Here is a 57316-nt window from a genome sequence, read left to right on the forward strand (position 1 = left end):
CACACTTGAAAGCTTATTTGATTAACACTCCGCAACTTTACTTGAGTGTTTACACAAAATTATTGACAGAATCTAGACTTGTCTAAGATCAGATAATCTTTCTGAGTTTTAGCTACAGCCTTCAAAATCTTTTCCTTATTCCATTCTAGTAGAACATTACCCATATCTAGTATGATATCCATTGAGCCAACTCCATTATGATCTGTCGATTTCTTCGATCATTCATTTTCTGTTTACAAATCCTTTTGATAATAGTGTCTTTGTCCAGTGTAGGGATAATCTTTTAAGGTAAAGACTTCCTTGTAGCCCTGCTTTTGATAAAAGGCTGGCGCTTGAAACTGATATGTATTCACAAAAGCAAAGCGACAGTTTCTCTTCTTAGCTTCACTCTCTGCTTGCTTCAATAGTTGGGAGCCGATTCCTTGTCCTCGCAAGTCCTCTTTCACAAATAAATACTCGATTTCTAGCCAATTTCCAAAGGTCTCTGCTACTAAACCAGCCATGAGTTGACCGCTATCATCTTCGACATAAAGGTTAAGTGGCTCACTTTCAGCTGCTTCTCTCTTAGAACGATTATAGGAGCGAATCAAATCCCCTATTTCCTGCGCTTTCTGAGACTCTGTATTATCCAATCTAATGTGCATCAAAACCTCCTCAAAGACACTCACGCCTTGATTATATTCCTATTTTGAAGAACTGTCAAACTAAAAAAACTCACCAACCTAAGTTGATGAGAGTAAAACTTATTTTCTAAATTTCCATTGGCTATAAATACCAAATGCGACAATCCAGATAGCTGAACCTCTAGCTCCCATTACAGTTGATTCTTGTAAGAAGAGTGTTCCAAATACAAAGATAAAGAAGAGCATGGTCAGAGGATTTAGCAAGCGGTATTGAGGCATGAGATAGCCATTTGCCATAAAGTCTTTAGACTTGCGATACTTGAGATGGGCTACCATAATCAAGATGTAGATAGCGATATAAACACCTGATGAAGAAGCTGTAATCAAAGCAAAGGCATCTGATACGCCAGGAAGTACATTGATGAAGGCTGCAAAACCAATCAATACGGCAGAAGTAATGATTGCATTCTGAGGAACGTTGTGGCGTGAGAGTGTGTCTGCCTTAATAGCTTTCAAGAAACGATTTGGTGAATCATGGGCAATTTGGTACAAGTGACGACCTGTTGAGTAAAGGGTTGAATTCAAGGCTGACGCTGCTGAAGTCAAGACAACAAAGTTAATCAAGGCTGCTGCCCACTTAAGACCAACAAGTTCAAATACCGTTACAAATGGTGAATCCGCTGCAGAAAGTTCACGCCAAGGAATAATAGACATGATTGCCAAGAGAGCTCCACCATAGAAAAAGATAATCGCAAGGGAATTTCCTTAACAGCCTTAGGCAATACTTTTCTTGGATCCTTAGTTTCAGATGTAGTAACACCGATAAATTCAATCATCAAGTATGCAAAGAAAACCATCTGGAAGGCCATGACAAAGTTCATCCCACCATTTGGGAAAAGTGAGAAGTGTTCACTGATATTGGCAAGACTTGCTGAACCATAAGGCGTTTCAAAGCCAGTCAAAACTAGAAAGACACCTGTCGCAATCATGGCAAGAATGGCCACGATTTTGATCATAGCAAACCAAAATTCTACTTCACCAAAGATTTTAACAGCAATCAGATTGACCAATCCCAAAATTGTTAGGAATACAACCTGAATCAACCAAGATGGCCAGGATGGAAACCAAAACTGAACATAGTGAGCAATAGCCGTAATCTCGGCCATTCCGATAAAGACTACTGAGAGCCAGTATGACCAGACTGAGAAGTAACCCCAGCCCTGACCAAGATAACGGGTAATAAAGTTGATAAAGGTATGTTGCTCCGGATCTTGGTACAACATTTCCCCGATAGCACGCATCATAAGATACATAAAGCCACCCGTAATCATATAGACCAAGACGATTGACGGACCTGTCAAACTAATTGAACGTCCAGCTCCTAGAAACAGTCCTGTTCCAATTGTTCCTGCAATCGCCATAACCTGAACATGGCGATTTGTTAACCCACGTTCCATTTTATTTTTCTTTTTGTGCTTATTTTCTGAATTCATATAGTCTCCTCTAGTTTTTAGAATTAAGAAAAGGAGTGATAGGAAGCGCTTTCCCTATATCTACTCCTTCTTTTCATTCCTATTAAACTGTTTTTTCTACTTTTAAGATTTTAACATCATAGCTTCCTACAGGTGTTTCAATCGTAGCAGTATCACCTGTTTTCTTACCAATCAAGGCTTGCCCAATTGGGCTTTCATTTGATACTTTACCTGCAAAGGCATCTGCACCCGCTGATCCCACGATGATATATACTTCTTCGTCGTCTTCACCAATTTCTTGGATAGTGACTGTTTTCCCGATAGCAACTTCATCTTGAGCAACTGCATCGCTATTAACAATCTCAGCATAACGGATTTTGGTTTCCAAGCTAGAGATTTGTCCTTCAACGAAGGCCTGCTCATCCTTAGCTGCTTCATACTCACTATTTTCTGACAAGTCACCGTATGAACGCGCAATCTTTATGCGTTCTACAACTTCTGGGCGACGAACTAGTTTCAACTCTTCTAATTCTTTTTCGAGTTTTTCCTTTTCTTCAAGGGTCATTGGATATGTTTTTTCTGCCATTTTTCTCAACTTTCTTTTGATTAAATTTAAATTTCTTTAGGTAGTAAAGCAAAATTATGTGGTAAACCACATAATTTTACAATGAAGACAAAGTCTTTTTAAAGCTTTCCTTAAATGATTTTAGTCAGTAGCGACCTTTTAAAATCTGTGCCTAAACCGAATGATTCTATCACTTCTAGACTCAGGTTCAAATAAGAGGTAGGATTTACTTTCGCAATTTCCGAACGCCTAAAACTTGTGAATTTCAGGCGTTTCTAATCATAGCGGAAAGACTTATGTGACTTGCTATTCCCGTAAAAAGAAGAGACTCTTTTCTACATTCACGGATGTAATAGCAAATCTTGTTCTAAGAGTTAGTTTGAACTACTTGATTGTGTCAATTTACTGTTAACATGCTCTGCAACGTTTCGATCATGTTCCTCTCGTGTCGTTGCAAAGTAAACCTTACCATCTTGTACATTGGCTACAAAGTAGAGATAGTCGCTCTTAGTTTGATTGATACTTGCTTCAATTGCATCCAGACTGGGACTGTCTACTGGACCAGGCATTAAACCAAGGTTTGTATAAACATTATAAGGTGAATTGATTGTTGTATCAATTGCTGCATCATCTGCCAAGCTAATATTTTGTCCTAGCTTACCTTCTGCATAGAGAATAGCAATATTACTCTGTAGTGGCATGCCAAGGTTCAAACGATTATAGAAAACTCCAGCGATCAGTTTACGATCGTCAGTTTTCAAACCTTCTTTTTCCACAAGTGATGCGATGGTGAGGAGTTCATTCACTGTCAAGTTCTTTTCTTTGATTGCAGTGTAATGTGCTGACAAGTTTTTGTCCATAGCTGCCACCATTTCATCAATCAAGCTTTCAATAGTTGTGCTTTCTTTGATAGCATAAGTTGCTGGGAATAGGTATCCTTCTAAACGATAACGAACACCACTTTCTTTAGTTGGTAGACTTTCGAGAAGGGTTGGGTACTTAGCAACTAATTGAGAGATGAAGGTTTCATCTTGCACTTTTGCCAAGAAGGCATCAGCAGTCAAAGGTTCTTTAAAGTCTCCTTGAAGCTGACCAACTGTTTGTGCGATTTGATCAAGGGTATAACCTTCAGGGATTGTAAGATTTGCAAGTGCAACTTCTTGAGGTTGAGGCGTTCCACCCTTTTGCAATTCTTTGATGATATCATCTGTACTCATGCTCTTTTGCAAATTATAGTAACCAGATTTCAAATCATTGTAGTCTTTATACTTAGCATAAAGGCTAAAGATAAAACCGTGTTTTACCAATCCAGAGTTTTCTAAGGTATCACCAATTTGCTGAAGATTAGCCCCTTCTGGAATCTGAACTGTGACATACTGTTTTGAATTTGCATCAACTGGTTGGAGTGCAGATTCGACATAACGGTAACCGAAGAATCCACCCACACCTAGTAAAATCAATAAAACAAATACTGTTACGAAAAATCCTTTCAAGCGTGATTTTTTCTTTTTCTTGATTGGTTTCACTGATTCTTTACGACTTCTTCTAGGAAGTTCTGCTGTTTCTGTTATTGATTTAAAATCTACTTTCGTTGGAACTTCTTTACCTTTAGTTTCAATTTTTACTTCTTTTTTAGGTTTTACAACACTTGATTTTCCACCTTGAGTACGATATGATACTTGAATTTTCGTCGAAGAAGCAAATTCTTTCTCTCTATTATCCTGCTGAATAAATTTAGAAGGATTATCTGATTCAGAACTCTTGGCTGATTCATCAATCTCATCTTTTAAGTTAGTAGGACGCGGTGGTACTGTTGGCGCATTAGAGATTAATTGATCAACTGTTGAAACTGAATCCGCAATCAACTCCTGCGCTGAAGTTTCAGATAGTCGTTTTCCCGATTCTAAATCAGAAGGATTCATCAAATTTGAAAAAAGTTCGTTGGTTTCTCCAAAAGTTTTTTCCTCATTTTTTAATTGCTCTAAATCACGTAAAATTTGTTCTTTAAAACTCAACTTTTCTTCATCTCTTGAATTTTCGCTCAAAGGTCTTTCCTCCTTGTTGATAATCCATAATATTATATCTTAAAAACTAAAGAAAAGCAACCATAGATGCCTTTCTGATGCCTAATTCGTGTTTTCCCAGACCATATCATACCATTCTTCACCAGCAAATGTCGACTTGGATTTTCCTTCATTCACAAAACCATGTTTCTCATAATAGCCAATGAGATAGTCATGGCAGGTCAGATTGATTCCCTCACGCTCATGCTCAAGAGCGATATCTTTTAAAGCCATCAATAATTTTCGTCCTACACCTAAAGCTTGAGCTTTCTTAGCAATGGATAGACAAGTCACAGAGATATAGCCACCTTTTTGATGGCTATAATCTTTAATGTCTTCTGTAAAGGACTGGTCTTGTAAATATCGATGAGGGACTACTGGTCCCTCAATATAGCCTAGTATTTCGCCCTCTTTTTCAGCTACTAAAAAACTGGTCTTAATTTCCTTCAGATGAGCTTCAAAAACAGGATGGGGAATAGCTTCTTCAATTGAAAAATTTTCTAGTTCAATTTCAAAGATACGATCTAAATCTGTCAATCTAGCTTGTCTAATAATCATATTTCCTCCTGATAATAGGGATTCTGCCATCGCATGAGAAAGGCAACCTCACTGCTCCTTTCTCCATCTACGATCCCTTGTTCCACAAATCCATTCATTTCAAAGTAGGCCAGCAACTCATCCTCACAAAGCAAATAAATACCTGGTCTATTTTGCTGACGGGTAACTTCCTTCAAAGCTGCTAGCAACAAGGTTCCAAAGCCTTGTCCTTGATAGTCTGGATCAACAGCTAAAGCGCCAATAAGGATGTAATTATCACTAATAGGCCGCTCAGGTTCCTTTTCTAAAGGCCATTTACTAAATAGGGTATCCGTAAAAACAGTTCCAGAAACATAAGCAATCCCTTGATCTTCCAGGCTAGCTAAGAGAAACGTATCCGCATGGTTGCGGATACGTTCTTCTAGTATTTCTCTATTCATGATTTCTAGAAAGTTTGAATTACTTTCTTGTATCAAGCAAATCTGATTTATATCTGATTGCTGTGCTTCCCTGATTTTAATTGGAAATTCCATGATCTTCCTTACTGAACATTGCTTGTCAAATTAGACAAGAGACGTTCGAATGAATATTCATAAGTTTGGATATCGCCAGCTCCCATGAAAACATAGACAGCATTGTCATGGTCTAGGAGTGGAGAAACATTTTCAACTGTGATAACTTGATGTTTCTTGTTGATTTTATTGGCAAGGTCTTCTACCTTGACATCACCATGGTCCACCTCACGAGCAGATCCATAGATTTGTGCGAGGTAAACTGCATCAGCCTGATTCAAGGCTTGAGCAAAATCATCCAACAAGGCGATGGTACGAGTAAAGGTATGTGGTTGGAAAATTGCCACGATTTCCTTGCTTGGGTATTTTTGACGTGCAGCATCTAGCGTCGCAATGATCTCAGTTGGATGGTGAGCAAAGTCATCGATGATAACCGTATTATTAACAACCTTTTCTGTAAAGCGACGTTTCACTCCACCAAAAGTCTTCAAGTGTTCACGCACTAAATTCAAATCAAAGCCAGCAGTATAAAGCAAACCAATCACTGCTGTAGCATTCATGATATTGTGGCGACCGAAAGTTGGAATGTGGAATTGGCCCAACTCTTGACCACGGAAGTGAACGGTAAAGGTTGAACCTGTTGTAGAACGAAGCAAGTCACTTGCTACAAAGTCATTACCTTCTGCTTCAAAACCATAGTAGTAAATCGGAGCATTAGCCGTAATCTTACGCAACTCAGCATCTTCACCGTAGACAAACAATCCTTTGGAGATTTGTTTTGCATAATCATTGAAGGCGTTGAAGACATCTTCCAAGCTTGTGAAATAGTCAGGGTGGTCAAAGTCAATGTTAGTTATGATAGAGTATTCTGGGTGATATGGCATGAAATGGCGTTCATACTCGTCTGATTCAAAAACAAAATACTTGGCATTTTCAGAACCACGACCTGTACCATCTCCGATCAAGTAGCTTGTATCAGTGATGTGTGACAAGACGTGAGAAAGCATCCCTGTCGTTGACGTCTTACCGTGGGCACCTGCAACTCCCATACTGATAAAGTCACGCATAAAGCTACCAAGAAACTCATGGTAACGTTTGTAGCTGATACCATTTTGGTCAGCATAAGCAATTTCAACATTGTTATCTGGACGGAAGGCATTACCAGCGATAATTTCTAAATCACCTTGAAGATTTTTTTCATCAAAAGGTAAAATTGTAATCCCTGCTTGCTCTAGTCCACGTTGAGTAAAGTAGTACTTTTCAACGTCAGAACCTTGCACCTTGTGCCCCATTTGATGCAACATCAAAGCCAAGGCACTCATACCTGATCCTTTGATTCCGATAAAATGATAGGTTTTTGCCATTTTCTTCCCCTCTATTCGCTCATTCTAGTCAAGTTAAGCTCTTGGGCCACTTGACGTTCTTGTTCTTTTTGTTTACTTTTTTTGTTATAAATTTGGCTTTTCTTTAAAAAGTCATAATTGTTTTTCTTGGAACGACTTGTTTCACCGTCTGAAATTGGATTTCCCACTTGAGAAACTGTTTCTGCCAAAATATAGTGAGATTGACCTAACTTCTGACTATATTTCGCAAATTCTCCTGGATTTTCTTTTTGAAAAGGTGCTGTCGGTTGATTTGCTGAACGCACCTGGCTTGTTTTCGTTTGACGTCTCGTATGACTCACATCCTGAGTCAAATATCGAGCCGAGCGCTTCTTTTTCAAATCCGCACGAGCTTCTTCACGCGCTAATTCAGCATAGGATTTTTCTTTTTTCTCAATCGGTTTTACAAGAGGCTTGGCTTTCTCTTGCTTTTTTTCTTCAGTGATTGGAGACCATTCTAAGTAGTTTTTATCTTGATAATCACCTTTGATATTACTGATGAAATCAGACTCATCGTAGAGATTCATAACTGGCATTTCTGTCAACATGACTTCATCATCTGCCACTATTGGAAATCGTTTTTGTGTCATATTTATTTCCTTTCAATACTCCATTATAGCGTAATGTCTTGATTTTTCAAGTATAGGCTCATGAAATCCCTAAAATTTCTCGTATTTCAGCTAGACTCAGACTTCCTCGAGACTCTGTTCCATCCAAGATTTCAGAAACAAGATTTTTCTTTTTCTCTTGTAATTCTTGAATCTTTTCTTCAATTGTACCTCGAGTCACAAGGCGATAAACTTCAACAGCCTGCTCTTGTCCCATACGATGAGCTCGACCGATAGCCTGAGATTCAACTGCAGGATTCCACCATAAGTCTACTAGAATGACCGTATCCGCACCAGTGAGATTTAGTCCAACCCCACCAGCTTTTAGAGAAATCAAGAATACATCGCGCTCTCCTTGGTTAAAAGCCTTAGTCATTTCCTGACGTTCTTGAGAAGGAGTTGAGCCCGTAATTTTAAAGGAAGTCAAGCCTAAGTCAGGTAGCTCTTGCTCAATCCGATCCAACATACCTCTAAATTGTGAGAAGATAAGTACACGGTGTCTACCTTCAGCAATCTGAACCAGCAAATCTCGTAAACTATCCAGCTTCCCGCTCTCTCCTTGGTAGTCATCCATAAAGAGCGCAGGTGTATCACAAATCTGACGCAGACGCATGAGACCAGTCAAAATTTCGACGCGATTTCGTTGAAATTCCGAATCGCTTACCTGTCCCAGACGCTCCTGCATCTGTTGCAGTTGAGCAAGATAGATAGCTTTTTGTTGATCCTCCAGTTCATTCTTATAGACGACTTCAATCAAGTCAGGCAACTCTGTCAAAACCTCTTCTTTCTTGCGTCTCATGACAAAGGGTTTGATAAATTGAGCCACTCTTTCAGTTGATAGTTTCATAAACTCCTTCTTAGCAGGTAAGAGGCCTGGTAAGACAATCTGAAAAATCGACCAGAGTTCTCCCAGATGGTTTTCAATCGGTGTTCCTGATAGTGCAAAGACAGATGGAACCACAAATCGTCGCAAACTTTGAGCAATCTTCGTTTGTGCATTTTTCATCACTTGAGCTTCATCTAGAAAAAGAAAATCAAAAGATAGGTTTCGATAAATTTCACTGTCCTGACGGAAAGTAGCATAGCTTGTCACATAAATCTGATGATTTTCTGCCAAAATTGATTCTCGATGAGATTTTAAGCCATGCACAACCGCTACATCCAAATCTGGAGCAAACTTTTGAAATTCATCAGCCCAGTTATAGATTAAGCCAGATGGAGCAAGGATTAGGACACTAGTATCTGCTTGAACCTGACTACTTAAAAAGGCGATGGTTTGCAAGGTCTTCCCAAGCCCCATATCATCTGCTAAAATCCCACCAAAGCCATAATGGTGAAGCATCTGAAACCACTGAATTCCCTTTTTCTGATAGTCTCTAAGTTCTGCTTGGATATTCAGCTCTTTCATCGGAAAATCTTCTGGATGCGTCAAATCATGGGCCAGATTGCGAAATTCTTCGGTGAAAGAAATTTGATCCTGGTCCTTAAATAGATGAGATAGGGTATAAGCTAGGGATTTACGAGCTCGAAAAGCTCCATCTTGTAGGTCCTCTATCCCTAATTCTTCTAAATCCTGACGGATACGCTTGGTCTGATCATCAAAATAGTAAACCTGGTTAGAGGACGAAATATAATAATCCTGCTTCTCAACTAGCGCTTTCATCGCTCGATCGATTTCTTCTTGATCTATATCTTGAAAATCAAATTGAATTTCTAATAGGCTTCCCTTGGATGAGATGTGAACTTGAGGTTTCTGAACCTGATAAAGGTCTTGTAGACTCTCAGAAATCTTTAATTCTCCAAGTGCTGCAAAGGCTGGCAAAACTTCCTGGAAGAAGGCATGGACTGCATCAGCTTTCAAACTTTGACGCCATGAACGAAAATCTGCTTCAAATCCAGCTGATAGAGCTAGTTGAAAAATCTCTTTCTCTAGTTGAATATCGCTAGCAAATGGAAGACTTTCTAGTTCATTACGATTCCTTACTAGGCAAGTTTCATACTGAAACTGCATATCCAAACGAATAGAACCGTCCTCTTCTCCTTCCATGTAGAAAGAAGGACGGAAAGACTGAATTCGAAGCCCATCAGGAGCCTCTACCTTTCCTACGTTTTTGAACTGGGATAAGGTCGAAGCTAGAAGATCTCGATCACTAGTATCAAATTGTAAAATCTTTCTACCACTTTTATCGATAGATACTTTTTTTAATTTTTCTATAAGTCTAGCTTGTTCTTTAGACAGAAGATAAAATGTCCCTTTAGTAAACAAGACTTGTCCCTTATAAAATGAATTAAGCCCTACCTGTTGAACAATTTCCATCTCAAAATAGTTGGACTTTTCTTCAATTTGAAAGGTAAACAAACCTGCTTGACCATCAAAATCTTGAAATACAAGGTGGTGATAATTCGAAATCTGATGGTCAAATTGAAATGCATCTAAGCCCATCAGCAGACTAACACCCTGCTCAAAAAAAGACAGCGGGAAATAAAGATGACGACCTTGATTCTGGAAAAAGAGGGCATTTTCAGCCTCATCTTCTACAATTCCTTGAAGGAAATTTAGAACAAATTGACTACTTTCATCAAACTGACGAATATTCAAGGAAGTTTCATATAACTTCCCAATCATATAGGGTTTGCTAGTTTCTAAAACCTTCAGAAAAAGGGGTATATCTCGGATTACATAGAATTTCTGTGTCTGAATAAGACCGACTCTCAAAGTCCAAATAATGCGATTAGTTCCTGCTTCAACCTGCCCTTGAGCAGACAACTGATAGATTTCAGAAAGTTTCGGAATTTGGACGGATTCTAAAAACTTTCCTCCAAAAGTAACCTGAGTTTCAACTTCTTCTTTCTTTTCGTGCACATTTTCCAGATTTCCTAAGAGTTCCTGGCCAATCAGATCATTTTTAAGGTAATGTTCTAGTGCTGCCAAATGCACACAAAACCCTCTTTTTTGGAAAAAATCACAAGCACAAAAAACCAAATCATCATCCAGGCTATAGCGAATTTCTTCATCTGCTACACGCGCATAGAGACGATGGTCTTTCTCTTTAATAATTTCAATCTGACTAGTTTCGTAGAGTTGAGCTCCCTCCATCCGAAGTTTCCCTGGAATCAATTTAGCCATAGTTTCCCCTTTTCTTTATCTCCTAATTATACCACATTTCTGCCTATGAAAATAGCCTTCTAGGGTACTTTTCCCCCAGAAGGCTAGCTTGTTAAAGGTTAGCGAAAGTGGTTAGGATTCGTTGACAAACTTCTTCCAAGACAGATGTCGGCATGGCTACATTTAAGCGAGCATGTAGAGCTCCTTCTTCACCAAAGTCCAAGCCCCTATTCAGGATAACCTTGGCTTCGTCTCTTAAAAGGCTTTTTAATTCTTCATCACTAATATCATAGGCTGAAAAATCAAGCCAAATGAGATAGGTCCCTTGAGGTTTCATAACCTTGATTTTAGTTTCTTTGCCAAATACATCCACTACATAATTGATGTGTTTCTCAATCAGTTCCTTGAGTTCTGTCAACCAATCCTCCCCATAGCGATAGGCAGTTTCTGTTGCCAAATATCCCAAACCTGAGATTTCATGTTGATTATTGGCTAGCTGACGTTTTTGGAAAGCAAGTCTCAACTTTGGATTTTCGATAATGGCGTAAGAATTTTTCGTTCCAGCAATGTTGAAGGTCTTGGTCGCACTGCTTAAAACCAGTGAAAATTCTTTAAAATCTTCATTTACCGTATTGAATGACTGGTGTTTATTTCCAAACAAGGCTAAATCTTGGTGAATCTCATCAGATACTAGCAAAACTCCATGTTTTTGACACAGTTGTCCAATCTTCTCTAAGACTTCCTTCTCCCAAACACGTCCACCAGGATTATGAGGGTTGCAGAGAACATAAAGTTTCACATCCTCTTCAACAAAGTCTTTCTCTAATTGATCAAAGTCAATCTCAAAAAGTCCGTCTTTTTCTACTAGAGAGTTGGTGATTAATCGACGATTGTTGAGCTTAATGCTCCGAGCAAAAGGTGGATATACCGGTGTGTTAATCAGAACCGCTTCACCTTCTTTGGTAAAGGCTTGAATGGCTGTTGAAATAGCTGGCACTACCCCTTCGATAAAGACTAGAGCATCCTTTTCAAAGACATAACCATGGTGTTTTTCTTCCCAGTTTTGAACGGCTTCAATCAAGCCATCACTAGCATAGGTATAGCCATAGACTAATTGCTCAGCATAGTCATGGACAGTCTGACGAATCTCTGGTAAAACCTCAAAATCCATATCAGCAATCCAGGCCGGCAATACTTGACGGTCAGTCTCTGCTTCTTTCCATTTATAGGTATGGTGTCCAAAACGATTGGGCAAGGTCGTAAAATCATATTTTCCCATAGTCTTATCCTTCCAAGGCTTGACGCAAATCTTCAATCAAATCTCTAGCATCCTCAATACCAATAGACAAGCGCAAGAGGTCATCCGTCAGTCCATAAGAATGACGAACCTCTGCAGGAATGTCTGCATGGGTTTGAGTGGTTGGATATGTAATTAGACTTTCTACACCACCCAGACTTTCAGCAAAAGAGAATACTTTCAAAGTATTTAAGATATGAGGGATGCGCTTCTCATCTGCCACTTTAAAGGAAATCATTCCCCCACGACCTGTATACAAAACTTCTTTGACTGCAGGTGATTGTTCCAAAAAGGCTACGATTTCCTGAGCATTAGCTGTTGAGCGCTCCATACGAAGTGACAAGGTCTTGAGACCACGAATCAATTGATAACTATCAAATGGTGACAAGACAGCCCCTGTCGTGTTGAGATTGTAAAAGAGTTTTTCGTACAAATCAGCATTATCTGTCACAACTACACCAGCTAGAACATCATTATGGCCTGCAAGGTATTTTGTCGCCGAATGAAGGACAATATCTGCTCCATCTTCAATTGGACGTTGGTAAATCGGGCTATAGAAGGTATTGTCGACGACAACTTTAGCATCCTTAGCATGAGCTAATTGAGCCAATTTTTCAATATCAAATTCCAACATCAAAGGGTTGGTTGGCGTTTCGATATAGAGTACATCCACATCCTTTTCTAGCTCGGCAATTAGTTCTTCTTCTGTGTTAGCATAGGTAAAGTGGAAACGTCCTTCCTGCTCCACTTGATTGAACCAGCGGAAAGAACCACCGTAAAGGTCACGGACAGCCAAAACCTTGCTTCCTACTGGAAAAACGCTAAAGGCTAACACAATCGCAGACATACCTGAACTAGTCGCCAAAGCATACTTGGCTGATTCAATAGCTGCCAAAACTTCCTCTGCCTTGCTACGAGTTGGGTTTTTGGTGCGGGTATAGTCAAATCCAGTTGATTGACCAAATTCTGGGTGCTGATAAGTCGTTGAAAAGTGAATAGGTGTAACCAAAGCACCTGTTGCCTCATCAGACTTGATCCCTGCTTGTGCTAAAATTGTGTTGATGTGAAATGATTTACTCATACAATACCTCCAAATCTATAGTAACTATTGTACCACTTATTTTGGATCCTTCGTTTTCTTGTTTTCAAGAGCTAGTTATAGTTTCAAACTATATAAAAACGATAGCTTCCTGAGAAACTATCGTTTTTCCTGTTGAATAGACTGATTATTTAACGTGTTTTGCCAATTCTTCTTGGGCTTTTTTATTAGATTCTTCTTTTTCTTTCAGCCATTTTTGTCGAGCTGCTTCATACTCAGCCGTTGTGACAACCTTATCTTGAAGTTTAACATATTTATATGATTCAACACCTTTATTTCCTGCTTGAGAGAAGGCAGCAGAGAATGGTACAGTTCTTCTCAATCCAGGTGTTCCACCCTGAGAAACGTTTGGAATAGCAAGGGCGCTATCAACGAGCCAAGCTTGAACTTCAGCATATTTTTCATAACGTTTTGCTGGATCTTGCTCCTTGTTCGCTTCTTCCAACATTTGAGTGTAAGTATCCAGACCAACTGCCTTAGCCTTGTCATTGACCTCACCTGGTTCTAGACCAATGTTTTGCAACATACCACCGTTATTGACATTTAAGATATCAAGATAGCTTGACGGATCTAAGTAGTCTGCACTCCAACCACCATTATAGATATCAAAGTCTTTTTGAGCTGCAGTTTGAGCGAGGTAGCCAGAATTATCGTAATCGTCTGTTGATAATTGTTGGATATCGATCACCACATTCTCAGCTCCTAGAACAGATTCGATGGATTGTTTCAAAGAGCTTGCTTCAAGTACACCTTTTTTAGCTGATTGGTCAACTGTTACATCCAAGTGGATTGGGAATTGCACACCCTTAGCTTCCAATTCTTTCTTGGCTTCCGCAAATTTAGCCTTAGCCTTGTCAGGATTGTAGTATGGGTCTTGCGCATCTGCAAAGTTGATTCCTTGCCATTCTTGGCCATAGTTGACCATCTTTTCTGAAACAACATCACCAAAGTCTTTTCCGTTGATGCTTACAAATGTAGGAGGTACAACTAGGTTACGAATAATCTTCGTTGCTCCGTCTTCCCCTTGAGATTGAGCTCCATAGGCTGTACGGTTATAAGCATAGTTAAAGGCTTGACGGAAGTTTTTATTCAGAACTGCTTCTTGAGTTGATTTCTTTTCGATATCTGAGGACTTAGAAGTGAAGTTATAAGACTTTCTGTCCAAGTTGAAGTTCAAGTAATAAGAAGTTGCATTTTGCATACTATAGATGATGTTATCCTTGTTCTTCTCTTTAATTCCTTCAAAGCTTGAGCTATTTGGATAGAGACGTGCGTAGCTGTAGACTCCTTCTACAAAGTTACGAGCTAGTGCATCTTGGTCACTACCATCATAATAGGCCAATTTCACATCATCTACAAAGACATTTTTTTCATCCCAGTAGTTGGGATTTTTCTTGAACTCGATGACAGATTTTGAAACAAAGGATTTCATCAAGAAAGGTCCATTGTACAAAATGCTAGAAGGGTCTACCTTACCAAAGTCGTCCCCTTTTGATTTCAGGAAGTCTGCATTGACAGGGAAGAGAATGGTTGATGTTGTTTTAGAATTCCAATAAGATTCTGGTCGTGTCAAAGTGTACTGAACTGTTTGGTCGTCAATCGCCTTAACACCGACAGTTGAAAAGTCAGTTGTTTTTCCGTTGATATAGTCACCCAAACCAGCAACAGAATCTTGTACGAGGTACAAAGCTTCGGATTTTTTATCAGCTGCATATTTCAAACCAGTTACAAAATCTTGGGCAGTTACTGGAGCATATTCTTCACCTTCAGAGGTATACCATTTAGCGTCCTTACGAAGTTTGTAAGTATAGGTCAAACCGTCCTTGGATACACTCCAGTCCTCTGCTAAGGATGGAACGTAGTTACCGTATTGGTCATTTTCCATGAGACCATCTACTAGATTAGTCACGATATCATTAGTAGTTGCACGGTTTTCAGCAAGATAGTTTAAACTAGACGGATCGCTAGAATATACATAATTATATGTTTTAGTAGAACTAGCTGAGTTGCTACAAGCTCCCAAGAGCAAACCAGCAGTTAAGACGACGCCTGCTAGCGTCAGGTATTTTGCCTTAGACTTTTTCATAAACAGAACCTCCAAATTTAAATATTTGTATCATTATACAGCTATTGTTTTTTTTAGTCAAGTAATAATTCTCTAAAAATTTATTTTTTTCTACATTTTTTATTTTTTTCTCTCTTTTTTAAATAAAAAATGAACATTTTAAACTTTTTAGAGTTGAAAGTTCAAATTGTTCATTTTATTTATAAAGCATTATGATAATTTTAATCGTGCTCGTAACTGGTCAGCTTTTGCCTGTCCAATAACCTTATCTAAGAGACGAGTATAGAGACTCATGAATCCGTAGAGCCCACCACCGATTGTTCCGATTAGGGCGACATAGATGAAGCTCCAAAAACGTCCAGTTGGTTGGAAGACAAATCCTATCATCCATTGTAAGAAGCCTACCAAGATAAACATGACAAGAGTTAAAATGATCACTAGGATTGTTCGTTTTAGGATGATCTTTCGATGAACCCCTGTAATCTGACAGATCTCGCGATACATTAAAACAATTGGAATGATAAGACCGATGGTCGTTGAAATGAGAGGACCATAACTATGAAAAAGCGCTATTGATGGTATTTGTAAGACGAGCTTGGCAATGGAACCATAGAAAAAGTAAAGGATTGCCTTGCGATTACGGAACATAGCCTGAAGCATTGGTGACAAGACCATGTACAAACCTAGAATTGTTGACTGTAAAACTGCAAAGACAAACAAGCCCATCGCCAAGCTATCTGGTTTACCGTAAAAGATTGTATAGAGTGGTTCTCCTACCATGACCACTCCAACCGTTGCAGGTAAGAGGAATAGGAAAAGCATGGTAATACTATCTTGCACTAAACGAGCAGCTGCCTGCAAATCACCCTTGACATAGTTTTCAGTTAGAAGTGGTAATCCTACACTACCAATGGAAACTCCAACCGAAATCAAAATCATGGTAATTTTATTAGGATTAGCAGAGAAATAAGAAAACATGACAATCAAGTCTTCATTACTATAGTTGGTAAACCACTTCATGCTATTGATAAAGGTATTTTGGTCCAAGATTTGGAAAAGTTGAATAGCTGACCCTGTTATGATAAAAGGAATAGCTTCCTTAATCGTATCCATTAACAGATGTTTGCTATCAATCTTATCTCGCGTTTCAAAAACTTTTTGAAGCATTCCTTCTTTATAGAGGAAATAAAGCAAGACAGCAAAGCTAGCTACCATTCCCACAAAGGCCGCAAAGGTAGACTGGGTGACTGCTGCTAGATAGTCTCCCGAACCAAGCTTCATGATGATAAAGGTTGCTAAGAGCATCCAAATAACTCGGATAACTTGCTCAGCGATTTGACTCATGGCATAAGGCTTGAGATTATTCATCCCTTGGAAAAATCCACGGATAACACTCATAGATGGGAAAATCAAGACAGCCCAAGCTAGACTCTGCATAATGGGAATCAAGTCCTTACCGACACCGGAAAGATCGGCTAACCAAGGCGCAAAGAGATATAAGACCAAAGCAAAGACAAGACCAAGCCCAGTCATAAAGCCTAGGAAACTACGAATCAGGGCAAAACTATGCTCTTCTTCTTTCATGGTGTTATACTTGGCAACCTGCTTTGCGACTGCAACAGGGATACCTGCTGTCGAAATCAACAAGAACCAAGCATAGATATTGTAACCCATAGTAAAGAGACCATTAGCCTTAGCAGCATAAGTCCCCATCCAGATATACCAAGGGATGATGTAAATGGCCCCGAGCAGGCGACTGATAAAGTTACTAGCCGTTAGCCAGGCAGTTCCGCGTAACATCTGGGCCTGCTGATGATTATTTTCGTTAGACATAACTTCCTCATTCAATTTTAATAACGGAAATGTTCCTTATCTTCCATTATAAACTTTTCCTTGTTACTTGTAAAATTCAGACTTTCGGTTTACAATAGAAAGTATGATAAAGATTGAAACTATATTAGATATTTTAAAGAAAGATGGTCTCTTCCGTGAGATTATCGACCAAGGACATTACCACTACAATTACAACGATGTTGTTTTTGACAGCATCAGTTACGATAGCCGAACAACCAAAGAAAATACTCTATTTTTTGCAAAAGGAGCTGCCTTTAAAAAAGAATATCTGTTTTCAGCTATCTCACAAGGGCTTGGTTGGTACGTGGCAGAGCAGGACTATGAAGTTGGTATTCCTGTTATTGTTGTTAACAATATCAAAAAGGCCATGAGTTTGATTGCCATGGAATTTTATGACAACCCTCAGAATAAACTCAAAATTCTTGCTTTCACTGGAACTAAAGGAAAAACAACAGCGGCTTACTTTGCCTATCATATCTTGTCCCAACGCTACCCAACAGCCCTCTTATCGACAATGAATACAACTTTAGACGGCAAGACTTTCTTCAAATCTTCCTTCTCAACACCTGAAAATATTGATCTCTTTAATATGATGGCTAAAGCGGTTAAGAATGGTAGAACCCATCTGGTAATGGAAGTTTCCAGCCAAGCCTATCTAGTAAATCGAGTATATGGTTTAACTTTCGATGTGGGAGTTTTTCTCAACATCACACCAGATCATATTGGTCCTATTGAGCATCCGACCTTTGAAGATTACTTCTACCACAAGCGTCTCTTGATGAAAAATAGCCGAGCAGTTGTTATCAATAGTGATATGGACCATTTTTCAATCTTGAAAGAACAAGTAGAACATCAAGAGCATGACTTCTACGGTAGCCAGTCAAGTAACCAAATCGAGAACTCCAAAGCCTTTAGCTTCTCAGCTACTGGTAAATTAGCAGGAGACTATGATATCCAGTTGATTGGACATTTCAACCAAGAAAACGCAGTCGCTGCAGGACTTGCCTGCCTCCGTTTAGGTGCTAGTCTGGAAGACATCAAAAACGGAATCGCGGCAACTCGTGTGCCTGGTCGTATGGAAGTTCTCACTCAGAAAAATGGTGCTAAAGTTTTCATTGACTACGCCCATAACGGTGACAGTCTTAAAAAACTAATCTCTGTTGTTGAAACTCATCAGACTGGAAAAATTGCTCTAGTTCTTGGTTCAACTGGAAACAAGGGAGAAAGTCGTCGCAAGGATTTTGGACTGCTCCTCAATCAACATCCTGAAATTCAAGTATTCCTAACAGCTGATGATCCAAACTATGAAGATCCAATGGCCATTGCAGATGAAATCAGTAGCTATATCCATCATCCTGTTGAAAAGATTGTCGACCGTGAGCAAGCCATCAAGGCTGCTATGTCTATCACAAGTCAAGAACTGGACGCTGTCATTATCGCTGGTAAAGGTGCTGATTGCTACCAAATCATCCAAGGTAAGAAAGAAAACTATCCAGGTGATGCTGCAGTTGCAGAACGTTATCTACAGTAATACTCTTCAAAAAAAATCTTTTCAAACCACGTCAGCTTCGTCCGCAACCTCAAAATAGTATTTTGAGCTGACTTCGTCAGTTCTATCCACAACCTCAAAACGGTGTTTTGAGCAACCTGCGGCTAGCTTCCTAGTTTGCTCTTTGATTTTCATTGAGTATAAATCTAAAGAAGTCTAGGCAAAAAGTTAATTTTATCAGAAAATAAAATGCATAGTATCAAATTTTTTCAACACCTGATATTATGCGTTTTCTTATTTTAAAGCCTTTTTGACCAGACTTCTTTATCTTTTTATAAAAATGAATCGTTCTTTATCAAATTCTACAGCTAACTCATACTTCCCATCTTCATTTTGAACAATGTAACCTAATAAGACTAAACTATCAACAAAGATATCACGGCGTTTCTGCATGAGTTGATCTTTCTTAAGAAACTTGAGCAAAAAAGTAGTCATATACTTAAGGGCATACTCAGGGTTGACATCTCCTAAAATTCCATAGAGCGCCTGCTGTTCTTCCGTCAAAGGATACTGATGCTTGACCTTATGAAAATAATTAGACAGTGTCATCTTTTCTCTTGCAAAATCGGTATATTCTTTTAAGATTGCTGCATTGGTTTGATTGCTCAATTCGGTCTGAAAATATTTCTTCAGGATTTCTTGGTAGATTGAGCTATCATCTCTCACAAAGACTTCTTGGTCTAGTTCAAGAGATTCTGTAGATTCTAGAAAGGGAAGATTGAGATAATAGCGTTTGTTTTCTCTTAGAATCAATCCCGCTTTGATATATTCCTCCAAATACTTATCAACTGGAACATCTGGAAACTGAGCCTTAATTTGTCTTAAAATGACATCCGAATGCTGATCAAGATAGTCTACCAAATCTCTAAAGAATGGTTGTCGCGTCAAACGAGATGGATTAAAAATCTGAATCATGAAGATTCCTTTCTTTACAAACTAAAAGTGGTGATGCTGTTAATTGACTGGGATTGGTACCCGGCTGATTCAGAGGTACAGGAAGACCTAAATCTCTATAATATTCTCTCCAAAAATCACTGATTTCCTGCACATCATCCCCAAATTTCATGGGAATAGTCTCAAAAATAGGTAGAATATCTGCTACAAACTGAGAACAGTAAAAACCAGCTCCGTCGGGATAAAAGGAAGCATTGTAGGGAGCCCCTAAAAGGCTCTCTGCCAGCTTTTTGACTTCTTTTTGATCCATTTTTGGATAGCGATAAAGGTCATATACTTTCCCGTCTTCAAAGAAATCTTCAGGGGACTGGGCAATGACACCACCTTCAACCGTTGCATGATAAACCTGTCCGTCCAAAAAGATGGCCACATGGCTATAGTGACCAGTAGATTCCTGGATGGCCTGTCCTATATCCGAATCATCTTTCACAAAAATCAAATCGCCATTTTCTAACATACTTCTCTCCTAGCAAAAAAGGAGTCGAAACTCCTTTTTAACAATGGGTTTCCCCATCTATGATTATGCATTAAAGCTTTCTGTCAATTGTGGTACCACTTGTTTCTTACGTGAAACTGCACCTGGAAGGAAAGCGTGGTTGTTTTCAAGTTTGAAGTTGAAAGCTGCTTCTACCTTGTCCATATTGGCACCAAGGGCCAAAATTTCTGAGTTTGAGTTGACGATGTCTGTAATCATCAAGACAAAGTCAGAGTAGCCATTAGCTGCATTTGCGGCTTGGATGGCTGCTTCGATTTCAGCTTGGCGTTCCAAGACTTCAGCGATATCAACTGTATTTACTTGAGCCACACGAACATTGTTTCCGTTGAGTTCAAATGTCTTAGCATCGATGTCAATCAATTCTTCTGCAGATTTACTTGCCAAGTTTGTACCAGCCTTGAGCATGGCAAGACCGTATTCTTCCAAGTTCACGCCAGCCAATTCAGCCAATTCAGGCGCAATCACTTTATCAGATGGGTGAGTTGTTGGAGATTTCAAAAGAAGGGTATCTGAAATCAAACCTGAAAGCATCAAACCTGCAATTTCTTTTGGCACAGCTACACCATGCTCTTTGAACATACGGTAAACGATAGAAGATGCTGATCCAACTGGTTCCAAACGCATGTAAAGTGGGCTTGCAGTTTCAAAGTTAGCCACACGGTGGTGATCCACCACACCGTAAACTTCTACTTCAGCAATATCTGAAACTGACTGTTGGAATTCATTGTGGTCCGTCAAGATAACTTGCTCTGCCCCTTCTGCTTTAGCAGATGTGATAACACGTGGTGCTTCTACACCAAAATAGTTCAATACATAGGCTGTTTCTTCATTTGGAGTCCCAAGAGCTACTGCTTCTGTATCCAAGCCATAAGCTTCTTTTGCAAGATAAGCAAAGGCTACAGATGACCCGATGGCATCTGAATCTGGATTTTGGTGACCAAATACTAGAATCTTAGACATGATTATACCTCGTTTCTTTATTCACTCTATTGTAGCATTTTTTTCAATTTTTGACAAAAGTAAGAGGCTGGGACAAAAGTCCTAGCCTCTCAATTGTCTTTGGATTGTCGAGCAAGACGCAGTGGTTGAGTGGGCTCTACTGCGCTGATTTCATACTCAATAAAAATCAAAGAGCAGACTAGGAAGCGAGCCACAGACTGTACTTGAGTACGGCAAGTCGAAGCTGACGTGGTTTGAATTTGATTTTCGAAGAGTATCATCATCTTTTACAGCCCTACTCAATTGTGCGGAGGTGGGACGACGAAATCGAATTCTAACGAATTAACGATTTCTGTCCCACTCTCACTAAATCTCGAAAATATTGGCTAAATTCTTATCTTGATTGTCCTTTAGATAGTTTATTTTCTGCGGACGTGTCTTGCGTTTAAAAAGAGCTTCGGCTGACATGGCTTCTTCTTTACTTTCGAAACCTTGAGCATAGATAAGTTTTACCGGCAAGCGAGCTCGTGTATATTTGGCTCCTTTACCACTATTGTGAACGGCAATCCGTTTCTTCACATCTGTTGTATAGCCTGTATAGTAGGAACCATCACGGCACTCTACCACATACATGTAAGCCTTATGATCCATAGTAAATCTCTTGAATTTCTTGTGTATAAGTACCATCACTATTATGAACAATGAGTGGTGGTAAAACCTTAAAACCACTAGTGGAGCCGTCCTTAATAGCCTCAATCAAAAGCATATTGGCTTCCTTCTCCCGTTTAGGGTAAACAAATTGCAGACGTTTTGGAGCCAAATTATGCTGTTGGAGCGTAGCTAAGATATCTAATAATCGATCAGGACGATGAACCATAGCCAAACGCCCATTTGATTTGAGAATACTCTGAGCACTACGACAAATTTCCTTAAGATTAGTTGTGATTTCATGTCGCGCTAACAGATAGTGTTCACTCTCGTTCAGATTAGAATTTGGATCTACTTTAAAATAAGGCGGATTGCATAAAATCAAATCAACCTTACTCCCCTGAATGTAGGCAGGCATATTTTTCAAATCATCACAAATAACCTGCATCTGTTCCTCTAAGCCATTTAAACGGACCGACCGTTCAGCCATATCTGCCAAGCGTTCTTGGATTTCAACAGAGAGAATTTTGGCCTTAGTACGACTACTGGCAAATAGTCCCACAGCTCCATTTCCAGCACAAAAATCTACAATCAATCCATTTTTAGGAAAACGAGGAAAACGTGACAAGAGAACACTATCCACTGAATAGCTGAAAACCTCTCTATTTTGAATAATCTTGATATCTGTCGAAAAGAGCTGATTGATTCTCTCTCCCGATTTTAATAATTCTTCTACCATATTTCTATTATAACAAACTATATTAACATTTCAAAAGAGAAGAAATCAATTAGGACTTTTTCTTATTTAGATTAGAGATGGCCTCCTTTGTCCAGATAGGCATCATGCGAGCCAAAGGAGCAAAGCCGTATTTGACACGGTCACTTGAAAAACGTCTCCGTCTCGGTAACTGATGTTTTTCTTCTTCCAAGGTACGAATGGAAAGGCTAGCCTTCCCTGTATATTCATCAAAATCTACCACCTGTACCTGGACTTCATCTCCAATTTTTAAAACATCATAAATGTTTTCTATATAGCCAGTTCGAATTTCAGATATATGAATTAACCCTGTAGTACCATTCTCTAATTCTACAAAAGCACCATAGGATTGAATTCCTGTAATTCGCCCTTTTAGCTTATCACCAATTTTCATTTTAGTCCTCAATTTCAATCGTTTGAATCACGATATCTTCAACTGGCTTATCCATTGCACCTGTTTCGACACCTGCAATTGCATCCAGAACTTCGTAAGAAGCTTCATCCGCAAGTTGACCAAATACAGTATGACGACGGTCTAGGTGAGGAGTTCCACCTTGTTCTGCATAGATTTCCGCAATCGGTTCTGGCCAACCACCACGAGCAATTTCTTTCTTAGAATAAGGCAGATGTTGATTTTGGACGATAAAGAACTGGCTACCATTTGTATTTGGTCCAGCATTAGCCATGGAAAGAGCACCACGGATATTGTAAAGTTCTTCTGAGAACTCATCCTCAAATGATTCACCATAGATTGACTCGCCACCCATACCAGTTCCAGTTGGGTCTCCACCTTGGATCATAAAGTCCTTGATTATACGGTGGAAAATAACACCATCATAGTAACCATCTTTTGAAAGAGCTACAAAGTTAGCTACCGTTTTAGGAGCATGATCTGGGAAGAGCTTGATACGCAAGTCTCCGCGATTTGTCTTAATAGTCGCAATCGGACCTTCTACTGTTTCAATGTCTACTTGTGGAAAATGTAATTCTTTTTCTACCATACCAAATCCTTCTAAGGCATCGAAAATGCCATCTTCTTCTAATATTTTTGTAATATAATCTGCTTTTTCTTTGATTTTGTCATGAGAAATGCCCATAGCAATGCTAATACCTGCATAATCAAAGAGTTCTAAATCGTTAAGACCGTCTCCAAAGACCATCACGTTCTCAGGTTTAAGACCTAAATGTTCTACAACTTTTGCTACACCAGCTGCTTTTGAACCGGAAATTGGTACCACATCTGATGAATGGTGATGCCAACGAACTATGCGAAGTTTATCAGCAAGACTGTCAGGCAAGTGTAAGTCATCCCCCTTATCTTCAAAAGTCCACATCTGATAGATGTCTTCTTTTTGGTAAAAATCAGGATCGACACCCAAATCGGGATAAATTGGATCAATGGCCTCACTAATCAACTCAGTTCTAGTGGAGAGTTTAGCAGTATGACTACCAACTAAACCATAGTCAATCCCCACTTCCTTAGTCCAAGCAACATAGGTTTCAACCTTATCTTTAGCAATTTTGTTGCTATCAATAACATTGCCCTTTTTATCCTCAATATAAGCACCATTCAGAGTAACAAAAAAGTCAGGTTTAAGCTCGCGAATCTCTGGCACGACACCGAAAATCCCACGACCAGTCGCAATTCCAGTCAAAATACCTTTTTCACGTAATTGTTGAAATACTGTTGGAATTGAGGTTGGGATAAAACCAGTCTTTGAGTTTCGCAAAGTATCATCAATATCAAAAAAAACAATCTTTATCTTTTTCGCCTTATATCTTAATTTCGCATCCATCTCATTACCTCCTTCAATTCACTCTTTCCATTATACCATAAAGTAGAGGAATCCCATATCCCCAATAAAATCCTTGTCTCTTATCCGAATTCCTTTACTAGATACAAAACCAAATCATCATTATTTTGGCTAGTTGCATTCATTTCCAAGGGTTGATTTCGATACCAGACACCTGTCCCATCTGGAATGTAGCCCCGTCTGATATACAATCTCTGGGCAGGGCCATAGCCTAAGTGCAAACCTACACCAAGAGTGACCTTACTCGAAACAAACTTGACTCGTTTTTCTGCTTCTTCTAGCAGTTGATTCCCAATCCCTTGATTTCGAAAAGGCTCAAACACATTAAAATCTGATAATTCTGGATAGACTTCTGCAAAAGGACCATGTTTAGCAGAGGGCAAAATGGTAATGTAGCCCGCTACAGCACCCTCAACCTCTGCAACTAAGACTTCTCTCTCCCCACTTTCTTGCTCCTTAAAGTATCGAGTTAAAATCTCCTCTCTACTTGGCCAACCTTGGCTGATAAATCCTCGAGCTAGATTTTTTATGTCAGATTCTTGCATTTTTCTAATTGAACATGTCGTCTTCATAAGCTTCTCCTTTATAGCTTTCTCCTACCATTATAGCACGCCAAGGTCAGAAAAAAACTATCTCTTGAAAAAAGACCCGTCGGGGTCTTAATTCGCTTTCTTATTTTCAAGCTCATGAAAAAGAGGTCCCCCGGACCTCAACTCGCTTTCACATTTCTATGCTCGTGAAAAAAAGACCCGTCGGGGTCTTAATTCGCTTTCTTGTTTTCATGCTCATGAAAAAGAGGTCCACTGGACCTGAAAAAAGACCCAACCGGCTCTTAATTCGCTTTCTTGTTTTCAAGCACATGAAAAAGAGGGCCACTCGGACCCAAACTCGCTCTCTCATTTTAAGGCTCGTGAAAAAAAGACCCAACCGGGTCTTTTCTTTAATCTTCGTTTACGAAAGGCATCAAAGCCATTACGCGAGCGCGTTTGATAGCTGTTGTTACTTTACGTTGGTTTTTAGCTGAAGTTCCAGTTACACGACGAGGAAGGATTTTCCCACGTTCTGAAACGAAACGGCTAAGAAGCTCAGTATCTTTGTAATCAACATATTCAATTTTGTTTGCTGCGATGTAATCAACTTTTTTACGGCGTTTGAATCCGCCACGACGTTGTTGAGCCATGTTTTTTCTCCTTTATAGTATTAATTGTCCATTAGAATGGTAAATCATCATCTGAAATATCCAAAGGATTAGTTGTTCCGAATGGATTTTCATCACGTGAAAAGTCTGGTACTGAATTTGTAGGTGCTGAGTAGTTTGAACTTGGAGCAGAATAAGCTGCACCAGTATGTCCCTCACGCACACTACGGCTTTCCAACATTTGGAAATTCTCAGCCACGACTTCCGTCACATAGACACGTTGTCCTTGCTGGTTATCGTAACTACGAGTCTGGATACGACCTGTCACCCCGATAAGTGAGCCTTTTTTAGCCCAGTTAGCAAGATTTTCAGCCTGTTGGCGCCACATAACGACATTGATAAAATCAGCCTCACGCTCGCCATTTTGACTCTTAAATGTACGGTTTACTGCAAGAGTAAAAGTCGCAACTGCTACATTTGATGGGGTATAACGTAACTCAGCGTCACGAGTCATACGCCCTACAAGTACAACATTGTTAATCATAATCTACCTTCTTACGCGTCAAGTTTGACGATCATGTGACGAAGAATGTCAGCGTTGATTTTTGAAAGACGGTCAAACTCTTTAAGAGCTGCATCATCATTTGCTTCAACGTTAACGATGTGGTAAAGTCCTTCGCGGAAATCTTGGATTTCGTATGCAAGACGACGTTTTTCCCATGTTTTTGATTCAACAACAGTTGCACCGTTGTCAGTCAAGATAGAGTCAAAACGTGCTACCAAAGCGTTTTTCGCTTCTTCTTCAATGTTTGGACGAATGATATAAAGAATTTCGTATTTAGCCATTGATATGTTCCTCCTTTTGGTCTAATGACCCCAAGACATTGCAAGGGGTAAGTGAGGTTTGCTCACAATAAATTATTATACTTGAAAAAATTTTTTTTTGCAAGTAAAAACTGCTTATATTTTATTTTTTACAGTTTTTTTGCAGAAGTTTGTGTAATTTCTTCTACCTGAATATTCTCAGATTCGAATTTCTGTTTAAAGGAAGCTAGATCAACTGTTCCCTCAATTTGAACTTCGATAACAATCTTACCATCTTTACGTGGAATATTAATAGTATGAGAAATATTAAGATTTTCCTCAACGATTAAAGAAACAATCTTGCCGAGCACCCCAACTTCATTTTCTGTGATAAAACGAACACGGATTCCCTCTTCCCCATAACCAGCGATTTCAAGAAAGGCACTGAATACATCACGATCTGTAATGACTCCATACAATTGTCCGTTGTCAACAACTGGCAAAATACCAATCTTATTTTTAAGCATGAGATAAGTTGCATCTTCTAAACTTGCATAGCCTGAGACAGTAACAACATCTCGAATCATGACGTCTTTTACTTTTGTCTTATTAAGCAGATAATTCATCTCGAAAATTGAAAGACTAGTTGCTTTTGAAGGACTAGCTTCAGCGATTGTCCCTTCTGTTACCAAGCCTACCAATTTATCATTCTCAATAACAGGAAGACGGTGTAAGCCTTGTTCGCGCATCAAATCAGCTGCGTGCGCAACAGTCGTATCAGGACTAATATATACGACCTTTCGTGTCATAAAATCTTTGACTGCCATAGGAACTCTCCTTTATGTTTATAGCTTTATTATACACTTTTTACGAAAATCAATCAAACGCTTTCATCTCTTTTTCAAGATTCAGAAAACTCTGTAAGACTTTAAAAAGAGGCTGGGACAAAAGTCCTAGCCTCTCAATTGTCTTTGGATTATCGAGCAAGACGCAGTGGTTGAGTGGGTTCTACTACGCTGATTTCATCAGCTTTTACAGCCCTACTCAACTGTGCAGAGGTGGGACGACGAAATCGAATTCTAACGAATTACCGATTTCTGTCCCACTCTCTCAATATCTTGATTACGTAATTTGTCTCGCAATCCTTATCTGCAGACTAAAAAGGTCCCCCAGACTATAGAGGGATTGCATTCGCAATCTCAATCCACAACCTAAACTAGTCTCCCAGACTAGTTTAGCCACCTAGATATGCTTTTCTGACTTCGTCTGATGCTGCGAGTTCTTTACCTGTTCCTGAAAGAACGATTTTACCTGTTTCAAGAACATAGCCTCGATCTGCGATGGCTAGTGCTTTATTGGCATTTTGCTCGATCAAAAGAACAGTTGTACCTTGTTTTTGAATATCTTGAATGATATCAAAAATTTCTTGGATGAAAATTGGTGCAAGCCCCATTGATGGTTCATCTAAGAGAAGAAGTTTAGGCGTTGACATAAGCGCACGTCCCATAGCAAGCATCTGCTGTTCACCACCAGAAAGGGTAGCCGCATCTTGGTTCTTCCGTTCTTCTAAACGAGGAAAACGTGAAAATACTTTTTTTAGATTCGCTTGATTTTCTTCACGATTTTTCTTAAGGAAGGCGCCCATCTCCAAGTTTTCCATAACTGTCAAGCCAGGAAAAACGTGACGACCTTCTGGTACTTGAGAAAGTCCTGATGCTACAATCTTTTGTGCAGGCATCTTTTGGATTTCTTGTCCCAAAAATTCAATTCGACCAGAACTTGGACGCACAAGACCTGATAGGGTACGAAGGATGGTTGTCTTACCAGCACCGTTAGCACCGATAAGAGAAACAACTTCTCCTTCATTAACTTCAAAGCTCACGTCACGTACAGCTTGAATCATACCGTAGTGTACTGAGAGGTTTTCAACTTTCAACATAGACATTAGGCTTCACCTCCTAGATAAGCTTCGATAACACGTTTATTACTCTTGATTTCATCTGGTGTACCGTGAGCAATCAAACGACCGTACTCAAGGACGTAGATACGCTCAGTAACTTCCATAACCAAGTTCATATCATGTTCGATCAGCATGATAGTAATTTTGAATTCATCTTTGATGCGACGAATCAACTCAGTCAATTCTGCAGTTTCTTGTGGGTTCATACCCGCTGCAGGCTCATCCAAGAAGAGGATTTTAGGCTCTGTAGCAAGAGCACGAACAATTTCCAAACGACGTTGTTGACCATAGGCTAGATTTTTAGCTAAAGTTTCAGCATCTCCATCCAAATCAAAGATTTTTAGTAATTCTAAGGCTTTAGCTTTCAACTCTTTTTCATTCTTGTAAAAAGCTGGTAAGCGCAAGAAACTTGCAAACACATGTTGCTTATGGTGATTACTAAATGCAATCAAAACATTATCCAAAACTGTTAAATCTTTAAATAGACGGATGTTTTGGAAGGTACGCCCTAAACCTAGAGATGCGATTTTATAGGGTTGCTTGCCATTTAACAAGTGACCATCCAAGGTTACTGTTCCTTCGCTTGGTTCATAAACACCTGTCAACAAGTTGAAGAGGGTTGTTTTCCCAGCACCATTCGGTCCAATCAAACCAACAAGTTCACCTTCGTTCAATTCGAGAGTGACGTCCCCAACGGCTGTCAGACCACCAAAATGTTTGGTTAAATTTTTTACTTCAAGCAATGCCATTAGTTTTGTCCCTCCTTCTTGCCTTTTTTAAAGAGACGTGATAGGCTCAATTCCCAAGTCCCAAGAAGACCACCTGGTCTGAAGATCATAACGAGTACTAAGGCCAAAGCATAGATAATCATACGAACGCTGGCCACGTCTTGAAGGAGCATGTTCAAGATTCCAAGCACGATTGCAGCAACAATTGCCCCTGTAATGGATCCTAAACCACCAAATACAACGATAATCAATACATTGATAGAGTTGATGAACGTATAATCTTTTGGTACGACTGATCCGATAAACCCTGACTGAAGAGTACCTGCGATACTTGCAGTAACAGCACCAAAAACAAAAGCAATGATTTTAATTTTTGTAGTATTTACCCCTACTGACTCAGCAGCAATCTCATCTTCACGAACGGATAAGGTTAAACGTCCGATAGGACTGCGAAGGAAATTAAGAGTGGCAATCGTTGTAATCACTGCAAAAAAGTAGACCATTTGCCAAGTTGTAAAGTTAGGAATTCCCAAAATACCAGCAGCACCATTAGTTAGTTCACCACCATTAACAATACAGATTCGAATGATCTCAGCAACACCTAGTGTTGCAACCGCAAGGTAGTCCCCTTTCAAACGTAAGGTAGGAATACCAACGATGAGGGCAACTAAACCAGCAATAATGGCGCCGAGCAACATAGCTCCAAAGAATGCACCATAGGTTGGAGATTTTGATCCAATAATGGCTGCTGCATAAGCACCAATAGCCATAAATCCAGCATGTCCAAGTGAAAACTGACCAGAGAACCCAACGATTAGGTTAAGACCTACTGCTAGAATAATATTGATACCGATTTGTTCAATAATCTGAATATGGAAAAGATTCAAGACTCCTACTGAAACCAATAGGCTAATTAAACCATATCCAAGCAACAAAAGGAATAACCATAGAATATTAACTTTTAAATTTTCTTTCATTGTTTACACCTTCTCTTTCACATTCTTACCGAGGATACCAGCTGGACGAACAATCAAGATTAAGAGCAAGATTCCATACACGATGGCATCACGGAAATCTGACATTCCGAAGGCGGTAGCAAATGTCTCCAAAAGACCAATAACAAAGCCACCCAGAGCTGCACCAGGGATAATTCCGATACCACCAAGAACGGCAGCCACAAATGATTTAATACCTGGAGTCATTCCCATCAATGGTTCAAGAGAGTTATAGTAAAGTGCAATCAAGACACCCGCTGCACCAGCTAGAGCTGAACCCAATGCAAAGGTAAAACTGATTGTACGGTTCACGTTAATCCCCATCAGCTGAGCAGCATCACTATCTACAGAAACGGCACGCATGGCTTTCCCCATCTTGGTTTTTTGCACGATGAGTTGTAGAAGAACCATCAAAACAAGTGAGACAGTCAAAATCAACAATTGAATATTTGTTAAACTGATTGGACCTAAGTCATAACGAACTGTTTGGATTGCTTGAGGAAATGCCCGTGTGTTAGCTCCGACTAGATAGACCATCCCATACTCAAGTAAGAAGGATACTCCGATGGCTGTAATCAATACAGAGATACGAGTTGAATGACGTAATGGACGATAAGCTAGGAACTCAATGATAACACCAAGAATTGCTGTTCCGACCATTGATAAAATCAAGGCAACAAAGAAATTTAATTGCAAGGAATTAATCAAATAATAACCCATAAAAGCACCCATCATATAAATATCTCCGTGGGCAAAGTTAATGAGCTTGATAATTCCATAAACCATAGTATACCCCAGGGCTAGCAGTGCATAGACACTCCCCAAGATTAGACCATTGACAAGTTGTTGAAGCATATGGTTCACTCTTTCTAATTAGTTTTTTTAGGATTTTTATAAAAAAATAATCCTTTCATAAACACCGAAACAGGGAGTGAGTAAAAGCTCATTCCCCATTTACGATATCTACTAGATTAAGGTTTAACCGACTCAACTGACTCAACTTTACCATCTTTTAAGCCAATCATAAGTGCAGATTTAACCGGATTATGGTCTTTGTCAATAGACATTGTACCAGTAACACCTTCCAAGTCTTTCAACTTCGCAAGGTTGTCTTTCAATTCGACAGAGTTCTTAGCACCTTTAGATGCTTCCGAAATCATGTAAACTGAATCATATGCCAAGGCTGCAAACATTGAAGGTTCTTCGTTGTATTTCGCTTTATAAGCTTCTACGAATTTCTTGGCTTTATCAGTCATTTCACCTTCAGTAGAGAATCCAGCTACGTAGTAGATGTCTGTAGCTGCAGCAGGTGTTGCTTGTTCAACGAATTTAGCATCACTAAATCCATCACCACCGATTATTGGTTGTTTGATTCCCATACCACGTGCTTGGTTTACAATTTTACCAGTTTCAGTGTAGTACCCTGGAAGGACAATGGCATCGAAGTCTTTATCTTTGATTTTTGTAAGTGCGGCTTGGAAATCTGTATCCTTAGATTGGAACGTTTCTGTCGCTACAATTTCACCTTTATAAGATTTCTTGAAAGATTCAGCAATCCCTTTAGCATAGTCAGATGAGTTATCGTAGTATAGAACGACTTTCTTCGCTTTCAAGTTATCAGTTGTGTATTTAGCAATAATTTGTCCTTGGAAGCTATCTATGAAGGTTGCACGGAAAAGGTAATCTTGACCTTTTGTCAAATCATCTTGAGTTGCTGATGGGGTTACCAATGGTACACCTGCTTTACCAGCATTGGCAACCGCTGCGGCAGTGGCACCTGAAGTTGCAGGTCCTACAAGAGCGTTCACTTTTGATTGGGTAACAAGGTTTGTTGTAACGGTAGCTGCTTCAGCTGTCTCAGATTTGTTATCTTTGTCTACAACTTCGATTTGTTTTCCATCGATACCACCAGCTGCGTTGATTTCATCAACGGCCAATTGAGCACCTTTTTGTTCAGCGCTACCGTAGGCTGCTACTTCACCAGTTTTTTCAAAGTTAAAACCGATTTTTAGTTCTTTGCCGATTTCGTTACCAGTTGAGTTTGAAGCTCCTGACTTCACTTCTCCACAAGCTGCTAAAACAGCTACACTTGCAAGAGCTACAAGTGATAAGGCAAATTTTTTCTTCATGTTTGTCTCCTTTTAATATTCAATTTAAATTATATGTTAAGAATATACCGAATTATCAGAAAATTGTCAATACATTTATCACGATTTTTGCATGATAACGTTTTCGCTATTTCTGTATAGACTACCAACAAAAGGAGTTTCCAATTCTTGGATATGACAAAGTCTCACTTTTCTGATAAATTTCTCTTTTCCTAAACGGCTCACCAGTTCTTCCACTTCTTCTGTTGGGACATAAAGTTGCAGATAACGGTGTTTTTTTGAGTGGTAACAAACATCACCATAATGACCGAGCTTTTTTGCATCACGATTATAGTATAGGTAGATAATCAGGCCAGACCGATTCTCTTTTTGAAACATATTACAACTTCCTTCTAACAATCTTCTTACTATTATACCAAAAAAAGCAAACTCAGTCGAGTTTGCTTTTAAGGATTATTAGTTTAATGAATTATTTGCCATGATTTCATCGATGAAACCATATTCAAGTGTTTCTTGAGCGCTCATCCAGTAATCACGTTCAGCATCTGCATGGATTTGCTCAACTGATTTGCCAGAATTATCTGCAAGAATTTGCTCCAAAGTCTTACGAGTTTTTAGCAAGTGTTCAGCAGCAATAGCCATATCGGTTTGCTGTGTACCACCACCTGTACCACCCATCGGTTGGTGAATCATGTATTCTGCATTTGGAAGCATGAAACGTTTACCTTTTGCTCCACTTGAAGCAATAATTGTACCCATCGAAGCAGCCATCCCCATAACGATGGTTTGGACATCTGCCTTGATAAAGTTCATAGTATCAACGATTGCTAAACCAGCTGATACTGAACCACCTGGAGTATTTACATAAAGATAGATATCTTTTGTACTATCTTGAGCATCCAAGAAAAGCAATTGGGCAATGACTGAGTTTGCCATATTGTCTTCGACTGGTCCAGTCAACATGATGATACGATCTTTTAGAAGACGTGAGTAAATATCATATGAACGTTCTCCACGACTTGTTTGTTCAATAACTACAGGAATCATTCAATTCTCCTTCTGATTTCTAAATTTCTTTGTCAATAAAATTATTATATATTTTTGGTCAAAAAAGGTCAAATCTTTGCTCTATTCTAAAGACAGATACAAAAATTCAACCTCATTTCAAGACTAAAACTAGGGAAATAGTCTCAATCTCACTTTAGAATCCTATTTTGTTCCGAACAAGCGGTCACCAGCATCCCCAAGACCTGGAACAATGTAACCATGTTCGTTCAAGTGCTCATCCAAAGCTGCTGTGAAGATTTCTACATCTGGGTGAGCTTCTTGAAGAGCTTTCACACCTTCTGGAGCAGACACAAGGCAGACAAACTTGATGTTTGAAGCACCACGTTTTTTGAGGGAGTCAACAGCCAAAATCGCTGATCCACCTGTCGCAAGCATAGGGTCAACTACAAAGATTTGACGTTGGTCAATATCTTCAGGTAATTTTACCAAGTATTCTACTGGTTGAAGGGTTTCTTCGTCACGGTACATACCAATGTGACCAACTTTAGCTGCTGGAACCAAACTCAATAGTCCATCAACCATACCAATACCGGCACGCAAGATTGGGACAATTGCCAATTTTTTACCAGCCAATTGTTTTTGAACTGTTTTTGTGATTGGTGTTTCGATTTCTACATCTTCAAGTGGAAGATCACGAAGTACTTCATATCCCATCAACATTGCAATTTCATCAACTAGCTCACGAAAAGCTTTTGTAGAAGTGTCCGTACGACGCAAGATTGACAATTTGTGTTGAATCAGTGGATGATTAATAACTTCAAGTTTTCCCATTTTCTGAATTCCTTCTTTCAATTTATTCTTCTTATTATACCAAAAAATGGTCCAAAAAGCTTTTGAAACCATTTATTTTTTATAATTCTAAATCAAATCAGCTTCTTGAAGAGCTGCTTGTACTGTCTCTAGTGGCAAATGGGTCAATTCTGTCCCCTTTTCTTGATAAAGGTATTGGGCGTAGTCATCCATACGGTATTGGTTAATATACACAACACGCTCGCATCCTACTTGAAGTAATTGCTTGGTGCAGTTGAGGCAAGGAAAATGAGTGACATAGGCAGTAAATCCTTTTGGAACACCACGTTCTGCCCCTTGTAAAATAGCATTTACCTCGGCATGAAGGGTACGAACACAGTGACCCTCAATCACCAAACAGTCATGGTCAATACAATGTTCTGTTCCTGATACAGAGCCATTATAGCCTGTTGAAATAACCTTATTATCCTTGACTAAAACAGCTCCTACCTTGGCACGTTTACAGGTCGAACGATTGGCAATTAATAGAGCTTGAGCAGCAAAATACTCATCCCATGCCAGTCTTTTTTCTGTCATAACTTCTCTCCTCTTGATTTATTTTTTGAAAAATGGCAAGCGCAGATCTGCGATTTTTTCAGCAGGAACCTTCATTCCATCCTTAATCCATTTAAGCAAGACTGATACGATGGCAGAACTCCAAAAAGAATGCAGGTAAGAGCTGACTCCTTTTGATTTTCCATAGTATTTTTCTAAAAAATCTTGCATGGCTTGAACAAAGATTTTTTCCAAGTGGTAGTCCAAGGCAAGCTGAATAACCTTGGCTTCTTTCTTGGCTTCTCTAAAGAGGTGAACCCAAACCAGATAAAGATCCGTTTTGACATCGTAATGACTCAGTTGCTCCATGATATTATGGACACTGCGTTTAAAGACGCTTTCTAAAATCTCTTCTTTGGAGTCGTAGTTTCGATAAAAGGCTGCACGAGAAACGCCAGCACGCTTGACTAACTCAGAAATGCTAATCTTTGTCAAGTCCTTTTTCTCCAAAAGTTGCAAGAGAGCTGTTTCAATAGCTTCTCTGGTCAGTAAATTGGATTCTTTATTTGATTTTCTGAGATTTTCTAGGGAATTTTCAGAAATTCTTCGTTCAGCCATAACACTTCCTTTCTACTTGTGACAACAGAGCAATGAGACTTTTGTTTTAAGATTTTTCATGATATAATTGTAAAAAAAGACAGAACCTTTGTCAATGTATAAGTGATAAAGATGGAGAATTTCTATGACTTGGAAGATTGTAGCTGACTCTGGTTGTGATTATCGCCAATTGGCAAATCCTGCTATTGATACCGAATTTATCAGTGTTCCCTTAAAGATTCAAGTAGCAGATCAGGTCTTTATTGACGATGCTAATCTTGATATCGATCAAATGATGGAAACTATGTATGCAACTTCTGAAGCTTCAAAATCAGCATGTCCTAGCCCTGATGATTACTTACGTGCTTTCGAAGGTGCCAAACATATTTTTGTAGTGACCATTACCGGAACTCTTTCTGGTAGTCAAAACAGCGCTCAATTAGCTAAGAATCTCTATCTCGAAGAACATCCTGATACTCAGATTCATGTCATTGATAGTTTATCTGCTGGTGGAGAAGTTGACCTTATCGTAGAAAAAATCAATGATTTGATTGAGCAAGAACTTTCTTTTGAAGAAGTGGTTAAAGCTATTACTGCCTACCAAGAAAAAACTAAGTTACTATTCGTCCTTGCTAAGGTTGATAATCTGGTTAAGAATGGTCGCTTGAATAAACTTATTGGTACAGTTGTTGGGCTTCTCAATATTCGAATGGTTGGAGAAGCAAGTGAAACCGGAACCTTGGAACTTCTCCAAAAGGCTCGTGGTGCTAAAAAATCCCTTCAAGCTGCTTATGAAGAGTTAATCAAAGCCGGCTACGCTGGTGGTCGTATCGTCATGGCTCATCGCAGTAACGAAAAATTCTGCCAACAGCTCTCAGAACTCCTACGTGAAAAATACCCACAAGCAGATATTACTACCCTTCCAACTTCTGGACTCTGCAGTTTTTATGCAGAAGAAGGCGGACTCCTTATGGGATATGAAATTGACTAATAAATCAAACAGGAGATGACTTATCATCTCTTGTTTTTTTATGGTACAATACTCTTATGAAACATTTTGACACTATTGTAATCGGGGGAGGTCCTGCTGGTATGATGGCTACCATTTCCAGTAGCTTTTACGGGCAGAAAACCCTTCTCATTGAAAAAAATCGAAAACTTGGAAAAAAATTAGCTGGTACTGGCGGTGGCCGTTGCAACGTAACCAACAACGGAACTCTAGATGACCTTCTAGCTGGCATCCCTGGAAATGGACGCTTTCTATACAGTGTCTTCTCCCAATTTGATAACCATGATATCATCAACTTTTTTACAGAAAATGGTGTCAAACTCAAGGTAGAAGACCACGGTCGCGTTTTTCCAGCCAGCGACAAATCTCGGACTATAATCGAGGCTTTGGAAAAGAAAATCATTGAACTTGGTGGGCAAATTGCCACTCAAACAGAAATTGTTTCGGTTAAAAAGATAGACGACCAGTTTGTCCTGAAATCAGCAGACCAGACCTTTACTTGTGATAAACTCATTGTCACAACTGGTGGGAAATCTTATCCTTCTACTGGGTCTACTGGCTTTGGTCATGACATTGCTCGTCATTTCAAACACACTATTACCGAGCTTGAAGCTGCTGAAAGTCCATTATTGACAGATTTTCCACATAAGGCCTTGCAGGGAATTTCACTGGACGATGTGACCCTAAGCTATGGCAAGCATGTCATCACCCATGATCTTCTCTTTACTCACTTTGGCTTGTCAGGTCCTGCTGCACTGCGCATGTCTAGTTTTGTCAAGGGTGGGGAAATCCTCTCTCTAGATGTCTTGCCACAACTTTCTGAAAGTGATTTGCTATCATTTCTTGAAGAAAACCGTGAAAAATACTTGAAAAATACTTTGAAAACCCTGCTCCCTGAACGCTTGGCAGAATTCTTTAGTAAAGGATATCCAGAAAAAGTCAAACAACTAACAGAAAAAGAACGCGACCAACTTGTCCAGTCCATCAAGGCTCTTAAAATCCCTGTAACTGGCAAAATGTCATTGGCTAAATCCTTTGTAACTAAAGGTGGCGTTAGTCTCAAGGAAATCAATCCTAAAACGCTGGAAAGTAAGTTAGTACCTGGACTCCACTTTGCTGGCGAAGTACTAGATATCAATGCCCATACGGGGGGATTTAACATCACTTCCGCCCTCTGCACCGGCTGGGTGGCAGGCTCAAACTAGAACTATAAATGATATAGTATCTAAAGATATTGGATCAGAAAGGAGCTATTTTGGAACATATTATTTTACTGAGAGGTGTTACACCGAATGGACAAAATGCTATCCCTAAAATGTCTTATCTGGTAGATATCTTAACAGAGGCTGGTTTTCAATACGTTCGAACTTATATTCAAAGTGGAAATATTATTCTTGAAAGCGACTTAGCCATAGAAGAAATACGAGAACAAGTCCATACTCTAATAAAAGAAAAAATCGGAGCCGACTTGAAAATGGTCATTAAAAATAAGAGTGATTTTACAAAAATTGTCCAAGAAAATCCGTTTGGAGAACACTATCTTTATGACCGTATACATATAATTCTTTTTCAAAACGCTATCCAAAGTCTACCATTAGAAAAATTGAATATTGACTATGGTGAAGAAGAAATTTGTATCGGCAACCATTGTCTTTACCTCTATCTCCCTAGAACTGCAAAACGAAAAAAGCTTAATACCAACTATCTCGAAAAGCTGTTCGGCGTTGATCTGACCATGCGAAAGTTAAACGTGGTAGAAAAATTACTAACAAAATAGGAAAAATAAGATGAACAGAAGAGAATCAGTCGAATTTGTCAATATGTGCATGATTAAAAATGGAGACAAGGTTCTGGTCCAAGACCGAGTTAGTCCTGACTGGCCTGGCATTACTTTTCCTGGCGGCCATGTTGAACGTGGCGAATCCTTTGTCGATGCTGTCATTCGTGAAGTGAAAGAAGAAACTGGTCTGACCATTTCTAAACCCCAACTCTGTGGGATCAAAGATTGGTATGATGATGCAGATTATCGCTATGTTGTCCTCTTTTACAAAACTGAACACTTTACTGGTGAGCTCCAATCTTCCGACGAAGGAAAAGTCTGGTGGGAGGATTTTGAAAATCTATCTCATCTTAAACTGGCTAATGAGGATATGTCTGATATGCTTCGTGTTTTTTTGGAAGAAGATCTCAGTGAGTTCTTTTACTATAAGGATGGGGAAGACTGGTCTTACCAACTCAAATAACAGCAAATCGGCAGAGGTCTCTCCGCCGATTTTTATTTTATCTAAGTCTGTGTCCCCCTACTAATACTCAATGAAAATCAAAGAGCAAACTAGGAAGCTAGCTGCAGGTTGCTCAAAACACCGTTTTGAGGTTGTGGATAGAACTGACGAAGTCAGCTCAAAATACTATTTTAAGGTTGCAGATGGATGCTGACGTAGTTTGAAGAGATTTTCGAAGAGTACAAAATTCTGTCACTAGCTTTGTCAACCTTAGCTTAGTCTTTGAGTTTTATCGAGTTTGTGTACTTACATAGTGGGCAATGACATCTGATGTGTACTGGGCTGTTCCCTGTCCAAACTTATCAATGTTTTCCTTAAACTCTGGATTATAGACATAGCCTTTTCCGATATAACCAAAAACCTCGATAGAGCAGTCAAATCCATAAGTACGGATGGCTTGCAAGAGTTTGCCTGCCTCTTCTTGGTTTTCAGATGCTGTTGCAGGTGGACCATCTTTGAGATTTTGAGCCAAGCTTTGAAAAACCTGGTTGAAGGCAGACGTAGCCTCGTCTTCTCGTCCTTTTTGACGATCAAGTGCTTGATCCATGACTTCTTGACCATACTTGTCTACCGCCTCTTGGTGGTGTTTTTGATGGTCTTGATAGCTAAATCCAGTGAATTTTTCCTCAATAGTCATTTTTCTTTCTCCTTTTTGTTCTTGAATAGTTTTCTGCAAGGTGGAAATCAAGGTATCCAAATGTTGTCTTTCTCTAGTCAAATACTCCAACTGTCTTGTCAAATGTGGTAACAAGTCCGTCTTTTCTTCCTTCAACAGCTCTGCTATTTTTTCTAAAGAAAAGCCTAGATACTTGTAATAGAGGATAACCTGTAGTCGTTCTAAATCCTCTTGACTGTAGATCCGATAGCCATTTTCCGACTTTAAGGGAACCAAGAGACCAATCTTATCATAATGGTAAAGTGTCTTGACAGAAACACCTGAAAGTTGCGCAGCTTCTTTTATATGGAACATGATTTTCTCCTTACATAAATAGTATATACCCTCCCCTTTGGGGAGAGTCAAGTATTTTATCATATTTTTTATGAAAACATGAAAACCGCTTTCTTGACAGACTTGAAAAAACATGATAGGATTATCAAGTCTATCAATCAAATAAAAAGCTCATAAAGAGCAATTGAGAGAAGGCTATTTGACAACTCAAGTAGCCTTTTCTTATTTAGAAAACTAGATCGGAGTATAACGATGTCTGAAAAATCGCAATGGGGCTCAAAACTAGGCTTTATCCTTGCCTCTGCTGGTTCTGCTATTGGTCTCGGGGCTGTTTGGAAGTTCCCTTATATGACCGCTGCCAATGGTGGGGGAGGTTTCTTGCTGTTCTTTCTCATCTCGACACTATTGATTGGATTTCCTCTCCTCTTGGCTGAGTTTGCCCTCGGCCGAAGCGCGGGCGTATCAGCAATCAAAACCTTTGGAAAATTAGGAAATAACAAGAACTACAACTTTATCGGTTGGATCGGTGCCTTTGCTCTTTTCATCCTCTTATCCTTTTATAGTGTTATTGGTGGATGGGTTTTAGTCTATCTAGGTATCGCTATTGCTAAAGCCTTCCAAGTTGGGATTAGTAGCGACTATGCTCAACTCTTTACAGACATCATTTCAAATCCTTGGATTGCCCTTGGTTCTCAAGCTCTTTTTATCTTCCTAAATATTTTTATCGTATCTAAGGGAGTGCAAAAAGGGATTGAAAGAGCTTCTAAGGTCATGATGCCTCTGCTCTTTATCATCTTTGTCGTCATCATCGGGCGCTCTCTTAGCTTGCCAAATGCTATGGAAGGTGTGGTTTACTTCCTCAAACCTGACTTTTCAAAACTGACAAGCGCTGGACTCCTCTATGCTCTAGGACAGTCATTCTTTGCTTTGTCCCTCGGGGTTACTGCCATGTTGACCTATGCATCCTACTTGGATAAGAAAACCAATCTGGTCCAATCAGGTATGTCTATCGTTGCCATGAACATTTCTGTATCGATCATGGCAGGACTAGCTATTTTTCCAGCCATGTCAGCATTTAATATCCAGTCTGAAGGTGGTCCTAGTCTCCTCTTTATCGTCCTGCCCCAACTCTTTGACAAGATGCCTTTTGGAAGTATTTTCTATATTCTCTTCCTATTACTTTTCCTCTTTGCGACGGTTACTTCTTCTGTCGTTATGCTGGAAATTAATGTTGGAAATATCACTGACCAAGATAACGAAAAACGTAATAAATGGAGTCTTATTTTAGGTATCTTGACCTTTGTCTTTGGAATTCCTTCAGCCCTATCCTATGGGGTAATGGCGGATGTTCAAATCTTTGGAAAGACCTTCTTTGACGCTATGGATTTCTTGGTTTCCAATCTCCTCATGCCATTCGGTGCTCTTTGCTTGTCTCTTTTTACAGGCTATATTTTCAAGAAAGCACTGGCAATGGAGGAACTCCATCTAGATGAAACACCATGGAAACAAGGACTTTTCCAAGTCTGGCTTTTCCTTCTTCGTTTCATCATTCCAATTATCATCATTGTAGTCTTTATCGCCCAATTTATGTAAATACAAAAAAGAGGTTGGGACAAAAGTCCTAGCCTCTCAATTGTCTTTGGATTGTCGAGCAAGACGCAGTGGTTGAGTGGGCTCTACTACGCTGATTTCATCAGCTTTTACAGCCCTACCCAACTGTGCGGAGGTGGGACGACGAAATCGAATTCTAACGAATTACCGATTTCTGTCCCACTCTCTTTCTTTTTATGGATGACTAACAATCAATTCCAAACCTTGCCCTTCCAGAGTCCAAGCTTCAACATCACTTGGTAAGATAAAGTGGCTACCTTTTTGGATTGGATATTCCTTTCCGTCTACAGTCAGTTTCCCTTGACCAGCCAAGACACTCAACAAGCTGTAGTCAGCTGTCTTTTCAAATTCAACCTTTCCTGTGATTTCCCACTTATAAACAGCAAAGAAATCATTTGAAACCAGTAAAGTCGAACGCAAATCATCTGCTTTGACAGTCACAGGACAACTGTTAGCAGGCTCTCCGATATTCAATACGTCGATGGATTTTTCAAGGTGAAGCTCGCGCAAGTTACCATTGTCATCCTTACGGTCAAAGTCATAGACACGGTAGGTTGTATCACTAGACTGTTGTGTTTCAAGGATCAAGATACCTGCTCCAATAGCATGCATGGTTCCACTTGGTACATAGAAGAAATCTCCTGCCTTGACAGGTACTTTGGTCAGCAAGGCATCCCAGTTTTTATCTTCAATTTGCTGGCGAAGTTCTTCTTTTGACTTAGCATTGTGGCCATAGATAATCTCTGAACCTTCATCTGCAGCGATGATATACCAACATTCTGTTTTTCCAAGTTCGCCTTCATGCTCAAGTCCATAAGCATCATCTGGGTGAACTTGAACACTGAGCCAATCATTAGCATCGAGGATTTTGGTCAAGAGCGGAAATACTAGCTCTGGACGATTGCCAAATAACTCACGATGTTCTGCATACAAAGTAGCTAGGTCTGTTCCTTCATAACGGCCATTGGCTACCTTTGAAACTCCATTTGGGTGAGCTGAAATGGCCCAGTATTCTCCGATTTTTTCGTTTGGAATGTCGTAGCCAAACTCATCACGAAGTTTGGTGCCGCCCCAGATTTTTTCTTGCATAACGGAATTTAAAAATAACGGTTCTGACATCTTATTCTCCTGTCTGATTTTTCTCCCTCATTATAGCAAAAAAAGAGTCCTAATTGAACTCTTTTTTCTATCTTATAAAGAAGGGAGAAGATTTTATAAAAATAGTGAACAAATGTGTTCTACTCAATGCTTGCACCATTACTGGCAATGACATCCTTGTACCAGTAGAAGGACTTCTTCTTGCTACGTTTGAGACTTCCATGACCTTCATTATCACGATCAACATAGATAAAGCCATAGCGCTTGTTCATTTCGCCTGTTCCAGCTGAAACCAGATCGATACAACCCCAAGTCGTATAACCAAGCAAGTTAACTCCATCTTGGTAAATGGCATCTCGCATAGCCTTGATGTGGGCTTCTAGATAATCAATCCGATAGTCATCTTCTACATAACCATTCTCATCCGGTGTATCAATAGCACCGAGGCCATTCTCTACGATGAACATAGGCTTTTGGTAACGATCCCAGATAGCATTGAGGGTAATACGAAGCCCCAATGGGTCAATCTGCCACCCCCATTCTGAGGATTCTAGATAAGGATTTTTGATGGAGGCAAAGACATTTCCAGCTGTCATATCCGTCACTTCTGGATCTCCTGAGGCCACTCGGCTCGCATAGTAAGAGAAGGAAACAAAGTCAACAGTGTGATTCTTCAACAAGACCAAATCCTCTGCTGTCATTTCAATCTCAATTCCCTCACGTTCCCACTGCTTCTTGGCGTAATTCGGGTATTCCCCACGCGCTTGGACATCAATGAAGAAGTAACTCTTACGGTCTTCCTCCATGGCTGCCCAGTAGTCTCTCGGATGAGCTGTATTGGGATAGTATTGCCCCGCCGCCAACATACATCCAACCTTATTTTCTGAGTCAATTTCGTGAGCAATTTTAGTCGCAAGAGCTGAGGCTACCAACTCATGGTGAGCCGCTTGGTATTTGATTTGTTCTTGATTTTCTCCTTCTTCAAAACAAATTCCTGCTCCTAAAAAGGGGGCATGCAAAATCATATTGATTTCGTTGAAGGTTAGCCAGTACTTAACCAAGCCCTTGTAACGAGTAAAAAGGGTGCGACAGAGATTTGCGTAAAAGTCCAACATACGACGATTGCGCCATCCACCGTATTCTTCAATCAAGTGCATAGGACAGTCGAAATGCGTAATAGTTACCAGAGGTTGGATTCCATACTTCTGGCATTCCTTAAACAAATCCTCATAAAAAGCCAAACCAGCTTCATTTGGCACGCTTTCGTCGCCCTTAGGAAAAATCCGAGTCCAAGCAATAGAAAGCCGATAAGTCTTAAACCCCATTTCTGCAAAAAGGGCAATATCTTCCTTGTAATGATGGTACATATCAATAGCTTCCTTGGCTGGGTAAAAATAGCCCTCCTCAAAAGAAAACATCTTTTTCTGACCTGTGATAATGGCTTCACGATCCTTACCGATTGGAATAACATCAACATTCGCCAATCCACGACCGTCTAAATTGTAAGCACCCTCACATTGATTAGCTGCCGTAGCACCACCCCAGAGGAAACCCTCTGGAAATTGTAGTATTTCTGTCATCACTTTACCTCACATAATTTACTGGTACTATTATACTATCAAACATTTAAATAAAGCTGAAATAGCCCCAAAAAATATTTTAAGAAAAGCATTTTCTTTATAAAAAAGCTTCTACGATGAACATAGAAGCCAAATAGGGTAGTTGAAGTTTGTATACAAAACTGCTTTATTTCATAAGATTTGGAAGAATGAACATGATAAAGAAAGCTAGAGCAACCATAATAAAAACATTAAGATAGATAAAACATTTTACCAACCATGCATATCGCCCAGGTCTTAGTGGTCTTTCTACATAGGAATGTTTTGGTTTTTTAGGATCATAATAAACAGCAACTTTTCCACCAATTGGAAAGCGTTCTATAAGAGGAGATTTTGTAAAAGACAAAAAACTATTCCCCTTAACTTTGTATCTTAAAACTTGTGGAATTTCACCATTTTCAAAAGTATCCATTTTTACATCAGATACGATTGAACCTAAGGGAGTACTGATTGTATTTGAAATAGCAGATAGAAATTTAGGCCCTACGACCTTGTATTGGTTTCCATCAACAGTGTATTCAACAACTGGGAGACTAATTCCATTATAAAGAGCATAGGAATATCGGATAATAACTCCTTCCGTTCTTTCGGTACATCTCTTGGCATTTCTATAATTACTAAATATAAAATAGGAAAACATAAAATAGGTGAAGGCAGCAAAGCCTAACATCATTAATCCAAATAATAGAAAGAAAGTTGTTGGCATCTTTTTCTCCTTAAAACATGATGATGAATCTATTTTAACAGAAATGAAAGAAAAAGACCGGATTGCTCCGATCTTTCAATAGTTCATATTCTCATATTCTGTATTAAGAATAATTAAGATTAGCTTCAAATGATTAAGCGCCTTATTTCATACGATAAAAATCAAGCACTAGACCAGCAGGACCTTTAACTAATAAGGATTCTGTTCCCCAATCCGTTACAGCTGGTCCGTTTAAAACCTGGATACCAAGCTCTTTCAACCGTTGGTAGTTCTGATCTACATCCTCAACCTCGATGTGAAGAATGATGCCTGACTGAAAATCTTCCAAAGGAATCAAATGATTTTGAGACAACATAAGACAATGACTGCCAATCGTAAACTGAGCAAAGCTGTCATCAACATAATCGGACTTTTTATCCAAAATACGCTCCAAGTCAGCACAGACTTGGGGAACATCTGAAACGATAATATCTAATTGATTTAAATTCATTTACTATTCTCCATAAAAAGACCGGATGACTCCGATCTTTTTAAGTTCCACTCTGTGAAAATCAAAGAATAAATTCGACGAGAGGAATTATTTGATTGCGCGTGATTGCAACCCTTCTTCTTCCAAGAAGAGGCGGAATGGTACAAGCTCTTCAGCTTCGTATTTTTCCTTGAAGGCTTTGATTGCTTCTTCTGAGTGTTGTTTTGGATCCAACTCAAGTACTTCTACTGGAAGTGGACGATGTGGAGTGATGTGAGCATCGATAACAACAGTTTTACCTTCTTTGTTGAGTTTAACAGCTTCTGCAACAACTGCATCGATATCTTCGATACGGTCAACTGTAAATCCAATAGCTCCTTGAGCTTCAGCGATTTTCGCATAGTCAGCATTAGGGAAGTCACAACCAAACAAGTGTTTGTTTGTGTCTTCGTATTTGTCCTTGATGAAGGCATATTTACCATTTGAGAAGACAACGTTGATAACTGGAAGGTCGTATTGAACGTTGGTAATCACGTCTGGGTAGCACATGTTGAATGCACCGTCACCCATGATGTTCCATACTTGGCGATCTGGATTGTCTTTCTTAGCAGCGATACCACCAGGAAGAGCAATACCCATTGTCGCAAAGAGTGGAGATGTACGCCACATGTTCTTAGGTGTCATGTGAAGGTGACGAGTAGATGTTTGAGTAGTGTCACCTACATCGATTGAATAGATAGCGTCTTGATCAGCATGTTTGTTGATTGCATTGTAAACTTGATACAATTGCAACTCACCCTCAGTTTTGCCTTCGAGTTTGTTCATGTAATCACGCCAGTTTTGGTTATTCTTAACGTTTGCACGCCACCATGGAGTAGACTCAACTGGATTCACTTTGTCAAGGATTGCTTTCGCTGCTTGACCTGCATCACCAAGGATTGAAGCGTCTAGGGCATGACGTTTACCAAGTTTGTAAGGGTCGATATCGACTTGGATGAATTTTTCAGTATTCTTGAATGCTTCGTAAACTTCAGCAAATGGGAAGTTTGAACCTAGGAAGAGAACAGTGTCTGCTTCAAAGACTACTTCGTTGGCTGGTTTCCAACCAACACGGTAAGCAGAACCTGTCAAACCTTCATAGTTCCATTCGAAAGCTTCAAAGTTTTTACCAGTTGTGATGATTGGTGCTTTGATTTTACGTGACAATTCAGTGATCACTTCACCAGCTTTAACACCACCGTAACCAGCGTAAATCACTGGACGTTCAGCATTGTTCAAGATTTCAACAGCTTTGTCGATTTCAACTTCGTTCAAAGCAGGAGCGATGAATGAGCGCTCATATGAACCTGATCCGTAGTATGAGTTTTCGTCAATTTCTTGGAAACCAAAGTTTACTGGAATTTCAACAACGGCTGGACCTTTTTTAGAAACTGCAGCACGGCAAGCTTCGTCAATAACTTTTGGTAATTGCTCTGCGTAAGCTACACGTTTGTTGTAAACAGCGATACCGTTGTACATTGGGTTTTGGTTCAATTCTTGGAAGGCATCCATGTTGAGTTCGTTGACAGGACGTGATCCAAGGATCGCTAGGAATGGAGTGTTATCCATAGCTGCATCGTAAACACCGTTGATCAAGTGAGTCGCACCTGGACCACCTGAACCAACTGCAACACCGATAGAACCGCCAAATTTAGCTTGCATAACCGCTGCAAGAGCACCAGTTTCTTCGTGGCGAACTTGCAAGAAACGAATATCTTTGTCTTCAGCCAAAGCGTCCATAAGTGAGCTAAGTGTTCCTGATGGGATACCGTAGATAGTGTCTACGCCCCATGTTTTCAATACGTTAAGCATTGCTGCAGATGCAGTAATTTTCCCTTGAGTCATAATGATAACTCTCCTTAAAAGTTAATTTGATGAATAATAAAAGCGCTTTTATATGTTTTTTGAAAACGATTCAGTAAATTTACACTCTTAATTTATCACATTTACTTATAGTTTCATAAGAATGTGCTCAGAAACTTTCATTCTCTATTACAGTACAGATTGAAAACGGTTTGAAAATCTGTTTTAGAATAGCTAAAAAGCGGTTAAAACCGCCTTTTTATACTCAATGAAAATCAAAGAGCAAACTAGGAAGCTAGCCGCAGGCTGTACTTGAGTACGGCAAGGTGAAGCTGACGTGGTTTGAATTTGATTTTCGAAGAGTATTAATCGACTTTAGTAAAATTAAGCATAAGAGAGCTGATTAGAACAGAGACTGAACTAAAGGCCATAGCCAATCCTGCAAGTTCTGGATTGAGTACTAAACCAAGTCCTGAAAAAACTCCTGCTGCAATCGGAATACCAATGAGGTTATAGATAGAAGCCCAGAAAAGATTGAGTAGAATACGATTAAAGGTCTTCTTACTCATATCAAAAGCACGTGCCAATCCTAGTAAATTGTTGGTTGTAAGGACAAGATCTGCTGATTCGATAGCAATATCTGTCCCAGAGCCCATGGCAATTCCGACATCGGCTACACTGAGGGCCGGTGCATCATTGATACCATCTCCAACAAAGGCCAATTTGCCATTCTTTTGAAGCTTGTGAATTTCATGTGCCTTTTCCTCTGGCAAGACATTTGCAATCACTTCTTCGATCCCAATTTGCTCTGCAATTGCATGGGCTACTCCAGCATTATCTCCAGTAAGCATGACCGTTCTAAGGCTACGTTTTTTCAATTTGGCAATAGCTTCTCGAGCATTTTCCTTAGGGACATCCTGCAAGGCAATTAAGCCTTTTAACTCACCATCCACGGATAGGAAGACAACTGTTTTTGCTTCTTTCTCAAGCAAATCAAATCGTTCTTGATAATCATGTGGAATAGCAAGGTCAGCTAAGAGCTTAGCATTCCCCAGCAAGACTTGCTTACCATTAATAATCCCAGTCACACCTTTTCCATGCAAGGCTTGGAAGTTTTCCACGGGATAAAGACTGATTCCTAATTCAGATGCACGATTAACAATAGCTTGAGCTAGCGGGTGTTGAGATACATCTTCCAGTGAAGCAGCCAAACTTAGCACTTCTCCTTCATCGCCGATAACATCTGTCACTACTGGCTTCCCTTCGGTCAAGGTTCCTGTCTTATCAAAAACAACCGTTTGGACTTTTTGGATTTCCTGTAGAACTGTACCATTTTTGAGAAGGATCCCCATCTTGGCACTTCGTCCTGTTCCAACCATGAGTGCTGTCGGTGTCGCAAGTCCAAGAGCACAAGGGCAGGCAATAATCAAGACTGCAACACCATAGAGAAGCGACGTTACAAAACTTTCACCAAGAAAAACAAACCAGATCCAAAAAGTAAGGAGTCCTAAAATGACAACTGCTGGTACAAAAATCCCAGAAATCTTGTCTGTCAAATCTTGAATAGGAGCACGACTGGTTTGCGCTTTTTTCACAAAGTCCACAATCTGAGCCAACATAGTCTCAGAACCAACTTTTTCAGCTCTAAAGATGATCGTACCACTATTATTGATAGTTGACCCAATAACAGCATCTCCAACTGATTTATCGACTGGAATACTTTCCCCAGTCACCATTGACTCATCAATACTCGTTTCACCTTCTAACACAGTCCCATCAACGGCAATTTTTTCACCTGGTCGAACGCGAATGAGATCTCCAACTTTGACCTGTTCTAGAGGAATTTGAACATAAACATCATCACGCAAAACTTCCGCTGTTTTTGCTTGTAAGTCTAATAATTTTTCGACTGCCTGTGAAGCATTTTTGCGCATGCGTTCTTCAAATACTGCACCTAAGAGAACGAAGAAGAGGATAAATCCTGCACTCTCAAAATAAACCGGTAAGCCTGCAAAGAGGGCAAATAAACTATAGACATAGGCTACCAAGGTTCCTAGGGCTACCAAGGTATCCATGTTAGCATTGTGTTTTTTAAAGCTAGCCCAAGCACTTCTAATATAAGGAACTCCAGCTACCAGCATAATGGGTGTCGTAGCTAAGAAAGTTCCCCAGTGCATGACTGGGTGACTGATACTGCCAGTCATCATGCCAATCATGAGGAGGACTAATGGTAGGGTAAAGATGCTGGTAATCCAAAAACGTTGTAACAGACTGAGAGATTTTTTAGTTTTTTCAACAACAGTGTAGGTTCCCTTTTGCATCTTCATGCCACATGAAAATTCATGTTCACCTAACTCTTGAGGAGTAAAGCGAATAACTTTTTCCTCATCTTGGGCGATTGGTTCTAGAATCCCTTCTTCTTCGAAGAGAATCTCTTTATAACAGTTTGATGGTGTTACACGATGAAAGGTAATCTCAGCAGGAATTCCTTTTTGTAGTTGAATATGGGCTGGATGATAGCCTTTTTCTGCAGTGATACGGATTTTTTGAACACCATTTTCAATACTTGCTTTCACAATTTCTGTCATATTGCTCTCCTATTCTACAATCATCTTACCGTGCATCATGTTCATGCCACAAGAGAATCCATATTCACCTGCTTTTTCAGGAGTAATTTCAACCACATATTGGTCTCCCATAGGCAGATCAGCATGCACACCAAAGTCTGGAAATACGATTTGATCCAAGCAAGGTGAAGGATCTTTTCGATCAAAAATAATGCGAGCTGGTTGCGATTTTTTGAGGATAATGGTTCCTGGAGTATAGCCCCCCATGACTTCCACTCGAATTTCTTGATAGCCATTTTTTTGTTGGGCTCTCTTTCCGTCTTCTTGAGGTTTTTGGAAAAACCAAAAGAGGATAAAAGCAATCATTCCTAGAACAATAATAGATACAAATAGATTTAACATAGCATCTCCTTTACATACAATTACATTTTACTTCTGTTACAGCACTTGCTTTTTTCTTTGAAATCACTTCTTCCAAGCCTTCCAAGTCAGCTAGGGTAAAGTCACATTCTTCAATCAAATCGGCAAGTAAGAGCTTTATTCTGCGGGAACAAAGCTTGTCTTTGATATCCTGAACCATTAAACCTCTACTGTCGTCTAGAGTTAAAATGGCCGAATAGACAAAGGATTTGCCCTGCTTATACCGAGTCAAACATTCTTTCTCCACCAAACGGGCTAAGAGCGTCTGGATCGTGGACTTGGACCAACTAAACCTTTTCTCTAATACTTTGATAAGATCGGTACTAGTCTGCTCTCCCTGCATCCAGATAATCTTCATAACTTGCCATTCTGCGTCCGAAATCTGCATTGCTATCCCTCCGAAATCTACATTTGTCAATTATAAAGATAAGTATACTCTTAAAATCTACATTTGTCAACTAAATTTCCTAAAAATTTTAAAATTTCCCTTTCCAATAGATTTTGTCTATCATTGTGATAAAAAATACATATTATCCAAAGCTCTCTTTTAATGCTACAATAACTGTATCATTTTCCTAGATGGGAGGTTCTACTTTTGGATTGGTCCATTGTTGAACAATATCTACCACTCTATCAAAAGGCATTCTTTCTGACCTTGCATATTGCAGTTTGGGGAATTCTAGGTTCTTTTTTGCTGGGGCTCATCGTCAGCGTCATCCGGCATTACCGCCTTCCTGTTTTCTCCCAGTTGGCAACAGCCTATATCGAACTTTCACGAAATACACCCCTTTTGATACAACTTTTCTTTCTCTACTTCGGTCTACCTCGAATAGGGATTGTTCTTTCTTCAGAAGTCTGTGCAACAGTCGGGCTCATCTTTTTAGGTGGTTCCTACATGGCAGAATCCTTCCGAAGCGGGCTAGAAGCAGTCAGTCAAACCCAACATGAAATTGGTTTAGCCATTGGGCTTACTCCATTTCAGGTTTTTCGCTACGTGGTTCTGCCACAAGCGACAGCGGTTGCTCTACCATCCTTTAGTGCCAATGTTATTTTCCTCATCAAGGAAACTTCTGTCTTCTCAGCAGTTGCCCTTGCTGACCTTATGTATGTTGCTAAGGATTTGATAGGACTCTACTATGAGACAGATATTGCGTTAGCTATGTTGGTGGTTGCTTACCTTATCATGCTTCTACCTATTTCACTAGTTTTTAGTTGGATAGAAAGGAGGCTCCGTCATGCAGGATTCGGGAATGCAAGTACTCTTTCAGGGAAATAATCTCCTGAGAATCTTACAGGGATTGGGCGTCACGATTGGGATTTCTATCCTGTCTGTCCTCTTATCCATGATTTTCGGAACGGTTATGGGAATTATCATGACCTCTCATTCTAGAGTGATTCGCTTCTTGACACGCTTCTATCTAGAATTTATCCGGATCATGCCCCAGCTGGTGCTCCTTTTTATCGTTTACTTTGGCCTAGCTCGAAACTTTAATATCAATATCTCTGGTGAGACTTCTGCTATTATCGTTTTCACCCTCTGGGGAACAGCTGAGATGGGTGACTTGGTCCGTGGAGCTATCACTTCCCTACCGAAACATCAGTTTGAGAGCGGTCAAGCGCTAGGCTTGACCAAGTTCCAACTCTACTACTACATCATCATCCCTCAGGTCTTGAGAAGACTGCTACCACAAGCCATCAACCTTGTCACTCGGATGATTAAAACGACTTCCTTGGTTGTTTTGATTGGAGTTGTTGAAGTTACCAAGGTTGGACAACAAATCATCGATAGCAATCGTTTGACCATCCCAACTGCTTCCTTTTGGATCTATGGAACCATCTTAGTCTTGTATTTCGCAGTCTGCTTCCCTATTTCCAAACTATCCACTCATCTAGAAAAACATTGGAGGAACTAAATGTCTGAAACTATTTTAGAAATCAAGGAACTAAAAAAATCCTTCGGAGACAATCCTATCCTCCAAGGACTTTCCCTAGATATTAAAAAGGGGGAAGTGGTTGTCATCCTAGGACCATCTGGTTGTGGGAAAAGCACCCTCCTTCGCTGTCTCAATGGATTAGAAACTATCCAAGGCGGAGATATCCTGCTGGATGGCCAGTCCATCGTTGAAAATAAAAAAGATTTTCACCTAGTTCGTCAAAAGATTGGTATGGTCTTTCAAAGTTACGAACTCTTTCCTCACTTAGATGTCCTTCAAAACCTTATCTTAGGACCTATCAAGGCTCAAGGACGTGACAAGAAAGAAGTAACACAAGAAGCCTTACAGTTACTAGAACGTGTAGGATTGTTGGATAAACAACATAGCTTTGCTCGCCAATTATCCGGCGGACAAAAGCAACGGGTAGCGATTGTTCGTGCCCTTCTCATGCATCCAGAAATTATCCTCTTTGACGAGGTGACTGCTTCACTGGATCCAGAAATGGTGCGTGAGGTTCTGGAACTGATCAATGACTTGGCACAGGAAGGGCGCACTATGATTCTGGTAACCCATGAAATGCAGTTTGCCCAAGCTATTGCGGATCGTATCATCTTCCTTGACCAAGGGAAGATTGCTGAAGAAGGAACGGCTCAAGAATTCTTCACAAATCCACAAACCAAACGAGCACAAGAATTTTTAAATGTCTTTGACTTTAGCCAGTTTGGCTCATATCTATAATGAATAAAGGAGATTATTATGAAACTACTCAAACCAATTCTAACTGTTTTTGCTCTAGCATTTGCGCTTATCTTCGTCACAGCTTGTAGTTCAGGCGGAAGCTCTGATGCTTCATCTACAAAGGCAACTGCCAAGGCTCGCACCATTGATGAAATTAAAAAGAGTGGTGAACTTCGAATCGCGGTATTTGGAGACAAAAAACCATTTGGTTATGTTGACAACGACGGTTCTTACCAAGGTTACGATATCGAACTAGGGAATCAATTAGCACAAGACCTTGGTGTAAAGGTCAAATACGTTTCTGTCGATGCTGCCAACCGTGCTGAATACTTGATTTCAAACAAGGTTGATATCACCCTGGCTAACTTTACAGTTACTGACGAACGTAAGAAACAAGTTGACTTTGCCCTTCCTTACATGAAAGTTTCTCTCGGTGTTGTGTCACCAAAAGATAAAGTCATCAAGGACGTTAAAGAACTTGAAGGCAAAACCTTGATTGTTACAAAAGGAACGACTGCTGAAACTTACTTTGAGAAAAATCACCCAGAAGTAAAACTTCAAAAATACGACCAATATAGCGATGCCTACCAAGCCCTTCTTGATGGACGTGGAGATGCCTTCTCTACTGACAATACTGAAGTTCTAGCTTGGGCGCTTGAAAACAAAGGATATGAAGTAGGAATTACTTCTCTTGGTAATCCAGATACTATTGCACCAGCAGTTCAAAAAGGTAACCAAGAACTGCTTGACTACATCAACCAAGAAATCGAAAAATTAGGAAAAGAAAACTTCTTCCACAAGGCTTATGAAAAAACACTTCACCCAACTTACGGTGATGCTGCTAAAGCAGATGACCTGGTTGTTGAAGGCGGAAAAGTCGACTAATACTCTTCGAAAATATCTTCAAACCACGTCAGCGTCGCCTTGCCGTACTCAAGTACAGCCTGCGGCTAGCTTCCTAGTTTGCTCTTTGATTTTCATTGAGTATAACATCCAATAAAATCACAAAAAGAAATCAGGTAATCCTAGCGACTACCTGATTTTTATATACCTTAAGCATTTTGCCAATTTTCTTGGTCTTCTTTAAATCGTTTTAGGAGGTCAAGTCCTTCTGGTGTGATATAGCCTTCTTCTTGGGCTAAGTGAATGAGCTCGCTGTAGTTTGAAAGTGTTACTAGTTTGACACCAGCATCTGCAAAGTTCTTATCCGCTTTTGGCAATTGATAGCTGAAGATAGCCACGACACCAAGAACATCTGCTCCTTCACGTTTGGCAGCTGCCACTGCTTCGAGAACTGAACCACCCGTTGAAATCAAATCTTCAACAACGACCATCTTTTGTCCTTGGGCTACACGGCCTTCGATTTGATTTCCAGCACCGTGATCTTTTGGTTTGCTACGGATATAGGCAAATGGCAAGTTCATCTTGTCAGCGATAATGGCACCATGCGGAATACCTGCAGTCGCTGTTCCTGCAATCACTTCTACTTCTGGGAATTCTGCCTTGATGGCTTCCACAAAGCCATTTTCAATCAAGCTACGCGTTTCTGGGTAAGCAAGCGTCACTCGGTTGTCCGTATAAATCGGTGACTTAATGCCTGATGCCCAAGTAAAGGGCTCTTCTGGCTTGAGGTAAACGGCTTGAATTTTCAATAGATGGCTAGCAATGTCTTTAGCAAGTGTCATGGGGTTCTCCTTTGTATTTTTAAACAGTTTCTTATTTCCAGTCTCGTGTCCATTCATCCTTGATAGCATGATAAGCTGCTACTGGATCAGTGGCCTGAGTGATTGGTCTTCCAACTACGATATAGTCACTACCAATCTGATAGGCATCTGCTGGTGTCATGACTCGTTTTTGGTCTCCAACAGCGGCTCCAGCTGGTCGAATACCTGGTGTCAGGCAGATAAAATCTTGACTAGTCGCTTCTTTAATGAGTTTCACTTCTTGAGCCGAGCAAACCACTCCATCTAAACCAGCTTCAGCAGTTTTCTTAGCATAGTGAATGACAGATTCTTGAAGACTGGTTTGGATATTTTGAAAGTCTCTCATCTGCTCTTCAGAGGTTGATGTCAACTGAGTGACAGCAATCAGCTTTGCTTCTTTTCCAAGACCTTCACGCGCAGCTTTCATCATCTCTACGCCACCTGCCGCATGAACATTGGTCATGTCAACTCCCAAATTAGACAAGACCTTCATGGCTGATTTGACCGTATTGGGAATATCATGGAGTTTGAGATCCAGAAAGACACTATGTCCCAAGCCTTTCAAATAACGGACAACTTCAGGACCTTCGGAATAGTAGAGCTCCATTCCAACTTTAACATAAAGTTTTTCCTCTTCTGGAAATAGGGCTAAAAATTCCTTGACTGCCTCAAAACTTGGAAAATCAAGAGCAATAACCGGACGAGATTCGCGCATACTTTTCTCCTTTTACCTTTGTGAGCTAGAGAGCATGAAAAAAGGAACCTGCCTACAGCAAGGTTCCACGAAAAATGGGTAGAATCCACCCTTTCACCGTCTAACCTTAGCTGCCTCTCTGGACTGCTTTAAAGGTTTTTTACTATTCTATTATTTAAAGCGGGACTTGTCAAGTAAAAACTAGTATCCGAAGAACTTTAAAGCCAAGACTCACAATCAAGCCGATAGAATGTTCTCAAGTTTATCGACTCTGTGATTGTTGAGTTGTTTGGTTTTGATTCCCTTGCTCTTCTTGTTTTTTCTTTTCTTCTTCCAGCTTTTTCTTTTCCTCTTCTTTGGCTTTGATTCTGGCATCTTCTAAAGCCTTATCTGCCAGGCTATAACTATAAATCCCAACTTCCATATCAATACCGCTCGGAACTGTTAATTGGGGCTTAATCTTGCTATAGTAAGGCAATTTTTTGCCTAGTTCTGATAAGGGAACCAAAATCTCATCCGTATCATACATGGTAATCTTGAGTAGATCACTCGTTACACTAGTTGGAGCCAATTCAATCGTTTTGATAGCCTGCTTAATCTCTGGAGAAACTTCAGCAAGTTGTCCAATTAAGGTCTTGACTTGCTGCTCATCGTTAAACAGTACAGACATATAGGTTTCTGGAAGACTGACTAGACTAACTGAACTAGTTTCCACCGTACCACTAGAAAGAATCGGATAATGATCCTCTCCTGAAACATAATAGGCTACAATCCCGTACTCCTTGACCTGGATGGTGAAATTTGTCGGGAATTGATAGTGAATGCTAGCAGATTCAATCCAGTGATTAGACTTAATCATCTCAGCATGTTTGTCTTTATTGAGGAGTAGACCAAAGGTATAGTCACTATCACGAATCCTTGAAGCCTCTTTGATTTGGTCTGCATTGGTCTCTACAGTACCAGTAACCTCTATGTTTTTCAAAGTTGAGTATGGCGTCAAGAGATAGATGGAAAAGAACAAGACAAGCAAACTTGGGATTAGAATCGTAACAGCACGCCAGATATGAACACTTGGAATAGAAGGCTTAGCAATCTTTTTCTTAGACTTAGATCTCTTTTCTTCTACTTTTGTTTCATTAGACGTTTCTTCAGATTTTTCATCCTCTTCTTCTACTTGTTCTGGTTCAGTAGTTTCCTCCTCATTCTCAGGAGAGGACTGGTCTTCTGCACTCTCCTTCTGCTCTTCAGGATTAGAATCTGAGGTCTCTTCTGCCTCAGTATCTTCAGATAAGTCTGACTCTTGTTCTTCCTTTGTCTCTTCTTCAGCCTTTTTGCGCAGATATTCACGGTTCTGCTTCTGCCACTCTGATAAGGTGGCTTCTTCTTCTAGAGCTTTTGCCGCTTCTTTTTTATTGGTATCTGCTTGGGCCTTTTCTTTGGCTAGTTGGGCCTCTTCTTCAGCTTTTTTTTTAAGATATTCTTGATTTCGTTTTTGCCACTCTGACAATTCCTTGCCTTGAGTTGGCTCTTGTTTCTTATCCTTTGACATCGATTTTCCTTATGATAGTTCTTTTTTTAGTAGCGCATAAAAATCCGCCACAGATTTTAATTCATGAGAATTCTTCATCGTGCTCTGGTAGTCTTCTTTGTGAGTCAAAAGCTTGCTTACCTTTTCTTCTAAAGTAGACAAGGTCAAATCGCTCTCTTGCAACTCCTCAGCATAGCCTTTTTTTACAAAGTAAGCTGCATTTTCAATCTGGTCTCCACGGCTGGCTTCACGCCCTAGAGGGACAATGACATGCAATTTAGCCATGGCAAGAAGTTCAAAAATAGTATTGGCACCACCACGAGTGATGACTACATCAGCCATATTCATGAGCGGTTGATAGAGTTCAGTCACGTAGTCAACACGGTAGAGGTTTGAACTTAGTTCATTTAAGCTAGCATCCCCTGTTAGGTTGATGATATTATAACGACTAGACAGCTCTTCCTTGTGGTCTGTAACTAATTGGTTAAAGACACGCGCACCAGCAGAACCTCCGACGAAAAGAAGAGTTGGTAGCTTATCATTGAAAGAAGTTCGGATATCCACCATTTCTTCAGGTTCTTCCATAATTGGACCAGAAATCTTAGTCACAGCTCCAACGTGCTCTACCTTAGTGAGACTAGACGCTTGTTCAAAAGTAGAGTACATCTTGGTCGCAAACTTATAAGCGATTTTATTGGCCAAGCCCATAGAGAGGTCAGACTCGTGGATAAAGACTGGTACTCTACATACTCGTGCCGCGATAACAGGCGGAACAGATACAAATCCACCCTTAGAAAAGAGGGCTTGTGGACGAAGACGGAGCATGATAAAGAGCGATTGAAGAATTCCAAAAGCAACCTTAAAGACGTCAACCATGTTTTGCCATGAGAAATATCGACGTAATTTCCCTGTAGCAATAGAATGGAAGGTGACATCTAAACCTGACTTGAGAATTTCATGATGCTCAATTCCGTTCTTATCACCAATATAGTGGACTTCCCAGCCATCTTCGATGAACTTGGGCATTAACAAAAGGTTGAGGGTGACGTGTCCAACTGTTCCCCCACCTGTAAATACTATCTTTTTCATATTATCCTTTTAGCTCCTCAACTGTAGCAAGGAAAA

At 39.8% G+C, this 57316-nt stretch carries 61 protein-coding genes and 1 pseudogene (1 of these 62 cut by a window edge); 11 read left to right on the forward strand and 51 right to left on the reverse strand.

All coding sequences use genetic code 11. The features are described 5' to 3' along the window. Positions 1-59 precede the first annotated feature (59 nt). From K1I67_RS09930 to K1I67_RS04810, 14 genes and pseudogenes are all read right to left on the reverse strand, one after another. Positions 60-182 (reverse strand): hypothetical protein, encoded by a 123-nt coding sequence (locus K1I67_RS09930; protein ID WP_263284468.1) that lies wholly within the window; start codon positions 180-182, stop codon positions 60-62. A 51-nt stretch (positions 183-233) separates the two neighbouring features. After that, a complete protein-coding gene (locus tag K1I67_RS04750) occupies positions 234-644 on the reverse strand; it encodes a GNAT family N-acetyltransferase (protein ID WP_223339045.1) in 411 nt (136 codons plus the stop codon). Between the two features lie 99 nt (positions 645-743). After that, positions 744-2116 (reverse strand): annotated as a pseudogene (locus K1I67_RS04755) (amino acid permease). An 82-nt stretch (positions 2117-2198) separates the two neighbouring features. After that, complete coding sequence (gene greA, locus K1I67_RS04760; RefSeq protein ID WP_000818756.1) at positions 2199-2681, reverse strand: transcription elongation factor GreA; 483 nt, start codon at positions 2679-2681, stop codon at positions 2199-2201. 353 nt (positions 2682-3034) lie between these two features. Continuing rightward, positions 3035-4705 (reverse strand): endolytic transglycosylase MltG, encoded by a 1671-nt coding sequence (gene mltG / locus K1I67_RS04765; protein ID WP_223339047.1) that lies wholly within the window; start codon positions 4703-4705, stop codon positions 3035-3037. 81 nt (positions 4706-4786) lie between these two features. Continuing rightward, positions 4787-5281, reverse strand: coding sequence for a GNAT family N-acetyltransferase (locus tag K1I67_RS04770; protein WP_223339049.1), 495 nt, complete (start codon positions 5279-5281; stop codon positions 4787-4789). Further along, positions 5278-5793: a GNAT family N-acetyltransferase gene (locus tag K1I67_RS04775; RefSeq protein WP_223339051.1), complete on the reverse strand. Its 516-nt coding sequence runs from the start codon at positions 5791-5793 to the stop codon at positions 5278-5280. Before K1I67_RS04775 ends, K1I67_RS04770 begins: the two co-directional genes overlap by 4 nt. A gap of 8 nt (positions 5794-5801) precedes the next feature. Then, on the reverse strand, positions 5802-7136 hold the full coding sequence (murC, locus tag K1I67_RS04780; RefSeq protein ID WP_223339052.1) for a UDP-N-acetylmuramate--L-alanine ligase: 1335 nt from the start codon (positions 7134-7136) through the stop codon (positions 5802-5804). 11 nt (positions 7137-7147) lie between these two features. Continuing rightward, positions 7148-7744: a cystathionine gamma-synthase gene (locus tag K1I67_RS04785; RefSeq protein ID WP_223339053.1), complete on the reverse strand. Its 597-nt coding sequence runs from the start codon at positions 7742-7744 to the stop codon at positions 7148-7150. 58 nt (positions 7745-7802) lie between these two features. Beyond that, positions 7803-10889 (reverse strand): DEAD/DEAH box helicase, encoded by a 3087-nt coding sequence (locus K1I67_RS04790; RefSeq protein WP_223339054.1) that lies wholly within the window; start codon positions 10887-10889, stop codon positions 7803-7805. 91 nt (positions 10890-10980) lie between these two features. Continuing rightward, positions 10981-12147 carry a MalY/PatB family protein gene (locus K1I67_RS04795; RefSeq protein ID WP_223339055.1) on the reverse strand — a complete coding sequence of 389 codons (1167 nt, stop codon included), beginning with the start codon at positions 12145-12147 and terminating at the stop codon, positions 10981-10983. Positions 12148-12151: 4 nt separating this feature from the next. Then, positions 12152-13246, reverse strand: coding sequence for a cystathionine gamma-synthase (locus K1I67_RS04800; RefSeq protein WP_223339056.1), 1095 nt, complete (start codon positions 13244-13246; stop codon positions 12152-12154). A gap of 145 nt (positions 13247-13391) precedes the next feature. After that, positions 13392-15350: a peptide ABC transporter substrate-binding protein gene (locus K1I67_RS04805; RefSeq protein WP_223339057.1), complete on the reverse strand. Its 1959-nt coding sequence runs from the start codon at positions 15348-15350 to the stop codon at positions 13392-13394. Between the two features lie 189 nt (positions 15351-15539). Continuing rightward, positions 15540-17162 carry a putative polysaccharide biosynthesis protein gene (locus K1I67_RS04810; RefSeq protein ID WP_223339058.1) on the reverse strand — a complete coding sequence of 541 codons (1623 nt, stop codon included), beginning with the start codon at positions 17160-17162 and terminating at the stop codon, positions 15540-15542. Between the two features lie 103 nt (positions 17163-17265). Here K1I67_RS04810 and K1I67_RS04815 point away from each other — a divergent pair, with 103 nt between their 5' ends. After that, complete coding sequence (locus K1I67_RS04815; protein WP_223339059.1) at positions 17266-18714, forward strand: UDP-N-acetylmuramoyl-L-alanyl-D-glutamate--L-lysine ligase; 1449 nt, start codon at positions 17266-17268, stop codon at positions 18712-18714. Positions 18715-18735: 21 nt separating this feature from the next. On the opposite strand, the gene K1I67_RS04820 is transcribed toward K1I67_RS04815, so the two are convergent. From K1I67_RS04820 to K1I67_RS04930, 23 genes are all read right to left on the reverse strand, one after another. Further along, positions 18736-18867 carry a chlorohydrolase gene (locus K1I67_RS04820; protein ID WP_223339060.1) on the reverse strand — a complete coding sequence of 44 codons (132 nt, stop codon included), beginning with the start codon at positions 18865-18867 and terminating at the stop codon, positions 18736-18738. Positions 18868-18996: 129 nt separating this feature from the next. Further along, positions 18997-19647 (reverse strand): DUF1803 domain-containing protein, encoded by a 651-nt coding sequence (locus K1I67_RS04825; protein ID WP_223339061.1) that lies wholly within the window; start codon positions 19645-19647, stop codon positions 18997-18999. After that, positions 19631-20143, reverse strand: a complete 513-nt coding sequence (locus tag K1I67_RS04830; protein WP_223339062.1) for a YiiX/YebB-like N1pC/P60 family cysteine hydrolase — start codon at positions 20141-20143, stop codon at positions 19631-19633. Before K1I67_RS04830 ends, K1I67_RS04825 begins: the two co-directional genes overlap by 17 nt. Positions 20144-20206: 63 nt before the next feature. Then, the gene (locus K1I67_RS04835) at positions 20207-21142 is read right to left on the reverse strand and encodes a manganese-dependent inorganic pyrophosphatase (RefSeq protein WP_223339063.1); all 936 of its coding nucleotides are present in this window, start codon (positions 21140-21142) and stop codon (positions 20207-20209) included. A 345-nt stretch (positions 21143-21487) separates the two neighbouring features. Further along, entirely contained in the window at positions 21488-21772 is a 285-nt protein-coding gene (locus K1I67_RS04840) for a GIY-YIG nuclease family protein (RefSeq protein WP_223339064.1), read from the reverse strand. Beyond that, positions 21762-22508 (reverse strand): tRNA1(Val) (adenine(37)-N6)-methyltransferase, encoded by a 747-nt coding sequence (locus K1I67_RS04845; RefSeq protein WP_223339065.1) that lies wholly within the window; start codon positions 22506-22508, stop codon positions 21762-21764. Before K1I67_RS04845 ends, K1I67_RS04840 begins: the two co-directional genes overlap by 11 nt. A 49-nt stretch (positions 22509-22557) precedes the next feature. Next, complete coding sequence (locus K1I67_RS04850) at positions 22558-22920, reverse strand: S1 RNA-binding domain-containing protein (protein ID WP_223339066.1); 363 nt, start codon at positions 22918-22920, stop codon at positions 22558-22560. Position 22921: 1 nt separating this feature from the next. After that, positions 22922-24322: a bifunctional Cof-type HAD-IIB family hydrolase/peptidylprolyl isomerase gene (locus K1I67_RS04855; RefSeq protein WP_223339067.1), complete on the reverse strand. Its 1401-nt coding sequence runs from the start codon at positions 24320-24322 to the stop codon at positions 22922-22924. Between the two features lie 80 nt (positions 24323-24402). Then, on the reverse strand, positions 24403-24912 hold the full coding sequence (locus tag K1I67_RS04860; protein ID WP_223339068.1) for a GNAT family N-acetyltransferase: 510 nt from the start codon (positions 24910-24912) through the stop codon (positions 24403-24405). 368 nt (positions 24913-25280) lie between these two features. Continuing rightward, positions 25281-25520: a 30S ribosomal protein S18 gene (gene rpsR, locus K1I67_RS04865; protein ID WP_000068664.1), complete on the reverse strand. Its 240-nt coding sequence runs from the start codon at positions 25518-25520 to the stop codon at positions 25281-25283. A 31-nt stretch (positions 25521-25551) separates the two neighbouring features. Continuing rightward, positions 25552-26022 (reverse strand): single-stranded DNA-binding protein SsbA, encoded by a 471-nt coding sequence (gene ssbA, locus K1I67_RS04870; RefSeq protein WP_223339069.1) that lies wholly within the window; start codon positions 26020-26022, stop codon positions 25552-25554. Positions 26023-26033: 11 nt separating this feature from the next. Continuing rightward, the gene (rpsF, locus tag K1I67_RS04875) at positions 26034-26324 is read right to left on the reverse strand and encodes a 30S ribosomal protein S6 (protein WP_049530661.1); all 291 of its coding nucleotides are present in this window, start codon (positions 26322-26324) and stop codon (positions 26034-26036) included. 128 nt (positions 26325-26452) lie between these two features. Continuing rightward, on the reverse strand, positions 26453-27109 hold the full coding sequence (locus tag K1I67_RS04880) for a CBS domain-containing protein (protein ID WP_223339070.1): 657 nt from the start codon (positions 27107-27109) through the stop codon (positions 26453-26455). A gap of 407 nt (positions 27110-27516) precedes the next feature. After that, a complete protein-coding gene (locus K1I67_RS04885; protein WP_000062228.1) occupies positions 27517-28227 on the reverse strand; it encodes an ABC transporter ATP-binding protein in 711 nt (236 codons plus the stop codon). Continuing rightward, positions 28227-28991 (reverse strand): ABC transporter ATP-binding protein, encoded by a 765-nt coding sequence (locus K1I67_RS04890; protein WP_001185990.1) that lies wholly within the window; start codon positions 28989-28991, stop codon positions 28227-28229. The genes K1I67_RS04885 and K1I67_RS04890 overlap by 1 nt, the downstream gene beginning before the upstream one ends. Continuing rightward, positions 28991-29947: a branched-chain amino acid ABC transporter permease gene (locus K1I67_RS04895; protein ID WP_223339071.1), complete on the reverse strand. Its 957-nt coding sequence runs from the start codon at positions 29945-29947 to the stop codon at positions 28991-28993. Before K1I67_RS04895 ends, K1I67_RS04890 begins: the two co-directional genes overlap by 1 nt. A 3-nt stretch (positions 29948-29950) precedes the next feature. Continuing rightward, on the reverse strand, positions 29951-30820 hold the full coding sequence (locus K1I67_RS04900) for a branched-chain amino acid ABC transporter permease (RefSeq protein WP_223339072.1): 870 nt from the start codon (positions 30818-30820) through the stop codon (positions 29951-29953). A 116-nt stretch (positions 30821-30936) separates the two neighbouring features. Beyond that, on the reverse strand, positions 30937-32094 hold the full coding sequence (locus tag K1I67_RS04905; RefSeq protein ID WP_223339073.1) for an ABC transporter substrate-binding protein: 1158 nt from the start codon (positions 32092-32094) through the stop codon (positions 30937-30939). 78 nt (positions 32095-32172) lie between these two features. After that, entirely contained in the window at positions 32173-32451 is a 279-nt protein-coding gene (locus tag K1I67_RS04910; protein WP_223339074.1) for a YlbG family protein, read from the reverse strand. A 78-nt stretch (positions 32452-32529) separates the two neighbouring features. Next, entirely contained in the window at positions 32530-33120 is a 591-nt protein-coding gene (gene clpP, locus K1I67_RS04915) for an ATP-dependent Clp protease proteolytic subunit ClpP (RefSeq protein WP_000613459.1), read from the reverse strand. 162 nt (positions 33121-33282) lie between these two features. After that, positions 33283-33912: a uracil phosphoribosyltransferase gene (upp, locus tag K1I67_RS04920; protein WP_223339100.1), complete on the reverse strand. Its 630-nt coding sequence runs from the start codon at positions 33910-33912 to the stop codon at positions 33283-33285. An 87-nt stretch (positions 33913-33999) separates the two neighbouring features. After that, a complete protein-coding gene (locus tag K1I67_RS04925; protein ID WP_223339075.1) occupies positions 34000-34467 on the reverse strand; it encodes a deoxycytidylate deaminase in 468 nt (155 codons plus the stop codon). Positions 34468-34485: 18 nt separating this feature from the next. After that, positions 34486-35043, reverse strand: coding sequence for a TetR/AcrR family transcriptional regulator (locus tag K1I67_RS04930; RefSeq protein WP_223339076.1), 558 nt, complete (start codon positions 35041-35043; stop codon positions 34486-34488). A 124-nt stretch (positions 35044-35167) separates the two neighbouring features. On the opposite strand from K1I67_RS04930, the gene K1I67_RS04935 reads away from it, so the two are divergent. The 5 genes from K1I67_RS04935 (at position 35168) to K1I67_RS04955 (ending at position 38467) form a co-directional block, all read left to right on the forward strand. Further along, positions 35168-36013, forward strand: a complete 846-nt coding sequence (locus K1I67_RS04935) for a DegV family protein (RefSeq protein ID WP_223339077.1) — start codon at positions 35168-35170, stop codon at positions 36011-36013. A 56-nt stretch (positions 36014-36069) separates the two neighbouring features. Then, complete coding sequence (locus K1I67_RS04940; protein ID WP_223339078.1) at positions 36070-37236, forward strand: NAD(P)/FAD-dependent oxidoreductase; 1167 nt, start codon at positions 36070-36072, stop codon at positions 37234-37236. Between the two features lie 50 nt (positions 37237-37286). Next, positions 37287-37808, forward strand: a complete 522-nt coding sequence (locus K1I67_RS04945; protein WP_223339079.1) for a DUF1697 domain-containing protein — start codon at positions 37287-37289, stop codon at positions 37806-37808. Positions 37809-37818: 10 nt separating this feature from the next. After that, positions 37819-38274 carry an 8-oxo-dGTP diphosphatase gene (locus K1I67_RS04950; protein WP_223339080.1) on the forward strand — a complete coding sequence of 152 codons (456 nt, stop codon included), beginning with the start codon at positions 37819-37821 and terminating at the stop codon, positions 38272-38274. Between the two features lie 70 nt (positions 38275-38344). Further along, positions 38345-38467, forward strand: a complete 123-nt coding sequence (locus tag K1I67_RS04955; RefSeq protein ID WP_223339081.1) for a chlorohydrolase — start codon at positions 38345-38347, stop codon at positions 38465-38467. 75 nt (positions 38468-38542) lie between these two features. Here K1I67_RS04955 and K1I67_RS04960 read toward each other — a convergent pair whose 3' ends face one another. Next, complete coding sequence (locus tag K1I67_RS04960; RefSeq protein ID WP_223339082.1) at positions 38543-39283, reverse strand: MerR family transcriptional regulator; 741 nt, start codon at positions 39281-39283, stop codon at positions 38543-38545. Positions 39284-39514: 231 nt separating this feature from the next. Between K1I67_RS04960 and K1I67_RS04965 the strand changes: the two genes are divergently transcribed. Beyond that, the gene (locus K1I67_RS04965; protein ID WP_223339083.1) at positions 39515-40855 is read left to right on the forward strand and encodes a sodium-dependent transporter; all 1341 of its coding nucleotides are present in this window, start codon (positions 39515-39517) and stop codon (positions 40853-40855) included. Positions 40856-41047: 192 nt separating this feature from the next. On the opposite strand, the gene manA is transcribed toward K1I67_RS04965, so the two are convergent. The 8 genes from manA to K1I67_RS05005 all read right to left on the reverse strand — a co-directional run bounded on the left by manA (position 41048) and on the right by K1I67_RS05005 (position 49982). Then, positions 41048-41992: a mannose-6-phosphate isomerase, class I gene (gene manA, locus K1I67_RS04970; RefSeq protein ID WP_223339084.1), complete on the reverse strand. Its 945-nt coding sequence runs from the start codon at positions 41990-41992 to the stop codon at positions 41048-41050. Between the two features lie 119 nt (positions 41993-42111). Next, complete coding sequence (locus K1I67_RS04975) at positions 42112-43551, reverse strand: 6-phospho-beta-glucosidase (RefSeq protein ID WP_223339085.1); 1440 nt, start codon at positions 43549-43551, stop codon at positions 42112-42114. Between the two features lie 166 nt (positions 43552-43717). Continuing rightward, complete coding sequence (locus K1I67_RS04980; RefSeq protein ID WP_223339086.1) at positions 43718-44296, reverse strand: DUF3592 domain-containing protein; 579 nt, start codon at positions 44294-44296, stop codon at positions 43718-43720. A 142-nt stretch (positions 44297-44438) separates the two neighbouring features. Beyond that, a complete protein-coding gene (locus K1I67_RS04985; protein ID WP_223339087.1) occupies positions 44439-44786 on the reverse strand; it encodes a VOC family protein in 348 nt (115 codons plus the stop codon). 87 nt (positions 44787-44873) lie between these two features. After that, positions 44874-46649 (reverse strand): pyruvate oxidase, encoded by a 1776-nt coding sequence (gene spxB / locus K1I67_RS04990; protein WP_048688661.1) that lies wholly within the window; start codon positions 46647-46649, stop codon positions 44874-44876. Between the two features lie 323 nt (positions 46650-46972). Next, positions 46973-49195 carry a heavy metal translocating P-type ATPase gene (locus K1I67_RS04995; protein WP_223339088.1) on the reverse strand — a complete coding sequence of 741 codons (2223 nt, stop codon included), beginning with the start codon at positions 49193-49195 and terminating at the stop codon, positions 46973-46975. 9 nt (positions 49196-49204) lie between these two features. Then, positions 49205-49576 carry a cupredoxin domain-containing protein gene (locus K1I67_RS05000; RefSeq protein ID WP_223339089.1) on the reverse strand — a complete coding sequence of 124 codons (372 nt, stop codon included), beginning with the start codon at positions 49574-49576 and terminating at the stop codon, positions 49205-49207. 10 nt (positions 49577-49586) lie between these two features. Further along, positions 49587-49982: a CopY/TcrY family copper transport repressor gene (locus tag K1I67_RS05005; protein WP_223339090.1), complete on the reverse strand. Its 396-nt coding sequence runs from the start codon at positions 49980-49982 to the stop codon at positions 49587-49589. Between the two features lie 207 nt (positions 49983-50189). Between K1I67_RS05005 and K1I67_RS05010 the strand changes: the two genes are divergently transcribed. From K1I67_RS05010 to K1I67_RS05025, 4 genes are read left to right on the forward strand one after another with little or no spacing between them, the layout of a single operon-like run. Beyond that, positions 50190-50870: an amino acid ABC transporter permease gene (locus K1I67_RS05010; RefSeq protein ID WP_000384100.1), complete on the forward strand. Its 681-nt coding sequence runs from the start codon at positions 50190-50192 to the stop codon at positions 50868-50870. After that, positions 50830-51507, forward strand: coding sequence for an amino acid ABC transporter permease (locus tag K1I67_RS05015; protein WP_045763229.1), 678 nt, complete (start codon positions 50830-50832; stop codon positions 51505-51507). The genes K1I67_RS05010 and K1I67_RS05015 overlap by 41 nt, the downstream gene beginning before the upstream one ends. Beyond that, entirely contained in the window at positions 51508-52266 is a 759-nt protein-coding gene (locus K1I67_RS05020) for an amino acid ABC transporter ATP-binding protein (protein WP_000005002.1), read from the forward strand. Between the two features lie 18 nt (positions 52267-52284). Next, on the forward strand, positions 52285-53151 hold the full coding sequence (locus tag K1I67_RS05025) for a cysteine ABC transporter substrate-binding protein (RefSeq protein ID WP_223339091.1): 867 nt from the start codon (positions 52285-52287) through the stop codon (positions 53149-53151). Between the two features lie 167 nt (positions 53152-53318). Here K1I67_RS05025 and pyrE read toward each other — a convergent pair whose 3' ends face one another. The 5 genes from pyrE to murD all read right to left on the reverse strand — a co-directional run. Next, entirely contained in the window at positions 53319-53951 is a 633-nt protein-coding gene (gene pyrE / locus K1I67_RS05030) for an orotate phosphoribosyltransferase (protein ID WP_000170888.1), read from the reverse strand. 31 nt (positions 53952-53982) lie between these two features. Further along, positions 53983-54684 carry an orotidine-5'-phosphate decarboxylase gene (gene pyrF / locus K1I67_RS05035; RefSeq protein WP_223339092.1) on the reverse strand — a complete coding sequence of 234 codons (702 nt, stop codon included), beginning with the start codon at positions 54682-54684 and terminating at the stop codon, positions 53983-53985. Between the two features lie 241 nt (positions 54685-54925). Continuing rightward, positions 54926-56212 carry a cell division protein FtsQ/DivIB gene (locus K1I67_RS05040; RefSeq protein ID WP_223339093.1) on the reverse strand — a complete coding sequence of 429 codons (1287 nt, stop codon included), beginning with the start codon at positions 56210-56212 and terminating at the stop codon, positions 54926-54928. Positions 56213-56221: 9 nt separating this feature from the next. Beyond that, positions 56222-57280, reverse strand: a complete 1059-nt coding sequence (locus K1I67_RS05045) for a UDP-N-acetylglucosamine--N-acetylmuramyl-(pentapeptide) pyrophosphoryl-undecaprenol N-acetylglucosamine transferase (protein ID WP_223339094.1) — start codon at positions 57278-57280, stop codon at positions 56222-56224. Between the two features lies 1 nt (position 57281). Beyond that, positions 57282-57316, reverse strand: partial view of a UDP-N-acetylmuramoyl-L-alanine--D-glutamate ligase gene (gene murD / locus K1I67_RS05050; RefSeq protein WP_223339095.1) — the 3' end only. The gene runs 1318 nt beyond the window's last position; only the last 35 of its 1353 coding nucleotides appear in the window; its start codon lies beyond the right edge, outside the window; it ends in the stop codon at positions 57282-57284.

It is taken from the genome of Streptococcus infantis, assembly GCF_019929575.1.
GTDB classification, from domain to species: domain Bacteria; phylum Bacillota; class Bacilli; order Lactobacillales; family Streptococcaceae; genus Streptococcus; species Streptococcus infantis_L.

Excerpts from the sequence above, each read along its gene's own strand:
- upp (WP_223339100.1), bottom strand. The coding sequence starts at position 33,912 with ATGGGAAAACTTGAAGTTATTAATCATCCACTGATTCAACACAAATTG.
- K1I67_RS04885 (WP_000062228.1), bottom strand. The coding sequence starts at position 28,227 with ATGTCTATGTTGAAAGTTGAAAACCTCTCAGTACACTACGGTATGATT.
- spxB (WP_048688661.1), bottom strand. The coding sequence starts at position 46,649 with ATGACTCAAGGGAAAATTACTGCATCTGCAGCAATGCTTAACGTATTG.
- K1I67_RS04840 (WP_223339064.1), bottom strand. The coding sequence starts at position 21,772 with ATGGATCATAAGGCTTACATGTATGTGGTAGAGTGCCGTGATGGTTCC.
- K1I67_RS04950 (WP_223339080.1), top strand. The coding sequence starts at position 37,819 with ATGAACAGAAGAGAATCAGTCGAATTTGTCAATATGTGCATGATTAAA.
- K1I67_RS04975 (WP_223339085.1), bottom strand. The coding sequence starts at position 43,551 with ATGACAGAAATACTACAATTTCCAGAGGGTTTCCTCTGGGGTGGTGCT.
- K1I67_RS04790 (WP_223339054.1), bottom strand. The coding sequence starts at position 10,889 with ATGGCTAAATTGATTCCAGGGAAACTTCGGATGGAGGGAGCTCAACTC.
- K1I67_RS04795 (WP_223339055.1), bottom strand. The coding sequence starts at position 12,147 with ATGGGAAAATATGATTTTACGACCTTGCCCAATCGTTTTGGACACCAT.
- ssbA (WP_223339069.1), bottom strand. The coding sequence starts at position 26,022 with ATGATTAACAATGTTGTACTTGTAGGGCGTATGACTCGTGACGCTGAG.
- K1I67_RS04935 (WP_223339077.1), top strand. The coding sequence starts at position 35,168 with ATGACTTGGAAGATTGTAGCTGACTCTGGTTGTGATTATCGCCAATTG.
- K1I67_RS04800 (WP_223339056.1), bottom strand. The coding sequence starts at position 13,246 with ATGAGTAAATCATTTCACATCAACACAATTTTAGCACAAGCAGGGATC.
- K1I67_RS05000 (WP_223339089.1), bottom strand. The coding sequence starts at position 49,576 with ATGTTAAATCTATTTGTATCTATTATTGTTCTAGGAATGATTGCTTTT.
- K1I67_RS04845 (WP_223339065.1), bottom strand. The coding sequence starts at position 22,508 with ATGGTAGAAGAATTATTAAAATCGGGAGAGAGAATCAATCAGCTCTTT.
- K1I67_RS04825 (WP_223339061.1), bottom strand. The coding sequence starts at position 19,647 with ATGATTCAGATTTTTAATCCATCTCGTTTGACGCGACAACCATTCTTT.
- K1I67_RS05025 (WP_223339091.1), top strand. The coding sequence starts at position 52,285 with ATGAAACTACTCAAACCAATTCTAACTGTTTTTGCTCTAGCATTTGCG.
- murC (WP_223339052.1), bottom strand. The coding sequence starts at position 7,136 with ATGGCAAAAACCTATCATTTTATCGGAATCAAAGGATCAGGTATGAGT.
- K1I67_RS05020 (WP_000005002.1), top strand. The coding sequence starts at position 51,508 with ATGTCTGAAACTATTTTAGAAATCAAGGAACTAAAAAAATCCTTCGGA.
- K1I67_RS04940 (WP_223339078.1), top strand. The coding sequence starts at position 36,070 with ATGAAACATTTTGACACTATTGTAATCGGGGGAGGTCCTGCTGGTATG.
- K1I67_RS04855 (WP_223339067.1), bottom strand. The coding sequence starts at position 24,322 with ATGGATGCGAAATTAAGATATAAGGCGAAAAAGATAAAGATTGTTTTT.
- rpsR (WP_000068664.1), bottom strand. The coding sequence starts at position 25,520 with ATGGCTCAACAACGTCGTGGCGGATTCAAACGCCGTAAAAAAGTTGAT.
- K1I67_RS04955 (WP_223339081.1), top strand. The coding sequence starts at position 38,345 with ATGAAAATCAAAGAGCAAACTAGGAAGCTAGCTGCAGGTTGCTCAAAA.
- pyrF (WP_223339092.1), bottom strand. The coding sequence starts at position 54,684 with ATGCGCGAATCTCGTCCGGTTATTGCTCTTGATTTTCCAAGTTTTGAG.
- pyrE (WP_000170888.1), bottom strand. The coding sequence starts at position 53,951 with ATGACACTTGCTAAAGACATTGCTAGCCATCTATTGAAAATTCAAGCC.
- K1I67_RS04880 (WP_223339070.1), bottom strand. The coding sequence starts at position 27,109 with ATGGCAGTCAAAGATTTTATGACACGAAAGGTCGTATATATTAGTCCT.
- K1I67_RS04960 (WP_223339082.1), bottom strand. The coding sequence starts at position 39,283 with ATGTTCCATATAAAAGAAGCTGCGCAACTTTCAGGTGTTTCTGTCAAG.
- K1I67_RS04910 (WP_223339074.1), bottom strand. The coding sequence starts at position 32,451 with ATGTTTCAAAAAGAGAATCGGTCTGGCCTGATTATCTACCTATACTAT.
- K1I67_RS04775 (WP_223339051.1), bottom strand. The coding sequence starts at position 5,793 with ATGGAATTTCCAATTAAAATCAGGGAAGCACAGCAATCAGATATAAAT.
- K1I67_RS05005 (WP_223339090.1), bottom strand. The coding sequence starts at position 49,982 with ATGCAGATTTCGGACGCAGAATGGCAAGTTATGAAGATTATCTGGATG.
- rpsF (WP_049530661.1), bottom strand. The coding sequence starts at position 26,324 with ATGGCTAAATACGAAATTCTTTATATCATTCGTCCAAACATTGAAGAA.
- K1I67_RS04830 (WP_223339062.1), bottom strand. The coding sequence starts at position 20,143 with ATGTTAGAAAATGGCGATTTGATTTTTGTGAAAGATGATTCGGATATA.
- K1I67_RS04750 (WP_223339045.1), bottom strand. The coding sequence starts at position 644 with ATGCACATTAGATTGGATAATACAGAGTCTCAGAAAGCGCAGGAAATA.
- K1I67_RS04820 (WP_223339060.1), bottom strand. The coding sequence starts at position 18,867 with ATGAAAATCAAAGAGCAAACTAGGAAGCTAGCCGCAGGTTGCTCAAAA.
- K1I67_RS05015 (WP_045763229.1), top strand. The coding sequence starts at position 50,830 with ATGCAGGATTCGGGAATGCAAGTACTCTTTCAGGGAAATAATCTCCTG.
- clpP (WP_000613459.1), bottom strand. The coding sequence starts at position 33,120 with ATGATTCCTGTAGTTATTGAACAAACAAGTCGTGGAGAACGTTCATAT.
- K1I67_RS04815 (WP_223339059.1), top strand. The coding sequence starts at position 17,266 with ATGATAAAGATTGAAACTATATTAGATATTTTAAAGAAAGATGGTCTC.
- K1I67_RS04995 (WP_223339088.1), bottom strand. The coding sequence starts at position 49,195 with ATGACAGAAATTGTGAAAGCAAGTATTGAAAATGGTGTTCAAAAAATC.
- greA (WP_000818756.1), bottom strand. The coding sequence starts at position 2,681 with ATGGCAGAAAAAACATATCCAATGACCCTTGAAGAAAAGGAAAAACTC.
- K1I67_RS04895 (WP_223339071.1), bottom strand. The coding sequence starts at position 29,947 with ATGAAAGAAAATTTAAAAGTTAATATTCTATGGTTATTCCTTTTGTTG.
- K1I67_RS04850 (WP_223339066.1), bottom strand. The coding sequence starts at position 22,920 with ATGAAAATTGGTGATAAGCTAAAAGGGCGAATTACAGGAATTCAATCC.
- K1I67_RS04810 (WP_223339058.1), bottom strand. The coding sequence starts at position 17,162 with ATGTCTAACGAAAATAATCATCAGCAGGCCCAGATGTTACGCGGAACT.
- K1I67_RS04770 (WP_223339049.1), bottom strand. The coding sequence starts at position 5,281 with ATGATTATTAGACAAGCTAGATTGACAGATTTAGATCGTATCTTTGAA.
- K1I67_RS05045 (WP_223339094.1), bottom strand. The coding sequence starts at position 57,280 with ATGAAAAAGATAGTATTTACAGGTGGGGGAACAGTTGGACACGTCACC.
- K1I67_RS04980 (WP_223339086.1), bottom strand. The coding sequence starts at position 44,296 with ATGCCAACAACTTTCTTTCTATTATTTGGATTAATGATGTTAGGCTTT.
- K1I67_RS04785 (WP_223339053.1), bottom strand. The coding sequence starts at position 7,744 with ATGACACAAAAACGATTTCCAATAGTGGCAGATGATGAAGTCATGTTG.
- K1I67_RS04805 (WP_223339057.1), bottom strand. The coding sequence starts at position 15,350 with ATGAAAAAGTCTAAGGCAAAATACCTGACGCTAGCAGGCGTCGTCTTA.
- K1I67_RS04985 (WP_223339087.1), bottom strand. The coding sequence starts at position 44,786 with ATGAATTTAAATCAATTAGATATTATCGTTTCAGATGTTCCCCAAGTC.
- manA (WP_223339084.1), bottom strand. The coding sequence starts at position 41,992 with ATGTCAGAACCGTTATTTTTAAATTCCGTTATGCAAGAAAAAATCTGG.
- K1I67_RS04835 (WP_223339063.1), bottom strand. The coding sequence starts at position 21,142 with ATGTCTAAGATTCTAGTATTTGGTCACCAAAATCCAGATTCAGATGCC.
- K1I67_RS04860 (WP_223339068.1), bottom strand. The coding sequence starts at position 24,912 with ATGAAGACGACATGTTCAATTAGAAAAATGCAAGAATCTGACATAAAA.
- K1I67_RS05040 (WP_223339093.1), bottom strand. The coding sequence starts at position 56,212 with ATGTCAAAGGATAAGAAACAAGAGCCAACTCAAGGCAAGGAATTGTCA.
- K1I67_RS09930 (WP_263284468.1), bottom strand. The coding sequence starts at position 182 with ATGGATATCATACTAGATATGGGTAATGTTCTACTAGAATGGAATAAG.
- K1I67_RS04890 (WP_001185990.1), bottom strand. The coding sequence starts at position 28,991 with ATGGCATTGCTTGAAGTAAAAAATTTAACCAAACATTTTGGTGGTCTG.
- K1I67_RS04905 (WP_223339073.1), bottom strand. The coding sequence starts at position 32,094 with ATGAAGAAAAAATTTGCCTTATCACTTGTAGCTCTTGCAAGTGTAGCT.
- K1I67_RS04925 (WP_223339075.1), bottom strand. The coding sequence starts at position 34,467 with ATGACAGAAAAAAGACTGGCATGGGATGAGTATTTTGCTGCTCAAGCT.
- K1I67_RS04930 (WP_223339076.1), bottom strand. The coding sequence starts at position 35,043 with ATGGCTGAACGAAGAATTTCTGAAAATTCCCTAGAAAATCTCAGAAAA.
- K1I67_RS04965 (WP_223339083.1), top strand. The coding sequence starts at position 39,515 with ATGTCTGAAAAATCGCAATGGGGCTCAAAACTAGGCTTTATCCTTGCC.
- K1I67_RS04900 (WP_223339072.1), bottom strand. The coding sequence starts at position 30,820 with ATGCTTCAACAACTTGTCAATGGTCTAATCTTGGGGAGTGTCTATGCA.